The 54,766-nt window shown below is 60.2% G+C and carries 49 protein-coding genes and 3 pseudogenes; 32 read left to right on the top strand and 20 right to left on the bottom strand.

Features of this window, described 5'->3' with window-relative positions; translation table 11 throughout:
- Window positions 1–66: 66 nt before the first annotated feature.
- Window positions 67–423, bottom strand: coding sequence for an IS5 family transposase (locus HGI46_RS20580; protein ID WP_206065865.1), 357 nt, complete (start codon window positions 421–423; stop codon window positions 67–69).
- A 111-nt stretch (window positions 424–534) separates the two neighbouring features.
- On the opposite strand from HGI46_RS20580, the gene HGI46_RS20575 reads away from it, so the two are divergent.
- Window positions 535–804: a hypothetical protein gene (locus HGI46_RS20575; protein ID WP_168905669.1), complete on the top strand. Its 270-nt coding sequence runs from the start codon at window positions 535–537 to the stop codon at window positions 802–804.
- A gap of 178 nt (window positions 805–982) precedes the next feature.
- Here the strand turns inward: HGI46_RS20575 and HGI46_RS20570 are convergent, their stop codons facing one another.
- From HGI46_RS20570 to HGI46_RS20540, 7 genes are all read right to left on the bottom strand, one after another.
- A complete protein-coding gene (locus tag HGI46_RS20570; RefSeq protein WP_206065864.1) occupies window positions 983–2,395 on the bottom strand; it encodes a PepSY domain-containing protein in 1,413 nt (470 codons plus the stop codon).
- Between the two features lie 15 nt (window positions 2,396–2,410).
- The gene (locus tag HGI46_RS20565) at window positions 2,411–4,483 is read right to left on the bottom strand and encodes a TonB-dependent receptor (protein ID WP_168905667.1); all 2,073 of its coding nucleotides are present in this window, start codon (window positions 4,481–4,483) and stop codon (window positions 2,411–2,413) included.
- Window positions 4,484–4,521: 38 nt separating this feature from the next.
- On the bottom strand, window positions 4,522–5,166 hold the full coding sequence (locus HGI46_RS20560; RefSeq protein WP_168905666.1) for an SCO family protein: 645 nt from the start codon (window positions 5,164–5,166) through the stop codon (window positions 4,522–4,524).
- On the bottom strand, window positions 5,153–5,644 hold the full coding sequence (locus tag HGI46_RS20555) for a copper chaperone PCu(A)C (RefSeq protein ID WP_168905665.1): 492 nt from the start codon (window positions 5,642–5,644) through the stop codon (window positions 5,153–5,155). Before HGI46_RS20555 ends, HGI46_RS20560 begins: the two co-directional genes overlap by 14 nt.
- Complete coding sequence (locus HGI46_RS20550) at window positions 5,641–5,838, bottom strand: hypothetical protein (RefSeq protein ID WP_168905664.1); 198 nt, start codon at window positions 5,836–5,838, stop codon at window positions 5,641–5,643. Before HGI46_RS20550 ends, HGI46_RS20555 begins: the two co-directional genes overlap by 4 nt.
- Window positions 5,839–5,841: 3 nt before the next feature.
- On the bottom strand, window positions 5,842–6,372 hold the full coding sequence (locus HGI46_RS20545; protein WP_168905663.1) for a DUF2244 domain-containing protein: 531 nt from the start codon (window positions 6,370–6,372) through the stop codon (window positions 5,842–5,844).
- Window positions 6,373–6,450: 78 nt separating this feature from the next.
- The gene (locus HGI46_RS20540) at window positions 6,451–6,855 is read right to left on the bottom strand and encodes a DUF2946 family protein (protein WP_168905662.1); all 405 of its coding nucleotides are present in this window, start codon (window positions 6,853–6,855) and stop codon (window positions 6,451–6,453) included.
- 351 nt (window positions 6,856–7,206) lie between these two features.
- On the opposite strand from HGI46_RS20540, the gene HGI46_RS20535 reads away from it, so the two are divergent.
- The 4 genes and pseudogenes from HGI46_RS20535 to HGI46_RS20520 all read left to right on the top strand — a co-directional run bounded on the left by HGI46_RS20535 (window position 7,207) and on the right by HGI46_RS20520 (window position 9,793).
- A complete protein-coding gene (locus HGI46_RS20535) occupies window positions 7,207–8,439 on the top strand; it encodes a site-specific integrase (protein ID WP_168905661.1) in 1,233 nt (410 codons plus the stop codon).
- Window positions 8,436–8,981, top strand: coding sequence for a tyrosine-type recombinase/integrase (locus HGI46_RS20530; protein WP_168905660.1), 546 nt, complete (start codon window positions 8,436–8,438; stop codon window positions 8,979–8,981). The genes HGI46_RS20535 and HGI46_RS20530 overlap by 4 nt, the downstream gene beginning before the upstream one ends.
- Before the next feature lie 110 nt (window positions 8,982–9,091).
- Window positions 9,092–9,492: pseudogene (locus HGI46_RS20525) on the top strand (type II toxin-antitoxin system RelE/ParE family toxin).
- Window positions 9,476–9,793: a DNA-binding transcriptional regulator gene (locus tag HGI46_RS20520; protein ID WP_118074864.1), complete on the top strand. Its 318-nt coding sequence runs from the start codon at window positions 9,476–9,478 to the stop codon at window positions 9,791–9,793. The pseudogene HGI46_RS20525 and the gene HGI46_RS20520 overlap by 17 nt, the downstream one beginning before the upstream one ends.
- Before the next feature lie 68 nt (window positions 9,794–9,861).
- Here the strand turns inward: HGI46_RS20520 and HGI46_RS20515 are convergent, their stop codons facing one another.
- On the bottom strand, window positions 9,862–10,911 hold the full coding sequence (locus HGI46_RS20515) for an aromatic ring-hydroxylating dioxygenase subunit alpha (RefSeq protein WP_168905659.1): 1,050 nt from the start codon (window positions 10,909–10,911) through the stop codon (window positions 9,862–9,864).
- A gap of 74 nt (window positions 10,912–10,985) precedes the next feature.
- Between HGI46_RS20515 and HGI46_RS20510 the strand changes: the two genes are divergently transcribed.
- The 3 genes and pseudogenes from HGI46_RS20510 to HGI46_RS21980 all read left to right on the top strand — a co-directional run.
- Window positions 10,986–11,570, top strand: a complete 585-nt coding sequence (locus HGI46_RS20510; RefSeq protein ID WP_168905658.1) for a TetR family transcriptional regulator — start codon at window positions 10,986–10,988, stop codon at window positions 11,568–11,570.
- 53 nt (window positions 11,571–11,623) lie between these two features.
- Window positions 11,624–11,884, top strand: coding sequence for an RtcB family protein (locus HGI46_RS21985; protein WP_240946926.1), 261 nt, complete (start codon window positions 11,624–11,626; stop codon window positions 11,882–11,884).
- A gap of 342 nt (window positions 11,885–12,226) precedes the next feature.
- Window positions 12,227–12,511 (top strand): annotated as a pseudogene (locus HGI46_RS21980) (peptide chain release factor-like protein); the annotation flags it as partial.
- Here the strand turns inward: HGI46_RS21980 and rtcR are convergent.
- Complete coding sequence (gene rtcR / locus HGI46_RS20495; RefSeq protein ID WP_168905657.1) at window positions 12,503–14,086, bottom strand: RNA repair transcriptional activator RtcR; 1,584 nt, start codon at window positions 14,084–14,086, stop codon at window positions 12,503–12,505. The pseudogene HGI46_RS21980 and the gene rtcR overlap by 9 nt on opposite strands.
- Before the next feature lie 269 nt (window positions 14,087–14,355).
- Between rtcR and HGI46_RS20490 the strand changes: the two genes are divergently transcribed.
- Entirely contained in the window at window positions 14,356–15,918 is a 1,563-nt protein-coding gene (locus HGI46_RS20490; protein WP_168905656.1) for an RNA-binding protein, read from the top strand.
- Window positions 15,919–16,703: 785 nt separating this feature from the next.
- On the top strand, window positions 16,704–17,930 hold the full coding sequence (locus HGI46_RS20485) for an RtcB family protein (protein WP_168905655.1): 1,227 nt from the start codon (window positions 16,704–16,706) through the stop codon (window positions 17,928–17,930).
- Between the two features lie 150 nt (window positions 17,931–18,080).
- On the opposite strand, the gene HGI46_RS21975 is transcribed toward HGI46_RS20485, so the two are convergent.
- Window positions 18,081–18,257 (bottom strand): hypothetical protein, encoded by a 177-nt coding sequence (locus HGI46_RS21975; RefSeq protein ID WP_206065863.1) that lies wholly within the window; start codon window positions 18,255–18,257, stop codon window positions 18,081–18,083.
- Between the two features lie 187 nt (window positions 18,258–18,444).
- On the opposite strand from HGI46_RS21975, the gene rtcA reads away from it, so the two are divergent.
- Window positions 18,445–19,461: an RNA 3'-terminal phosphate cyclase gene (gene rtcA / locus HGI46_RS20475; RefSeq protein ID WP_168905653.1), complete on the top strand. Its 1,017-nt coding sequence runs from the start codon at window positions 18,445–18,447 to the stop codon at window positions 19,459–19,461.
- 294 nt (window positions 19,462–19,755) lie between these two features.
- Window positions 19,756–20,124, top strand: coding sequence for a single-stranded DNA-binding protein (ssb, locus tag HGI46_RS20470; protein ID WP_168905652.1), 369 nt, complete (start codon window positions 19,756–19,758; stop codon window positions 20,122–20,124).
- A 367-nt stretch (window positions 20,125–20,491) separates the two neighbouring features.
- On the opposite strand, the gene HGI46_RS20465 is transcribed toward ssb, so the two are convergent.
- The 5 genes from HGI46_RS20465 to HGI46_RS20450 all read right to left on the bottom strand — a co-directional run bounded on the left by HGI46_RS20465 (window position 20,492) and on the right by HGI46_RS20450 (window position 26,591).
- Window positions 20,492–22,231 carry a HAMP domain-containing methyl-accepting chemotaxis protein gene (locus HGI46_RS20465; RefSeq protein WP_168905651.1) on the bottom strand — a complete coding sequence of 580 codons (1,740 nt, stop codon included), beginning with the start codon at window positions 22,229–22,231 and terminating at the stop codon, window positions 20,492–20,494.
- 355 nt (window positions 22,232–22,586) lie between these two features.
- Entirely contained in the window at window positions 22,587–22,940 is a 354-nt protein-coding gene (locus HGI46_RS21970; RefSeq protein WP_206065862.1) for a hypothetical protein, read from the bottom strand.
- Between the two features lie 405 nt (window positions 22,941–23,345).
- Window positions 23,346–23,978, bottom strand: coding sequence for a TadE family protein (locus tag HGI46_RS20460; RefSeq protein ID WP_240946925.1), 633 nt, complete (start codon window positions 23,976–23,978; stop codon window positions 23,346–23,348).
- A 13-nt stretch (window positions 23,979–23,991) separates the two neighbouring features.
- A complete protein-coding gene (locus HGI46_RS20455; protein ID WP_168905650.1) occupies window positions 23,992–24,615 on the bottom strand; it encodes a TadE family protein in 624 nt (207 codons plus the stop codon).
- 8 nt (window positions 24,616–24,623) lie between these two features.
- On the bottom strand, window positions 24,624–26,591 hold the full coding sequence (locus HGI46_RS20450; RefSeq protein ID WP_168905649.1) for a pilus assembly protein: 1,968 nt from the start codon (window positions 26,589–26,591) through the stop codon (window positions 24,624–24,626).
- Window positions 26,592–26,978: 387 nt separating this feature from the next.
- On the opposite strand from HGI46_RS20450, the gene HGI46_RS20445 reads away from it, so the two are divergent.
- Window positions 26,979–27,452 (top strand): hypothetical protein, encoded by a 474-nt coding sequence (locus HGI46_RS20445; protein WP_168905648.1) that lies wholly within the window; start codon window positions 26,979–26,981, stop codon window positions 27,450–27,452.
- Between the two features lie 233 nt (window positions 27,453–27,685).
- Here HGI46_RS20445 and HGI46_RS20440 read toward each other — a convergent pair whose 3' ends face one another.
- Together HGI46_RS20440 and HGI46_RS20435 are read right to left on the bottom strand one after the other, a co-directional pair.
- Window positions 27,686–30,643, bottom strand: coding sequence for an EAL domain-containing protein (locus HGI46_RS20440; protein WP_206065861.1), 2,958 nt, complete (start codon window positions 30,641–30,643; stop codon window positions 27,686–27,688).
- A gap of 311 nt (window positions 30,644–30,954) precedes the next feature.
- On the bottom strand, window positions 30,955–31,434 hold the full coding sequence (locus tag HGI46_RS20435; RefSeq protein ID WP_168905646.1) for a hypothetical protein: 480 nt from the start codon (window positions 31,432–31,434) through the stop codon (window positions 30,955–30,957).
- Between the two features lie 379 nt (window positions 31,435–31,813).
- On the opposite strand from HGI46_RS20435, the gene HGI46_RS20430 reads away from it, so the two are divergent.
- The 3 genes from HGI46_RS20430 to HGI46_RS20420 all read left to right on the top strand — a co-directional run bounded on the left by HGI46_RS20430 (window position 31,814) and on the right by HGI46_RS20420 (window position 36,506).
- Window positions 31,814–32,956 carry a GGDEF domain-containing protein gene (locus HGI46_RS20430; RefSeq protein WP_240946923.1) on the top strand — a complete coding sequence of 381 codons (1,143 nt, stop codon included), beginning with the start codon at window positions 31,814–31,816 and terminating at the stop codon, window positions 32,954–32,956.
- A 1,031-nt stretch (window positions 32,957–33,987) separates the two neighbouring features.
- Window positions 33,988–34,341 (top strand): PEP-CTERM sorting domain-containing protein, encoded by a 354-nt coding sequence (locus tag HGI46_RS20425; RefSeq protein WP_205525336.1) that lies wholly within the window; start codon window positions 33,988–33,990, stop codon window positions 34,339–34,341.
- Window positions 34,342–35,567: 1,226 nt separating this feature from the next.
- Complete coding sequence (locus HGI46_RS20420) at window positions 35,568–36,506, top strand: nucleotidyltransferase and HEPN domain-containing protein (protein ID WP_168905645.1); 939 nt, start codon at window positions 35,568–35,570, stop codon at window positions 36,504–36,506.
- A gap of 88 nt (window positions 36,507–36,594) precedes the next feature.
- On the opposite strand, the gene galU is transcribed toward HGI46_RS20420, so the two are convergent.
- Together galU and HGI46_RS20410 are read right to left on the bottom strand one after the other, a co-directional pair.
- Window positions 36,595–37,497 (bottom strand): UTP--glucose-1-phosphate uridylyltransferase GalU, encoded by a 903-nt coding sequence (galU, locus tag HGI46_RS20415; RefSeq protein WP_168905644.1) that lies wholly within the window; start codon window positions 37,495–37,497, stop codon window positions 36,595–36,597.
- Window positions 37,498–37,714: 217 nt separating this feature from the next.
- Window positions 37,715–37,990: pseudogene (locus HGI46_RS20410) on the bottom strand (IS3 family transposase); the annotation flags it as partial.
- On the opposite strand from HGI46_RS20410, the gene HGI46_RS20405 reads away from it, so the two are divergent.
- From HGI46_RS20405 to HGI46_RS20335, 16 genes are all read left to right on the top strand, one after another.
- Window positions 37,956–38,495: a hypothetical protein gene (locus tag HGI46_RS20405; RefSeq protein WP_240946922.1), complete on the top strand. Its 540-nt coding sequence runs from the start codon at window positions 37,956–37,958 to the stop codon at window positions 38,493–38,495. The pseudogene HGI46_RS20410 and the gene HGI46_RS20405 sit on opposite strands and share 35 nt — an antisense overlap.
- Window positions 38,492–38,656, top strand: a complete 165-nt coding sequence (locus HGI46_RS22285) for a hypothetical protein (protein ID WP_240946921.1) — start codon at window positions 38,492–38,494, stop codon at window positions 38,654–38,656. Before HGI46_RS20405 ends, HGI46_RS22285 begins: the two co-directional genes overlap by 4 nt.
- A 336-nt stretch (window positions 38,657–38,992) precedes the next feature.
- On the top strand, window positions 38,993–39,487 hold the full coding sequence (locus HGI46_RS20400) for a DUF4402 domain-containing protein (protein WP_168905643.1): 495 nt from the start codon (window positions 38,993–38,995) through the stop codon (window positions 39,485–39,487).
- Between the two features lie 95 nt (window positions 39,488–39,582).
- The gene (locus HGI46_RS20395) at window positions 39,583–40,104 is read left to right on the top strand and encodes a DUF4402 domain-containing protein (RefSeq protein ID WP_168905642.1); all 522 of its coding nucleotides are present in this window, start codon (window positions 39,583–39,585) and stop codon (window positions 40,102–40,104) included.
- Between the two features lie 95 nt (window positions 40,105–40,199).
- Window positions 40,200–41,096: a hypothetical protein gene (locus HGI46_RS20390; RefSeq protein ID WP_206065860.1), complete on the top strand. Its 897-nt coding sequence runs from the start codon at window positions 40,200–40,202 to the stop codon at window positions 41,094–41,096.
- A gap of 1,319 nt (window positions 41,097–42,415) precedes the next feature.
- Entirely contained in the window at window positions 42,416–45,010 is a 2,595-nt protein-coding gene (locus HGI46_RS20385; protein WP_168905640.1) for a hypothetical protein, read from the top strand.
- Window positions 45,011–45,165: 155 nt separating this feature from the next.
- Window positions 45,166–45,585, top strand: coding sequence for a teicoplanin resistance protein VanZ (locus HGI46_RS20380; protein WP_168905639.1), 420 nt, complete (start codon window positions 45,166–45,168; stop codon window positions 45,583–45,585).
- A 16-nt stretch (window positions 45,586–45,601) separates the two neighbouring features.
- A complete protein-coding gene (locus HGI46_RS20375; protein ID WP_206065859.1) occupies window positions 45,602–46,555 on the top strand; it encodes a M48 family metallopeptidase in 954 nt (317 codons plus the stop codon).
- A 280-nt stretch (window positions 46,556–46,835) separates the two neighbouring features.
- Complete coding sequence (locus HGI46_RS20370; protein ID WP_168905637.1) at window positions 46,836–48,227, top strand: exopolysaccharide biosynthesis polyprenyl glycosylphosphotransferase; 1,392 nt, start codon at window positions 46,836–46,838, stop codon at window positions 48,225–48,227.
- Between the two features lie 105 nt (window positions 48,228–48,332).
- Entirely contained in the window at window positions 48,333–49,232 is a 900-nt protein-coding gene (rfbA, locus tag HGI46_RS20365) for a glucose-1-phosphate thymidylyltransferase RfbA (protein WP_168905636.1), read from the top strand.
- The gene (rfbC, locus tag HGI46_RS20360; RefSeq protein WP_168905635.1) at window positions 49,229–49,774 is read left to right on the top strand and encodes a dTDP-4-dehydrorhamnose 3,5-epimerase; all 546 of its coding nucleotides are present in this window, start codon (window positions 49,229–49,231) and stop codon (window positions 49,772–49,774) included. Before rfbA ends, rfbC begins: the two co-directional genes overlap by 4 nt.
- Window positions 49,771–50,628, top strand: coding sequence for a dTDP-4-dehydrorhamnose reductase (rfbD, locus tag HGI46_RS20355; RefSeq protein WP_168905634.1), 858 nt, complete (start codon window positions 49,771–49,773; stop codon window positions 50,626–50,628). The genes rfbC and rfbD overlap by 4 nt, the downstream gene beginning before the upstream one ends.
- Entirely contained in the window at window positions 50,621–51,673 is a 1,053-nt protein-coding gene (gene rfbB / locus HGI46_RS20350; RefSeq protein WP_168905633.1) for a dTDP-glucose 4,6-dehydratase, read from the top strand. Before rfbD ends, rfbB begins: the two co-directional genes overlap by 8 nt.
- A 117-nt stretch (window positions 51,674–51,790) precedes the next feature.
- The gene (locus HGI46_RS20345; protein ID WP_346766785.1) at window positions 51,791–53,041 is read left to right on the top strand and encodes an O-antigen polymerase; all 1,251 of its coding nucleotides are present in this window, start codon (window positions 51,791–51,793) and stop codon (window positions 53,039–53,041) included.
- Between the two features lie 10 nt (window positions 53,042–53,051).
- On the top strand, window positions 53,052–53,786 hold the full coding sequence (locus HGI46_RS20340; protein ID WP_168905631.1) for a WecB/TagA/CpsF family glycosyltransferase: 735 nt from the start codon (window positions 53,052–53,054) through the stop codon (window positions 53,784–53,786).
- Window positions 53,776–54,690: a glycosyltransferase family 2 protein gene (locus tag HGI46_RS20335; RefSeq protein WP_168905630.1), complete on the top strand. Its 915-nt coding sequence runs from the start codon at window positions 53,776–53,778 to the stop codon at window positions 54,688–54,690. The genes HGI46_RS20340 and HGI46_RS20335 overlap by 11 nt, the downstream gene beginning before the upstream one ends.
- Window positions 54,691–54,766: the final 76 nt, after the last annotated feature.

Below are 54,766 nucleotides of genomic sequence, written 5' to 3'. Positions count from 1 at the left end.
TCTGCTGACATAGCAAATCCTTTCAGAGTGGTTGGTAGCAAACCGACTCTGATCTCCTTCAGGCCGCTATCCAACTCTCATCATGGGATCTTTTCCGCCCGCTGCCGAGACGTGGGCGCGGACTGTGGTGCTGTCGATACTGTAGTGGCCGCTGTCCGCCATGATCTCAGCAAGCGTCACCGCGACGGTCTCCCAGACCCCGGCTTCACTCCATCGCCGGAACCGCCGAAAGATGGTGTTCCAGCTACCATATTTGGGCGGCACGTCGCGCCACGGAGCACCACACCGGAGCCGCCAGAGGATGCCGTTGATGATCGAACGGTTCTGCTCCGGTCGTCTGCCTCGGCCACGGCTCTCAGGCTCGATGGGCAATAAATCCTTCAGAACGCGCCATTCCGCTTCGGTCAGATCGCCCCTGCTCAAGCCTGCCTCCAAAAAGCAGCCTTGAATCAATCGGCACGATCTGCGTCAATCCTCCAGACTTCATCATAGGCACGTTGATCGATAAGGTGCCCAACGATCGAGGGGCAGCCGATGTATCGCATCACCTTGGAATGCTACGATGTTCCCCCAGCAGAGGGTGAGGAAGCGGCGCGCGACATTACAGAGGCGTTCCGGCTACATTATCCGCATGAAAACAACGCCATATGCACCTTCGTCGATGGCAAGCTGAGGCTTGTCGCCGAAAACGACCATGACCCAGACGGGCTAAATCTCATGGACGAGTTCTCGGACAACATCACGGCCTACGTCGGTGCGTTCGATGGCGACCTCAAACTCGTTAGCGTCGAAACGCTCGACTGAATTTGTCCACGCCGCCTAGGCATCGAATGTTTTAACAATTCAGTATAGTTAAGTGCCTGCCCTGAAAGTTGGTGAGCAATACCAGCATGTTGTGATTGAGGCCGTCCTGCGAGAGGATCTTTCGAGTCAGGCACTATCTGACCAGCTTTTGATCTGGCATGCTTTCCCTGTCTCGACCTCATGCGATGCCGCTTCCTCGCCGAAAGCTTCCACGAGAAATCCCAAGAATCAAAACCGGGACCATCGTCGCTCCGACCAAAGGAAACAGGATTGCAAGGGCACAGATCAGCGCTTTCATACCGTCCGGCATCCGGTCGCCCGCTTTAAGTTGCGGGTCGCCAAGCCTTCCTTGCGGCCTGCGCTTCCACCAGAGGGTCAGGCCGGCGACAATGCTGGCGACAAGCGTCAGGCACACGGCAAGATTGGCGATCTGGTTGGGAAAGCCATATTGTCGCCCCATGTGGGTCATGACGCCCCATTCGACGGCCTTGGCTGTCGGGCTGTAGTCCGACCATCCGATGTTGCCGATGATACGGCCTGAGCTTGGATCGACGTAGATGGTCCGCTGCCCCTCGGCCTTGTCCGGCACGTAGGAGATCATGAACACGCCGCCCCTGTCTTTGGGGTAGAAAATCCTCACACCACCGCCGAACCGCGCCCGGTCGAGTTTGGGCAGCAAAGCCTCGCTGTCGGAAATTCCAACCACCCCATGACCCGATCCACGCGGTTGGTGAATGTGCTTGATCGTCCACGGGATCTTGGCGCTGTCTGGATCGGCTGCGGTCATTGCCTTGTGGGCAGCATGGGGATCGGTCGCCCCGCCATTCTCTGCGCCGGCATCTGCTTTCGGCGGTGCCTTGAAGTTGGGCGACGCCGCGACAAACGGGATGACTTCGCCGATCTTCGCGAATTGAGGCCCCCAAAAGGCCGACCAGGGCAGCCCGGTCAGCACCAACAGGATCACGAAGACGGCGTTGAAGATCGACGGAATGGCGTGCAGATCACACCACAACCTTCGCCCTCTTGTTGCCAGGCGAGGAACGAGCACGCCTTTGACCTTCCACTTGCGTGGCCACCACAACCAGATCCCGGTCGCCATCATCACCAGCGTCCAGCACGCGACGAGTTCGACGACGTGGCTGCCGATATCGCCCCCAAGCAAAGTGCCGTGGAGGTCGCGGACGACGTTCATCGGCTGCACGGAAGGATCGGCTGTGCCGGTAACCCGTCCGCGGTAGGGATCGAGATAGACGTCCCGAACGGTTCCCTGTGCGGTTCGGATATTCCACACCGAGGCTTCATCCGGCTCGCGCGGTAGCCGCACCCGGTTGATTTCCCAGCCGGGATACGCGCCCTTGACGATTGCCTCTTGCCGCGCGAGCGGCATGGGCGTTGCTCCAGCGGCGATCGTCTGGATGTCCCGGTTCCACCATCCATCGAACTCACGGTCGAACAGATAGAGCGCTCCGGTGAGCGTCAGGACGATGAGCAAGGGGGCGGTCCAGAGCGCGGCGTAGAAATGCCAGCGCCAGACAGAGCGATAGCCGTGGGCCACGGCGGGATCGTCCGCTGCGGTTGCTGCTGAAGCCATTGGTCGATCCCGCGCTTAGAAGCCGACGCTCAGACGCACGCTGAACGTGCGTGGCTCGCCCGGATAGACTGCGAAACCGTTGCCCGAGGCCGTGAAGTAGCGCTCATCGAACAGATTGCTGAGCGTCGCGTCGATACGGACCGGCTTGAGGTCAACCCCGACGCCAATATCCGCCAGCGTGTAGGCCGGCAGAAGCACATTACTGCCGTCCACAAGCACCCGGTTGGTGATGTGGTTGACGCCGCCGCGCAGGGTGAGCGGTGTGCCGGGGATCGTCAGGCTGGTGCGCGCAGTGAAGCTGTGCTCGGGAAGATCGCCGATCCGCTTGCCGACGATGCCGTCATTGCTGCGCGTGACCTTGCCATTGAGATAGGCATAGCCAGCGTTCAGCTGCCACCAGTTGGTGACCTGCCATTCGCCTTCGACCTCCACACCCCGGACGCGCTGTTCACCGGCATTGATGCTGAAATCCGGATCGACCGGATCGGCGGTGACCGCATTCACGCGCTTGATCTGGAATAGCGACACACTGCCCCGGAAACCATCGGAGCGGTAGCGCAGGCCGAATTCGGCCTGGTTGGACTTCTCAGGCTGAAGTGGCTTGCCGGTGCGGGTCCGCGCGCCACCCGTGCTTTCGATGTCGAAGCCCGTGTTGTAGCCCACATAGACCGACAGCGCATTGGCGAGCTGATAGGTCGAACCGATCTGCCATATGGTGGTGCTGGTCTTGGCTTGATTGTTGGTTGGTCCCTTCCAGTCGCCATCCGATGCGTCGATCCAGCTATGCCGGACAGCGCCGATCAGGTTCCAGCGATCGGTGAGATCAATCTGATCTTGGGCGTAAAGAGCGTGCCCGTCGACATTGTAAAAGTTGTCGAAGGCGAAGGTCCTGGTCGGTTGGGTGCTGCTGAACGCATAGGCCGGCGTGAGCACGGTAATCGGTGTGACGTTGGTCAGGTTGCTTTGGGTGAACCGGCCACGTTCATGGTCATACTCGTAGCCGAAAAGAAGCTTGTGGGTGACCGAACCCGTCACGAGCCGACCGGAGAGATCGAGCTGGGCAATCGTGTAGCTGTCATCCTCGCGACCGGTACGGCCATTGCGGGTGATCGTCGTCGGATCGAGCGCATCGGGCGCGCGCAGCCGGATCTGGAGAAATCCACTGTTGAACTCCTGATACTGGAGGCGCGGCGTCACGGTCCAGTTGTCCGAGAGCTTCACATCCACCCATGCCTGCACCATCGGCGCATTGGCGGTCAGGGCGTCAACTGCAGGTTCGCCGAGGTAGAGGCTGCGGGACAGCGCACGTGTGCCATTGCTCTGCACGGTCCCCTTGATCGGCAAGCCGGGGTTCCGCTGCGTGTCGCGCTCGACATATTCCGCCACGAGATGCGCGGTGACGCTGTCGGACGGCGCATAGAGCAGGTTGAGCGCCACATTCTTGCGGTTCATGTCCTGATAGTCGACGAAGGTGCCGGACCGCTCGACTTCGCCGGTGATCCGCACGGCAAGCCCGGGTGCCAGACCGGTGTTCGTATCCACCGTCAGCATCTTCTGGTCATACTGGCCGAGCGTCACCGCGAAATTGCCAAACTGGCTGTCCTGTGGCTGCTTGGTGATGATGCTGACAATGCCGCCCACGGCCGACTGGCCGTAGAGAACGCCCGACGGACCTTTCAGCACCTCTACGCGATCGATGTTGGACAGGGCCGAGGCATCGACATCTTCATAGTATCGTTGGCGGATGCCATTGCGCATCTGATCGGCGAGGAAGCCGCGCACCTTGAGGCTGAACGACTGATAGGCACCGACACGCGAAAATCCGGGATTGGCGCTCGGCACGTTGCGCAGCAGGTCGCCAATCGAGCGCGCACCTTGCTCGATGATCTCGTCGGCCGTCACGATCTGGATCGACTGCGGCACCTTCGTGATCGGTATGCCGGACTTCGCGCCGAAGTCGCCAGACAGCTTGGTGCCGGTGACGATGATATCCCGATTGTCGGGATTGGCAATGTCGGCCGCCTCATCGGCCCAGGCCGGCGTGGCGACCAGAAGAGCGGACGCGAGAGCAATAGTCGAAGTTTTCATGGATGTTCCCCCCAGGAGTTGGCTATGATTGAAATGGGTCACACGATCAGGCGCCTGAGTTTCTCAAGCGCGGTCGCGTCTGATTCCTGGGTGTCGATGGTCCCGGAAAACTCGCCATTGGCGGTCATCAGATAGATCGCGGCGGTATGGTCGATGGTGTAGTCGCCGCCCGGCTGCGGCACCTTGGCCGAGTAAACCCCATAGCCCTTCTTGATCTGCTCAAGCCGGGCATCGGTGCCAGTCAGCCCGATGATCGGCGTGCCGAACAGCGCGACGTAATTGCCGAGATCTGCGGGCTTATCGTGGCCGGGATCGACCGAGACGAACACGATGTTGAATTTCATCCCGTCTGGCCCAAGCTGCTTTCTGAGCCGCGCCATGCGGGCAAGGCTGGTCGGGCAGACGTCAGGACAGCGGGTGAAGCCGAAGAAGATCGCATAGGGCTTGCCCGCCAGCGTCTTCTCGGTGACCGTCGAACCGTCAGGCGCGGTCAACGTGAATGGCCCGCCAAAGGCGTTCGCATAGCTGCTGGCAGGGTCGCTCGACCCTGAGCCTCCGCGCGAAACGACGGCGAGCCCAAGTCCGCCAGCGACAAGCAGCACCACAAGCCACAGAATCCAGCGGGGCGAACCACTGTCAGCGGTTTCGGCGGGCTCGAATGGTTCGGGATCAGTGGCCTGCATGGCCGCCCTCCATCGGACCGGTCGAGCCGACTGGTTGCACAGCGAATTGCACAGTGACGTTGCCGGCGCGCTGGAATTGGAGCGTCACGGGAAAGCGTTCGCCCTGCCGGAGTTGCCGTCTCAGACCCATGAACATGAGGTGATAGCCGCCAGGCTTCAGTTCGACCGCACCCTTGGCCGGGACGGCAATGCCATCGGTGACTTGCCGCATGCGCATAACGCCGCCGTCCATCGTCATGGTGTGAAGCTGGACCTCTGCGGCGACTGGGCTTGTGCCGGAAAGGAGGCGGTCATCACGTGTGCCGCTGTTGGCGATGGTCAGGAAACCGCCGCCGACGGCCTGTCCGACCGCAGTTTCCCGCGACCATGGATGCTGGATGGAAAGCGCGCCAGAGCGATAGCCGTGGGCTACGACTGTGCTTGCCAACAGGCTCGCGACGACGCCAAGCGCCAGTACCTTGGGCGAAATGCCGATCATGTTGGAAACTCCGTCTCGGCGGAGCAGATGGAAATCTCCTGCGCCGCAACTTGCTGGGTGGGTTCGAAAAGACCGAGGCCGAACGCCGCGTCGGTCCCCCGGGCAAACATGCACAGGGCGATCAGCAGCCAGGTTCGGCGGCGGAAGTGCTGCAACTGGCGGTGCCGTTCATCGGAAACGAAGAGGATGCCCATGGTTCAGCACCTCCGCGTCTGTGCGAGGGCTGCCGCCACCAGCGGGGCAACGGCGCGACGTTCCTCGAGGCTGAGGCACCGTCCGAACTCGATCGAACCGTCACGTCCTCGCAGGAACAGGCGCAGATCGGATGGACTGCGATCTTCAGTCGCAAGCCTCATCCAGAACGAAGGAAGTTCGATCTGCTGCCCTGCGCTGTCACGATGCCGGACCCTGCCTTCGGCAAGTTCGAGCGTCTCGCTGGCTGGTCGGGACTTGCAATGCCGTTCCAGCGCGAAAGTCAGACCTGCCATCGCCAGGATCGAGAAGGCAGGGACCAGCCAGTGGCCATGCAAGGCTGGCCCGATACTGGTCGCCACGAACAGCAAAGCGATGACGCTGAAACATACCCGCGCTTCCTGCGTCAGGTGCGAGCGGTTCTCCTGCATGTGCAGGATGAGGGGCTTCGAAGCGCCCCGGTCGGGCAACGCAACCAGCTTTTCAGGCTGGGGCGCCCAGGGCCGTTCGGATGAACGGCACAGCAATTCGTACATGGGAATGTGCTCCGGCTAAGCCGGTGCACGCGCAAAATGGGCGCAGGACCGGCCGGTCCGACAAATCGGTTCAGATTGTCAGACGAGAGCCGGGGGTCCGCGCAGTGGCGGACGGAGGTAGGATACGCGCTCGGGATGGGAGGTTCTGTTAGGCGCAAAGCCCAGAGCCAGGATGAAGGCCAGCGCCAGCGCCAGAAGTGCCGGGTCGGCACCCGTCATCGAAGCCATCGACAGCGACGCGAACGGACACTCGGCCTTGCCCTGCTTGCCGGACGAATCGCCAGGCTCGCCCTTCATTGGAATAACGAGTTGCTTGGTGATCACCTCACCCAATCCGTCATGGCAGAGCTGGATCGTCAGAACCTTGGAATTCTGCCCGATCATGTAGCCCGTGGGCACCACAATCTTCATGCACAGTGCGGCCAAGACCACCAACAAGGCCAAGGCGCGATGACGCTGCAGGAGGGCGCGCATGAGGTACATCCACGCGCCCCTTAGACGTGGACGAACTGAATGTCATTACGTCTTCATCAATCGCGATAATGGCGGTGTTGATGATGGCTATTTGGTCCCAATCGGGAACAAGCCATGCCTTTGGCTATCAAATTCTACAGCGAACCTGGCCAAATCGTGGTCGCTCGAATGCCGCTGCTCGCGCTGCCTCCCCCCTGATATTTCAATCAGAACACGGTGATGAATTTTGCCCGCCGAATTCGAGGCCGACGATGCGGTCAAGCCGGCTTGACCGGCATACCGTACCCGACGGGCGGCAGAAATGGAATATAAACCATTGGTATAACCTGAATTTGTTCCTTCTACGAAGGAGCAAGATCGATGTCAACGAATGGCTATGTGGTAACGCCAAAAGCGGTCGAAACTGGGAGATCGAATCGGCGTCGTCAGAATGGAATTACGAGCGAGAAGGTCAGGCTCGACGGCAACATCGCCCGGCGCAAGGTCAAAGCCAAGGAGTTCTTCTGGTGGGATACCGAACTGCCCGGCTCTGGCCTCAGGGCCTTCGCTGCGGGTTCGAAGAGCTGGTTCGTTCAGTTCCGCCAGCGCGGCAAGCAGAAGCGGGCCACACTCGGCCGCCCACCTGAATTAGGCGCGGAGGAGGCGCGCGTCTTGGCACGCGCGCAACTGGCCAAGGCTGCGCTCGACGGGCTGCCAGCGGCGCCGAAGCCCAGAGGCAAGCGCAGTGACGCGCCATTGTTTCGCGACTATGCGCCGCGCTTCTGGGCCGACTATTCCCGGCACGGGAAACCATCGACCCGCAAGGGCAATCGCGCCCGCATCTTCAAGGACCTGACCGAGATGTTCGGCGACCAGCGGGTCGATGCGATCCGCAAGGCCGATGTCCTGCGCTGGCGCGACAGTTGGGCCAACCGTTCAGGTGCGTTCAACCGCACGATCCCGATCCTGTCCGTGATGATGAGCCATGCCGAGCAGCTCGGGATACGCCCGCGCGGCTCGAACCCGTGCAAGGGAACCCCGCGTTTCAAGCGCAAGCTGGTCGATCGCTTTCTCAGCGCCCGCGAGTTCAATCGCCTCGCAGCAAGTCCCCGTGCGTTCGAGGAGAGCAACCCGATTGCGGTCCAGGCGATCCGGTTGCTGATCTACACTGGCGCGCGACATGGCGAAGTCGTGGGCTTGCGCTGGGAATGGGTACAGCCGCCGCGCTTGATGCTGCCCGACAGCAAGACCGGAGCGAAAATCGTCTACCACAATCGGCAGGCGCGGGCTGTGCTTAATGCGATGCCGACCAAAGCCGAGGCCGGCCTGGTGTTCCCTTCGCTACGTGGTGACAAGCCAATTGCGCTCAGCATTCCTTGGCTTGCAATCAGACAGCATGCTGCCTTGCACGATGTCCGGCTGCACGACCTGCGACACAGCTCCGCCTCAATCGCCATTGCCGATGGGATCTCGCTGGTCGTGACCGGGAAGCTGCTTGGTCATGCGCTGGCTGAAACCACCGAGCGGTATGCCCATCTTGCCGACGAAGCGATCGCCGATGCTGCCAAGCGCGTTTCGGGCTCGCTCGCCAAGTGCCTGGGGATCGCAGCATGACCCGCGTCTCTCTGGCTCGCATCATCGCGGATGATCTCGCGACCCCGCGCCGCTTCGATCCGGGCGCACGGCCCGGCGGGAGGCCACGCCGGGTGGTCTGGTCCGAGAAGCTGCCCGGCTTCGGCGTCCGATATTATGCGTCTGGGCTCAGCACCTACATTGTCCAGTCCCTGATGAGCGGCGTCATGGATCTCACCTGGAGCGAGGTGAAGGGAGGGCGGTTGCTTCTACATGACAGCAAGACCGGTCCCCGCACAGTCTGGCTCGGCGACGAGGCCCAGACGCTGCTCGCCTCATTAGAACGGCGCGGCGGGGCCGATCCGGTGCTCTGGAACAAGCTGACCCGTCGTCCGGTCCGGAGTATTGGTGAGTTCTGGAAAGGCGTGAAGGTCGAGGCCAATTTGCCCGGTGTCCGGATACATGACTTGCGCCATAGCTTTGCCAGCCATGCTGCGGCCCGCTCCGAGACCTTACCTATGATCGGCAAGCTCGTCGGCCACCCGCGGTTGCAGACGACATCGCGCTATGCGTCATCTCGATGACGGTTCCGTACTCGACGCAGCCGAACGGATTGGTGAGCTGATTGCCGATGCGATGGGCGAGGATCATTCATTGAACCATAATACTATGTGTGATATCGAAATGCCGATCCATGACCGGTAAGCCGCGAACCCGCATCTACAAGAACCGCTGGTTTGCGAAGTTCGCGAACCGGGAAGGGATCAGCGATGCAATGCTTGTCGCGGCCATCGATCAAGCCAGTCGCGGCCTGATCGACGCTGACCTCGGTGGCGGCCTGACAAACAGCGTGTCGCGCGCGAAGGCGGAGGCAAGTCCGGTGGCTACCGCACGCTGGTCTTCTTCCGCCAAGAGGAACGGGCCATATTCGCCTTCGGCTTTGCAAAGAGCGATAAAGCCAACCTCAGCGCGGCCGAGCTGAAGGTTTACAAGAAGGCCGCGAAGATCGTGCTCGCGCTGACCCAGGCGCAGATCGATACCGAAGTGCGTGAGGAAAGACTGTTCGAGGTGAATGACGATGCCCAGAACCTATAAGAGCGAGGCGCTCGCTGCCGTTCACGAAATGATGGAAGGGCTCCATGAAGCCGGAGCCATCGATAAGCGCACGCTGCGCGAGTTTGATGACACATGCCTTGTCCCGGCAACGCCGCTCCAGCCTGAGGAGATCAAGGCTATCCGCGAGGCGGAGCACGTCTCGCAGCCGGTCTTTGCGCGCTATCTCAATGTCTCGAAGAACCTTGTGTCCGATTGGGAGCGAGGGAAGAAGCGACCTGGCGGGCCGGCGCTGCGGTTGTTGTCGATCATTCAGCGCAAGGGCTTGGAGGCAGTCGCTTAGTCGGCTCTTGCGAACTGACCGGAACGGCAGGTTGCAATGTGGGAATTGCGGATAGCTGCCTTATATCGTCAGGCGGCTTGCTTCGATATTCCTTCTTCCTGACGAGCGAGTTTGTCCACGAGACGGTTGAACAGCGTGACGCCACGGTCATGGGTGGTGGGCATGATTTGGGCATCGGCGGTATCGTCGATCACGCGCTGTTGTGCCTCGATCATTTCCTTGTCTTCAGCGAAAGCCTGCGCGGCGATACCCATGAGCCTGTCGCGCACGTCAGCATCGCCTTGATCGTACCGCGGGCCCCAGGAGAAGAAGTAGCGCGCATTCTTGTCCCTCATCGGCGTTACCGCCTGACTGGTAAATGTCACGCCACTCACCGCCTTTGACAGGTCCGGCGGGCCATGTTCAAAAGCGCTTGCGGTTCCGAGCGGAAACACGCCACCCGTCATCAATAGGATGCCGGGGATCAGGAAGTCGTAAGTCATGAAGCTGTCCATCGGGACATCGCTTTTGCGTGAGGATGAACCAAGGGTGTTCTCGATCCACCGTTCATAGCGGATCCCCCGGTCCAGCGGCGTGATCCGGGCCTGCGTTTCGGCAAATTGCGGACCGGCACCGAAGCTGTTCGCATGAACGAAGGTGAGATGACTGAAATCAAGCAGATTGTCGTTGATGAGCCTTGCTTCGGCAGCATAATCCAGATGGCCGTGCCCGAGAATATAGTCCGGATGATCAAGGCCGACCGCGGACGGAATGAGGTTCTCATCGGCCTTGTCCTCATCGCCCATCCAGATCCAGGTCCAGCTGTGACGGTCGACTACGGGATAGCGCCGGACATGCGCTTTGGGCGGGATTGATTCTTGTCCTGGAATTTCCACGACCCGGCCTTCACGATTGAAAAGCAGTCCATGATACATGCACCGCAAGCCTTCCCCCTCGCAGCGGCCGAGTGAAAGCGGCGCTAGACGGTGGATGCAGCGATCCTCAAGCGCGTTGAGCGTGCCGCTTGCCGACCGCCAGACCACGATCCTCTCACCGAGGATCGAGAGGGCAAGCGGGATTTCCTTTGCCAGTTCATGGGACCATCCGGCGACATACCAAGCGTTGCGAACATATGACATGGCGCGATCCTCCGGCTGCGATTTGCAGAACGCAATTTGACTTAACAGTGTTAAGGAGTCAATCTGCCATACCCATGGCTACTCGCTCTCATCAAACTCTCGACATCGATCGCCTGGTCTCAACGGCATTCGAGTTGCTGGACCAGGAGGGCATAGATGCACTTAGCATGCGTCGGCTCGCGGCAAGGTTGGGAGTGCAGGCTCCGGCGATTTACTGGCACGTCAAGGACAAGGCCCAATTGCAGGGGCTGATGGTCGAGAGAATCTATGCTGCTGCCTATCGCGAGGTCGCCGCAGTAGGGGAATGGCGGGAATGGCTGAGACTATTTGGTCGCGCGCTTCGGCGCAGCTTTGCGGCACACCGTGACGGTGCTCGGCTATGCGCTCTGGCACGACCGGCTGTGCAGGCCGATCCGGCCGAGCGCGCACAACGCATAGCCGCGCCCCTCACTGCGCTGGGGCTCAGTCACGAGCAGGCATTGTCAAACCAGGCATCGGTCATATCCTTTGCACTGGGGTGGGCGACATTTGAGGCGAACGGTCCGATGCACCACTATCTGAACCAAATACTTGACTTTGAACGCAGCTTTCATGGTGGCCTGGACGCGCTGGTCAATGGATTGTCTGAAGCTGCAGTGCGAAGCGCCACAGCCGAGTAAAGGGAACCAATGCCAGCTTTCGGGATCTGGTAGGCCGCGACACGGTGTCTGGATTGAGCGCGGCACTTTCCATCCCACCAGTATCGATCGTTCCGGCGGCAGGCGACCAACTCACGCCGTTCATAGGCGGGTACCTTCAACGAACCAGGCTTGGCAGCCATGTCGTGTGTGAAGATCGGCGGCTGATTTTCGAAGAAGCGCCCGAAGCCTACAAGGATATCCGCGCAGTGATCACTGATCTTGAGCAGGCGTGGCTGGTGCGGGTGATCGCCCGCCTGCGGCCATTGCTTAGCTACAAGACGAGGGCGTCGTGATGGAGGTCATCCTGCATCTGACCTCAGGCGCCGGGCCGCTCGAATGTCGCTGGGTCGTGGCTGAGCTCACCCGGGCCTTTGCTCGCGAGGCCGCAAAGCAGGGGCTTGCCTGCGAGCTGCTCGATGGCGGCGATGAACTGCCCGTCTCGGTGCTACTGCGCATTTCCGGCGCACAGGCATCGGCCTTTGCAGCGCAGCGCACCGGCACTGTGCAGTGGATCGGCAAGAGCCATTTTCGCCCAGGGCACAAACGGCAGAACTGGTACGTGGGCGTATCGCTGGCCCCCGAGCCTGAGACGCTTGTCGATCTGAACGAGGCAGACATCGACTATCAGGCGATGCGCGAGCGGGCCGGGCGGCCAACACGTCAACAAGACCGACAGCGCCGTTCGCGCACTCCACCGGCCCAGCGGGCTGGTGGCCAACGCGCAGGAGCAGCGATCGCAGCACGCCAACCGCAAGCTTGCGCGGCTAAAGCTAGCGATCATGCTGGAGGAGCGGCGCGGGCAATCGAAGGACGAAGCCCGCCGCGTGCAGTGGCAAAGCCACCGCGAGCTGGAACGCGGCAACCCGGTTCGCGTCTATGCTGGCCCCCGGTTTGAACTGCGCAAGCGGGAATCAGGCTAGATCGCGCCAGTCGATACCGAAGCGCGCCAGATACTTGCGCAGCCGGTCGGCGTCGTTGGTACTGGCGCGCTTTGCCCGCGATGCGGCGAACAACTTGCGGCCTGCATCCGAGAGCGAACGGCTGGCCCGGCAGGTTTCGACAACGAACGCCAGCTGGACGCGGTCAAAGGGGTCGAGCGTTTCCAGCGCATCGCCTGCCAGAAGCGTGCCGAGCTCGTCGGAGTGCTGGTCTGTCCCCGACCACAGCCGCTTCAGCCGGGCGATCTCAGTTGCCACAACCTCGCTATCGATCCTGCCCTTGGGGGAAAAGGTCGCCATACGGGTGACACTGGAAGCCAGGTCACGGAAATTGCCTGGCCAGTGCGCTTCGCCGGACGTCGCGAAGGCGAGGTAGCGATCGCGCGCTTCCTTGTTGAAGGTCACTCGCTCACCCTCGCGCTCGGCGTGGCGATCGAGCTCATAGTCGAGGTTTGGCGCAATGTCCTCGCGGCGCTGGGCGAGGCCTGGCAGCGCGAAGGTCCACAGGTTGAGGCGCGCGTAGAGGTCTTCGCGGAATGTGCCGTCAGCGACGCACTTCGCAAGATCGCGGTTGGTTCCGGCGATCAGCTGGAAATCGCTCTCGGCCTCACGGTCTGCACCCACGGGAAGGAACCGCTTGTCCTCAATCGCGCGCAGGATCATCGCCTGCTCGTCGAGCCCCAGTTCGCCGATCTCGTCGAGGAACAGCATCCCGCCATCGGCGGTGCGCAGGAGGCCGGGCCGGTCTGCTGCCGCGCCGGTAAATGCGCCCTTCTTGTGCCCGAACAGTGCCGACATCGCGCTGTCGCCGCGCAAGGTGGCGCAGTTCACTTCGACGAATTGGCCGCTCACTTGCCGCTTGAGTTTCTTGAGTTCAAAGATGCGGCGGGCGAGCTGGCTCTTGCCCGCACCGGTCGGCCCCATCAGCAGTATCGGCGCACGGGTGCGGCTGGCAACCTGCTCGATCTCGTCGATCATCGTGTTGAACGCTGCATTGCGCGTTTCGATGCCGGACTTGAGGAACGAGGTGCTTTCCGCACTCTCGCTCGCAAAGCGCGTGGCAATGCTGTCGTAGCGCGACAGATCGAGGTCGATCACGCTCCAGGTTCCCGCCGCATCGGGCGCACCGCGCTTGGGCTGCGTCTGGAGCAGGCGTCCGGGCAGGTAATGCGCCTCGGTCAGCAGAAACAGGCAGATTTGCGCAACGTGGGTGCCGGTGGTGATGTGGATCAGGTAATCCTCGACATCCGGGTCGAGCGGTTGGGAACGCGCGAAATCGAGCAGCTTGCCGTAAACTTCTTCGAAGTCCCAGGCGTCGGCAAAGTCGATCGCATGCCGCTCGACCATCGTTTCGGGCGAGACCGAAGCGATGTCCTCGCTCACATACTCGGCCAGGCGGCTGTGCGCCGAGCCGTGGATCATCAGGAACCGATCGACCCGCAGGTCCTCGTGCATGCACAGGCCCACCGATGGCCGCCACTTCATCCAGCGTGACGGACCGAATTTTGAGGCATCGAGGGTCGAGCCGAGGAAGCTGATGACTGTGGTTGGCTTCATGCGCCAAATTTCTATCATCTTATCCTATGAGATACAAATTTTGAGCCCTGCCCAATTTCCTGAAACTCTAGGATGAGCAATTCATCCAGAAAATAGCAAGCTATATCAGATGGATATGAGGAATCTACAGGCCCGCCATCAAAACTGGCACGCCACCTGCAATTACTCTGGTGTCGGGTCGGTCGAACAGCCCGGCACAAGCGGAACCAAGAGGCGGCCGGAATGGGCCGGCCGCCTCCGAGGTCCGAAAGTTTCCAAGGAGTTGGACTATGGCCAACAAGAACCTTTTCGCATCGGCACTGTCGCGGTTCCTGCCGCGCGCCGACACGGTAAACCAGGCGGGTGGGTCCGCCTATGCCTATAGGCCCGAAGCCAAGCTGGCCCAGCTTGCCGCAACCGGCACGCTGTCCGACGGCTTCTACTCGAGCGCGGAGACCCAGCTCACCGATGTCGTGTTGGCGGCCAAGGACGTCGATCCGGAATGGGTCGCCAAGTGCGCCGTCTATGCCCGCCGGTCGGGTGCCATGAAGGATATGCCTGCCTTGCTGGCGGCCTACCTGACCATGGCCGATCCCGACCTGTCAGTGCGCGTGTTCAAGCGCGTTATCGATAACGGCCGTATGCTGCGCACTTTCGTGCAGATCATGCGTTCGGGTCAGGTCGGGCGTGCCTCGCTCGGCTCCCGCCCGAAGCGGCTTGTCCGCGAATGGCTGGAGCAGGCGTCGATGGCGCAGCTGATGCAGGCTGCGACCGGCAACGATCCGAGCCTGGCGGACATCGTCAAGATGGTCCACCCGGCTCCGGCCAATGCCGAGCGGCGCGCATTCTATGGCTGGCTGATCGGCAAGCCCTACGATGTCGCCGCCCTGCCCGCCGAGATCGCGGATTTCGAGGCTTGGAAGCGTGCGCCCTCGGGCGAACTGCCCCAGGTGCCGTTCGAATGGCTGACCGCTTTCCCGCTCTCGCCTGAGCAGTGGGGACAGCTTGCCACCCGCATTGGCTGGCAGGCGCTGCGGATGAACCTCAACACGCTGGCGCGCAATGGCGCGTTCGCGATTGAAGGGGTCACCGAAGCGGTCGCGGCTCGGCTTGCTGACAGGCAGACGATCGCCCGCGTTCGTCCGATGCCCTATCAGCTGATGATGGCAATGGGCCAAGTGGGCGACGGTGTGCCACTCGCGGTGCAGGCAGCGCTCGAAAGTGCGCTCGAAGCATCGCTGGCCGGTGTGCCGCCGCTCGAAGGCCAGGTTGTGGTCTGCCCCGACGTCTCGGGCTCGATGAGCTCGCCGGCGACGGGTTACCGCAAGGGGGCCAGCTCGAAGGTACGCTGCATCGACATCGCCGCGCTGGTCGCTGCTGCCGTGCTGCGCCAGAACCGCGATGCCCGGGTGATCCCGTTCGAGGTGGACGTGGTCAAGCTGAAGCTCGACCCCAACGCCCGTGTTGCCGTGAATGCGGCAAAGCTGGCCGCGGTCGGTGGCGGCGGGACCAATGTCTCGGCTCCGCTGGCGCGGCTCAACAAGGAGCGTGCGCGGGTCGATACGGTGGTGATCGTCTCGGACAACGAGTCTTGGGTCGATCCTTCGCGGCCCAAATGGTCTGGAGGGGGCGCCACGGCGACGATGAACGAGTGGAACAAGCTGAAGGCCCGCAACCCGGGTGCGAAGCTGATCTGCATCGACATCCAGCCCTATGGCTCCACGCAGGCCAAGGACCGGGCAGATATCATGAATGTCGGTGGCTTCACCGACGCGGTGTTCGACGCGATGGCGCGCTTTGCCTCCGGGCAGTCGCGCGACTGGATCGAGATCGTTCAGAATACGGAGGTATGAAGGAAAAGGGTCACGGCGAATGCCGGAAGGACTACATTGGATTTGTGTGTCGCGGGTTCGAGTCCCGCCTGCCTTTTGGGGCAGTAGCTCAGTCGGTTAGAGCAACAAACGCCGCAAGGCGGTCGTCTTTCCAATCCTGGTCGCCGTGACCCTTCGACAGAATTCAGGAATTGCCGTGGCGAATGCCGGTGGGACTACATGTCTCCAAACCGAAGGTCCGACGAGTAAAGCGCCCAGAACCGCTCGCGGTGACGGGAGATGCGGGTTCGAACCCCGCCGCAGACACGTAGCTTAAGGACCGCGTCTTGCCATCCCTTGTCGCGACGGCAAACCCAATTCACGGCGAATGCCGGATAAGGACTACATCCTTGCACGATGCAGGTCGCGGGTTCAAATCCCGCCGGGTCCACCAGGTGCGGGCCCGTAGCTCAGCGGATAGAGCGGCGCCCCTTGTGGGCAATGTCTTTCCCACACCTCGTCGCCGTGAAACCAATCAATGCTGGCGAATGCCGGCGGGACTACATCGGTAAAGGCCGAAAGGCCGAGCGGTTCGATTCCGCCCCGGAGCAATCCGGCCAGGGTTGCAAAGGCATGTCTCGTCAAACCTCGTCGCCAGTACCTGCAATTCGTCGGCGAATGCCGGTGGGACTACAAGGGTAGAGCACCCGCCCTTGCGGCGGGAGGTCGGTGGTCCGAATCCACCCTCGGAGCAATCCGAAGTAGCTCAGTAAAATGTCTCGCCACACCTCGTCGCCGACACCATGATGAAACACGGGAGGTCAGCGATGACCAGTACGACTTTTGAATTCCAGGCCGTCGAAGGCGGCGTGCCGATCAAGATGTGGACGCGCGGCGTTCCGGTTGACGACAAGGCGCGCGAACAGCTTTCACGCGCTGCGAAGATGCCCTTCATCTTCAAGCATGTCGCTGCGATGCCCGACGTCCATGTGGGGATCGGCGCTACCGTCGGCTCGGTAATCCCGACCAAGGGTGCGGTTATTCCGGCCGCCGTTGGCGTGGACATCGGCTGCGGCATGATGGCCGCGCGCACCTCGCTGATGGCGCACGATCTGCCTGACAACCTAGAGGGCATCCGCTCGGCGATCGAGCAGGCGGTGCCGCACGGGCGCGATGTCGGGCGCGGCAAGCGCGACAAGGGTTCGTGGGGTTCTCCGCCCCCGGCGATTGTCGAGGCTTGGGCCATTCTGTTGCAGCGCTTCGAGCGGATCTGCGACAAGTTCCCGCGATTGAAGAACACCAACAACCTGGTGCATCTCGGCACGCTGGGAACGGGCAACCACTTCATCGAACTGTGCCTCGATCAGGAAGCCCGGGTCTGGATCATGCTCCATTCCGGTTCGCGCGGGGTGGGCAACGCGATCGGCTCGTTCTTCATCGAACTGGCGAAGCAGGACATGCGCAAGTGGCACATCAACCTGCCCGACGAGAACCTCGCCTACTTCCCGGAAGGGACCGACCATTTCGACGATTACGTTGAAGCGGTCGGCTGGGCGCAGGACTTCGCCGCGCTGAACCGCCGCATGATGATGACCAATGTCATCGCAGCGCTGCGGGGCCAGATCGCGAAGCCTTTCGATGCCGAGCTTGAAGCGGTGAACTGCCATCACAACTACGTGACGCGCGAGAACCACTTCGGCGAGAACGTGCTCGTTACCCGCAAGGGGGCGGTGCGCGCGGCCAAGGGCGTGCTGGGAATCATCCCGGGCTCGATGGGAGCGAAGAGCTTCATCGTGCGCGGGCTGGGCAACCCCGAGAGCTTTGACAGCTGCAGCCACGGCGCGGGTCGGATCATGTCGCGCACCGAGGCCAAGAAGCTGGTGACGCTCGACGAGCACATCCGCGACACCGAAGGCGTTGAATGCCGCAAGGACGCCGACGTTATCGATGAGACGCCCAAGGCCTACAAGCCGATCGAAGCCGTGATGGCCGCCCAGGCCGATCTGGTGGAGATCGTCCATACCTTGAAGCAGGTGGTCTGCGTGAAGGGGTGACCCCCTTTGCGCAGACAGCTTTGGGGATCGCAAATGCGGGATTGGGTCAACGAATGGGTCCAAGAGGGCATGCTCTGGATTTGGCAGTACGCCAACACCAGACGAGGTTGGAATGGTTGGCACCTCGCTGCCGATCCTGAAGGTTGCAGGTCAATTCGCAATCTCTTGGACCGAATGAACGCTGGCAAAGAATGCCATAGAAGTCTGAAGTTGGAGCTTGTTTCGGAATCCCTGCTCAAAGGAATCGGATACGACAGGAAGTGCGCGCGTCAGTTCGACAAATTGAAGATTCATTTCTTGCCTGAAGCGGACGACCTGTCGCTTCATCCTGAAGACGACAAGCTTGTATTGACCGTAGGCAATCGACGGTTGCGGAAGCGGGCCTCTGCATTCGCTGACGTCGAAGTCGGGGGTGGAGATTTCGGAATAGCAGCGTCTGACGACAAGCGCGCCGAAACTTGGATGTTTTGGTGGCCACCACGGCAAGCGCGCTCTTGAGAAGATTGAGAATGAAATGATTACCATCGACGGATCGGAAGGCGAAGGCGGGGGGCAGATGGTGCGCAATTCGTGCGCGCTGTCGCTCGTTACCGGCGAGCCTTTCCGGATCAGCAACATTCGCGGGCGTCGTCCGAAGCCTGGCCTCATGCGTCAGCATGTGACGGCGGTAGAAGCCGCTTGTGTAATCTCGGGAGCGGAATGCTCCGGCCTGACGGTCGGTGCGACCGAACTCGAATTCCGTCCCGGCCGAGTGACGCCGGGCGAATACCGGTGCGCCGTCGGCACGGCCGGTTCGACCGGGCTCGTGCTGCAAACGGTGTTGATGCCGCTTGTACTTGCCGACGGTCCCTCCCGGCTCGTTCTGGAAGGCGGAACTCACAACATGCTGGCGCCGCCGTTCGACTTCATCGAACGCACCTTCCTGCCCGTGATAAATCGGATGGGACCAAGCGTCTCCGCCCGCATCGTGCGGCACGGCTTCTACCCACGCGGAGGAGGAAGGATCGAGGTCGACATCACTCCGGCCCCGCTCGCGCCGATCGACTGCATCGAGCGCGGCGAACAGCTCGGTGTCGCCGGACAGACGGTTTTCACTGGCCTTCCGTTCGAGATCGCCGAGCGCATGCTGGCGCGCGCGCGGCGCGATCTTGGCGCTTGGCCTGACGATGCCTTTGCCGTGCGCGAACTTCCTGCCGATCAAGGGCCGGGCGTCATCCTGATGCTGGAGGCGCGCTATGCCAACGTTACCGAAGTCGTCAGCGGTTTCGGCCAGCTTGGTGTGCCTGCCGAACGCTTGGCCAGGACCTGCGCAGCCCGGATGAATGGCTACATTGAGGCGTCGGCTTTTGCCGGGCCGTACCTTGCTGACCAGCTTGTCCTACCGTTCGTGCTGGCGGGAGGCGGTTCTCTCACGACCGTGAAGCCGAGCCAGCACACGCTGACGGCAATCGACATCGCCAAGCGCTTCACGGGGCTGCGGATCGAGCTGACAAGGCAAGGCGGCGGTGAGCATTTGCTGACCGTGGGATAGGACGTAGAGGCGATCATACGCGCGCATCATTAACCTGCCCATCGCGCCTCTATTGGTCCAAGCCGCCATCCCCTTTCATGACTAATCCACGCCCCTGACCGAACCCGGGCAGGCCATGCGACGCGCGCTCATGCGGACCGTGTTGTCATGCTGCGCATGCCTGCCCGCACCACTCCTTCGAGCGACGTTTCCCTCTCTCACGTTCGGTGCAGACCTGACCGTGCCCGGCCTTTTCGGGGCTCAGTCAAAGGGATGGTCCCTTGGACGGAAGAACAGCTTCGAAAGGTCAGCATCATGAAGAACACCGTCACTCTCGTCGGCTTCGTCGGCAACACTCCGGAAGTCCGCACCGCCCAGTCGGGAGCAGCCATCACCAACCTCTCACTCGCCACTACACGCAGCTTCAAGGATAGCGAAGGCAACCGCCAGACCGAGACCGAATGGCACCGGACCACCTGCTTCAACGGTGTCGGCAAATGCGTCGCCGAGCACGTCACCGAGGGTGCGATGGTCATGGTCACTGGCCGGATCCACCACTCGCGCTGGACCGACAGCGAAGGCCAGACCTGTTATGGCTGCGAGATCATAGCCGAGCAGGTCGACTTCCTCGCCAAGGCCAAGGAATCCAGCAGCGAAGAACCGAAGAAGCGGCGCTCGAAGTAGCGCCGCAGTCACCGGACAACTTGCTTCAAAAAGCCGCTCGCAAGCGCTCAAATGAGCGACCTCCGCAAGGCTGAGTTCGCGCGTCCAAAATGGCTATTTGCTTCCGTAGAGCGGAACATCGCTCAACTATACCAACTGCCCGGGGTTTCTCTCAGACGCCAGATAGGCTAGGTATCCTGCGGGATTGAGGCTCGTTTTTCCGGAGAACACGAGCAGCAATTTCTAGAACAATACGTGTCCACGTTGGGAACAGATTCAGGCACACCCTACCCGACGGGCTTCGCAAGGATCAGTGACCTCCTTGTATCCCGCCACGACAGCTTGTCCCGCCACCACAGCTGGAGTGCAAGTCGCGAACCAAGCAGTATCACGCTGCCTTTCGAAAGGCATAGGCCTCGCGACCGTCTTGGCGCGAAGCGATCTGAAATCCGGACACCAGTCGGCTCAGCTCGCACGCTTCACTTGCAAGGTTCTGTGCCGCGGCATTGGACTCCTCGGCCATGGCGGCATTTTGCTGCGTTACCTGGTCCATGGAACACACGGTCGCACCGATCTGCGAAACGGTAGCAGACTGCTGCGTGCAACCAGATGCAATCTCATCGACCTGGACACGAATGTCTGTCACCCGGTCAAGAATGCGCTTCAGTGCAACACCGGTGTCGTTTACCAGAGCGACCCCTGCTGAGACCTGCAGGCTGGAATGATCGATGAGCTTGCGAATATCGGCAGCAGCATCGGAACTGCGCTGCGCCAGGGCGCGGACTTCGCTGGCGACGACCGCAAACCCGCGTCCAGCCTCACCGGCTCGGGCAGCTTCCACGCCGGCGTTGAGGGCAAGGAGGTTGGTCTGAAAGGCAATGCCGTCGATCAGCGAGACAATCTGGGTGATCTGTGTCGACGATGCTTCGATCGAGGCCATGGCCTCATTGGCCCGCGCGACAATCGAGGCACTTTCGCCAGCTACCTCCTGGGCCTGCCCAATCGATGCCCTCGCCCGGTCCGATCCGTCGGCGGTAGTATTGATAAGACCAGCCAACTGCTTGATGGCAGCAAGCGTCTCCTCGACATGTGCAGCCTGCCGGACATTGCGCTGAGCCAGATCGTTGGATGCGGCGCCAATTTCCTGCGCTCCGGTCGAAACTCTCGCTGCAGCGCCAGAGACATCCCCAAAGGCACCTGCCAATGTTTCGCTGCTGCGGTTGTAGGCCGCGCGCAGATCATCGAGACTTCCGGCAAAAGGCGTTGCCAACCTGCAGGTAAGGTCACCTGCAGCAAGAGCATCGAGACCGCGCGATATCTCCCTCACGACCAGAGCCTGATCGCGTTCGATCTCGAGCCGGGCGAGCGCTGATGTGCGAAAGGCAATCGCCGCCTTCTGGATGGCGCCGACCTCATCGTCGCGGTCGGCGTCGATCTCGCCGGTAAAGTCGCCCCCGGTCATGCGATCAAGCTGGCCGGCCAGTCGATCAAGCGGCCTTACCACCATGGTCGTCAACGCTCGAAGCGCCCACCACAGCATCGCGCCAAACAGGGCCGAAAGAGCGAGCACGAAAACTTGCGCAAGCGTTCCCAGGACTTCCGCATCTTCGTCTGCCGAATTCGCCATCGCCTCGATCTGGTCTGCGACCGTGTTCTGCTTGACCTCGAGTGCATGAAACGCTGCATCAAGTTCAGGCATTCGGCCGCCTGCGGATTGCGCATCGCTGGCAACAAGTTCGGCAATGCCGGTCGCCGTCCGGGTATAGACGTCGAGCTCTCGGCCGACCCCAGCGAGCGCTTCGGCGACATTGCCTGGAAGTGGAAGCTTCCGGTTTTCCGCTATCGCCTCGTGCATCCGCGCGCTGTAATCGCGCACTTCCTGAACTGCAGCGTCGCGGGTTGCAGCACTGGCGTGAGCATTGAGATACAGCACCCGATAGACAGAGCCGCGAATGCCATCGTGCAGCATGTCTGCCTGCATGTGATTGCGCATCGCTTCTGCAGCCAGCCTCCCTGCGTTGCCCGCCTCGACGAGACTGTGTTCGATGTAGACAGTGGCGCCTGCCTGCAGTGCAAAGGCTGCGGCAATGGCAATGCCCCCACGCCTGATGCGAGTACCTATCGACATGCCGCTCGTTCCTGCTTGCGTTGGTCTGGGTTTGCAGACTTGTCACCTAAGCCTTGGTCGTGAATGCGTCGCGCAAGCGCCGCGTACGGACGACCACGTAGGTCACAGGAACGAGCGCTGAGCTGACAGGGCGTATAGTATTCAGTGCAAGTGATTTTTCCGTTAATGCACAGTAACGATTTCCCATATCCGCCTAAAGTATGAAAAACACGATTTGATATTGAAGTGAGAGAAAAATTTACCTTCGCGGAAATTTGAATATTACTTCATAATCTTATTAATCTATTTAAAATAAATCCGATACTGCCTAAGCACAGTGCGCCATTGGTCATTCCTTTTTATCACAGGAATATTGTCATTGTGACCATGTCATCGCCGGTCCTTGTTGCATGACGTCATCGAGCAAGGCGATACCGCACGACCATTGCACAAGAAAGGCGACCCATGGCAAGCTGACCTGCGTATTCAATGCACTGATCTTGCCCGATCGCTGCAACAACATGATATGATCCAGCCTGACATCGACCTGGAGCCCAGGCGAGCTGCCTGAAATGCTGCCACCAGGCAAATCAATGGCCCTCCGATCATCGCCAGGAAGAATGAAGAGCAGTCCCCCACTCCCACGACCCGCTCCGAACAACCCGATTCCTGCAGGTGTCCAGCGTGCCTCGCCGTCCCGGCGGGCAAAGCCTCCCCGTTGCCAGGCCATGGATCACAGCACAGGTGCAGCGTCCGGTATCGTTCCCTTGCGGGGAGCGGGAACCACGATGCCAGGTCTTGTGACTGTCAGTGGCCCCGGCTCGGCAGCGTAATCGTCAAACCCTGCAACAGGGTCGCCAGAGCCAATCTCAAAAGCGCCCCACGGATCCAATGGCTGACCATCTGATACCTCGGTGGAAGCCCCTGGCTGCCCAGGCGCCGCCTCTTCGCCTGACGGATCACTCCGCTCCGATGCAACCCCACCACCGAGACCGCCAGCGCGATCACCTGCAAACGGCCCTCCATTGCCGTCGAAGACAATGGCAACCGCCAGAAGCACCAGGGCGGCAAAGCCTGTCGAGAACTGCTTTTGCATGGAAAAATCCGAAACTGCGGGTTTACGGTGTGCGCCAGGTCAGCACGATCGTACCGATAGCCCTTGCGTATTGGTAATTGCCTGGTTGGTCCGCTCGCGCACGTTGAAGGCACTTTCGTAGCGGATCGTACCGATGACGCCTTGTAGGCTTTCGAGGATGACCGGCCGGTAATCGTAGCTGACTTCGACAAACATCACGGCAGTTGCATTGGCTGCAGTGATGCGGTTGCCGGCAGGTCCCATCCCGGCCGCGAGCGATGCATCCGTGGCCCCGGCACCCTGGAGCCCATAGCGGGGAGCTACAGCAAGCCCGCCAAAGCAGCGTTGCCATGTGATGCGCTGCCCGGCCCTCGTGCCGGATCGACCGTTGGGCTCAAGCGAGGACAGGACGACGCGCCCGCGATTCTCGAATTCGAGATCCTGCCCGACCAGGTTTGCTCCGGCAAAGACCTCGTAGATGTTGGATTCATCGATGCCGGTACGCACGCGGCCCGCATTGTCTGCCACCGTCAGGGCGATCTGGCTGATACGCATGTGCGTGAGCATGAGATTGGTCAGTTCGAGGCCGCCGAGCAGCATGAACAGCAAGATCGGCACGCCCAGTGCAAATTCGACCATTGCCACCCCGCAGGTGCACTGCACGACCTTGCGGAGGATTGCCTGGTACGCCATTTCGCATCGCCTCCTATCGGCAGATTGTCGGGGGAACCCGCTGGCGGGTGTAGGGCTGGTTGCGCAGGGCCGTCTCGCCAGCGATGCTGTACTCTGGCGAAACCGGCAGGAACTGGTGGACCGGAAAAAGACGGGGCATGCGTACCGTAACCCGGTAAAAGGCCACGTCATCGGCCCCGCCCACGCCAAGACGCCCGGCATCGACATCGAACCGGCCATTCTCGTTGAGATCGACAAAGCAGTCGCCGGCATCGTAGGCGCCATTGCGATTGTAATCGGTGACGAGCTTTTCACTGCGGCCCACACCTGAAAAGTCGTAATAGTTGCGGATCTCGACTTCATAGGTCGCATCGCGCGCAACGATGTCGGAGCGGCGCTTGATCGCGCATTGCACCTTCTGCGTCAGCGTGCCGGATTCGCAATTGAATTCGGGCGCCTCGAGCGAGGCGGTGCGCGAGATATCGTTGAGCGCACCTTGCACGACCGAACGCAGATAGGCCTGATAGGCAAGGTCGAAGCTGCCAAGGAGCAGCATCACCATCGGCGTTATGACCAGGGCAAATTCGACCGCAGTTGCGCCCCTTGAACAGCGGCGCAAGTCTGGGAGCAATCTGCAAGGGGAGATGCGTGTCGCCATGGCCGGGCCTACTTGACCAGTCTCAGGGCGCCGATCTGGTTGCCGATCTGGCGAAACCTTGCAATGAGCGCTGCACCGTCGGTCGATGTCGAGGCCTGGTTGCTGTTGCTGGCACAGCCGGTCAGGTTGGCGTTGAGCGCGGTGTCGAACCCGATCACCCAGACCGAGACGTTGAGGTTCTTGGCGGCATTGCAGATCATCCGGAACCGCTGCTCATGGCGGGCAAGCTGGCTTGGACAGGTCCCGCTTCCGGTCACGCGCATGTCGTTCTGCTCAACCCCATAGGCCGTCAGGACATTGCAGTAGGCAGTCTGCAATCCGTCGGTCATGAAGATGATATGGCGGTTGCACGGCATAGCATTGTATTCATCGCACCCGTCGCCAAAGACGCCCGCAGTCGAGATGAAGCGCGCTCCCCAGATCATGCCGATGTCATGGTAGGTGCCGCCGATCGGCTGCAGGCCGTTGACATAGTTCTGCAGGGCGTCCCGGTCCCACGACTGCAGTCGGCGGGCCTCTGCCGGGCAGGCGTAGTATCCAAGGTTTGCAGCGTAGTTCAGGATCCACCCCGACGTGCTGGCATTGCCAGTGATCGTCTGCGATGCGCTTCCGGCACTGCGGGTATAGACGACGTCAGGCAGGGCGGGCCTCCAGCGGGTGGCATCGCTGTTTGGCACGAGGTTGACATCGAGATCCTGAGCCTCCGCCGGGATCGTCAGGCTCGTGCCGCCATCGATCGCAGTGGTCGTGTCGCGCTCCTCGATGCAGCCGTTCCACGACACCTGCGAGGTCGTCAGGCCGCTCACCTCGGAGGCAAGCTGCTGCAGGTTGAAACTGCTGCCCGCGCTCGGCACAGTCCCGCCTGCCGAGTTGGCAATCACAATCGATCCGTCGGGCCGGATATATTGCGACGTGTCGTAGGCAACTTGCCGATAGGTCCAGTTGGTAAAGCCGTAAGCCGTGTCGTAAGTCGTGGTCGCAACGGTGCGCCAGCGCCGGCAGCTGCGATTGGTGCCCGTCGTCACCGGCGCGCCGCTCCAGCCCCAGTCCTGGGTCGCGTCGTAGGCCGTGTTGGTCGACGTACCACCGTAGGAGGTCACCGTGGTCGCAACCGGTGCCGGCCCACCGCCATTCACGCGCGCCGATTGCACCCATGTCTGGCACTGGCTGGTCGAGCGTGTCCTCGTTGTCGGACTGTCCGCGCCTGCACCGCTGCTGCCATTGTAGTATTCCCACGAACCCGCACTGGTCGGGGCGTTGGCGATGTAACCTGGCGTGTTGTAGTTGGCCACGCGCGATGGATAGGTGGTCTGCGTTCGCAGCGAGTCCGGATTTGCCGCGTAGAGCAACCGGCCGACATTGACCGTGCTCGAATAGGGCACCAGTCCATATCGCAGCCGCAAGCCCTGACTTTCGAGCATCTGCTGGGTCGGGGCGAGTTCGTCATAGAGGGCCATCACCGCGCTGCGCAGGGCCGCAATCTTGGTCGAACCGTCAATCGGGTCGGCCATCGATCCGGTCACGTCGAGGACCAGGACGACGTCGGTGTTGACGAAGTTGAGCGATGCATCGCAAGTGACACTGAGCGGGATGGCCTCGAAGCCGAAGATGTTCATGATCACGGTGGGAAGCTGTGTGGCTGCCTCCACCCGGATGACGCCAGCCTCGGGCCGTGAAATCTCGGGCGTGAACGGCGCCGTGCTGAACGAGCCTTGCGGGAAATTGAAGCGGAAAAACTGTTGACCGGTCTCGCTCACCGACGTCGAGAAGGTGTCGTTCTGCATGACACGCCGGGCCGCCAGCGACGCTGCATCGCAGGCGCTTTGCAGCCGTGTCTTGGCCATCGTTGCACGACTGAGGTCGACGGCGCTGCCGACAAGGATCAGCAACGGGACCAGGGCAGCTGCGGTTATCATCAGGATATTGCCCGAGCGATCGCGCAGCAGGGCGCCAAGGCAGAACAGAAATCGGGCCATAGCACCACACGCTTCGCTGCGCGGACAAGGCCGCATCCAATGCGAAGGGAGCTAGCCATTCGTGGTGAATGGATGCTTGTCTCCAGATTACGGGAACTACGTAGTTAGGAGATTTTATATTAGATGAATTTATGAATAGGATTCAGATGTCACAGAAAATATTCGATAATAAGCGATATGGATGATCTATCCTCAAGTTATAAAACCGTCATCCTGTAACCATAGATAGCGGGTTCTCCTCAAGCCACTGCCTGGGGGTAGGCGATGACCACGTGAGGAATCGAGAAGCACTTGCCTCGATCATGTCAGGCGCACGGCAAGTAGCGCAAACGCTGATCCAATGGAAAATCTTCCCTTGCACCCTGCCCTGCATTAGATTTTGCAGCGATGGGTGCCAGGACAAGCAATCACGATCTTTGGCACTACGTGCCGGTTGTGCTGGGTGGCGACCAGCCGTTCGATTTGAGGGCTGCTGTCCAGAACGTTTCGCGACTGCGCCAGGGCGATCGCGTCATCATCGGCCTTGCCTCGACACCTGCCGATGCATCGGCCGTACGTGACCGGGCCGGCAATCTCCTTGGACTCCTCTCTCGTGCGGCACCCGTGCAGGCCGAGAGTGCCACTGCAGCTCTGCCAGCAACCGCCCAGTTCGAGCGCACGCTCGAACTCGGCTTCATGATCAAGATACCCAAGCTCAGCAAGCCGCAGCAGTCGGTCAGCCTTGTCTCTCCTGGCTCCGACAGCACCAGAAGAGCTGGTGAGGGTGTTTCTGGCGACCGTAATGTCGAGCGAACCGACCAGCCCGCCCATCCCAGCCGAAAGGGCTCAACGGCCCTCTTGGCCGTTGAACCGTTGCGATAGACCGGCGCTGGCCGGCGCCGCCGCATCGCAGCGGTCCCAACCTGGCAGGAGATGCCCCGACCAGGCCGGAGATGGACGCGCACGAGCCGGCCGCAAATCGAACGCGCAAGCGCTCAGGCGCCGCTGCGGGACCAGCTTCCAGCCCCCCAAGCTCGCTATCGCCTGGCCTGCCGTCCCCGAGCCTTCCAGGGGCAAGGGATCGCAGGGTTGAATGGTGCCCGTCGTCACCTGGATCAATGGCACAGGTGCTGCAGCTCGTAGAGCGAGAGGTGAACCAGACCTGCCTTCTGGCGTGCCGCTTCCCAGCTGCGGGTGATGGAGCGGAACGGTTTTCCTGTACGCGGATTGGCAATGACATAAGGGCAACCGTCGGTCCGCTCGATCTGGCGCAGAATCGACGCCACGCCAGGGCTGAACGACATCCGGTCGAGCGTTCCATCCGGGCGATAGATCGTCCAGGTCCGGCCGGCCAGGTCAATCTGCTCCCAGCGCGCCGTCAGCAGCTCCTCGACCCGCAACCTGGTTTCGACAAGCAGCGCCACAATCGTTCCAAGACACGGATTGTGGCTTGCCGCTGCTGCTTCGCGCAGCCGGACAAGATCCTCGGATGTCAGCTTGGCGCTGCGTGCCTTGCCGCTCCACATGTGACGCGCAAGCAGCGGCGTTGCCGACCCCGGGAGATTCCAGCGCCTGGCAAGTTTGAACATGTAGGCCAACAGCGCGCGAACCCGGCCGGCCATGACGGGGCCCTGCCCATCCATGCTTTCGAGCGACGCGAGCCAGCTGGCAGTATCGGCATAGGCCATCTCATCCAGGCGGAAGCGACCGAACTGCGGCAGGATATGATCGCGCAGGCAAGCCTCGTGAATTGCGCGTGTATGGGCCCTGTCACCAAGATGCGTGAGGTAATGGCGCGCCAGCTGCTCCATCGTCGGAGGTATGCTTCCGCTCGCTGGCGCGGTCGTGGCACGGCCTGCGACGCCTTGCCTTCCAGGAAGGTCATTGGCCGGGCCCGGCGCCACGAGCTCGATCCCGAGAAAGGCTGCAACCTTTTCGTATGAGGCAACGTCAGCCGGCAGGGGCACGGGACCTTGCGGCAGTTTCGGCACGCCTGCAGCGGCCAGTGCTTCGGGCGACGTCCGATGGCGCGTGCACAGCCCCCCTTGCCCGTCGTCGACCAGCGGACGTGCAAACTCGATGCCGGCCCCGCGACGTGACGTGCGGCGGACAATCGCGCCTTCGAACTGACCATCGCCGAGATCGACAATGAGCTGATGCCCGACGGAGCAGCCCTGGAGGCCCTCGAGCAAAGCTCCTGTCTCGGAGAGATTGCGGATGACCACCGGCAGATAATGGCCGGCCGCGATTGCCCCGGCGCGGCGCAACATCGACAGGCGGCGGCTGCGTTGTCGGGCAGGACCGCTTGGCGACAGCTTCCAGGTTCCGCTGGCGAGCTTGTCGCGCAGCAAGCCCGATTGGAGCGGCTTGCTGTAGATATAGCCCTGGACATGGCTGACCCTGAGGTTGCGGATCAGGTCGAGCTGATCGAAGGCCTCGATGCCTTCGGCCGTGGTCTCCATGCCAAGCGCTTCGGCCAGTGCCACGATCGCGGCAACGATCGCGCCGTTGCGTGTTCCGGGCAAGGCAATTTCACGCACGAAGCTCTGGTCGATCTTGATCTTGTCGAACGGGGCGCTCTTCAGATAGCCGAGCGAGGAGTAGCCCGTACCGAAATCATCGAGCGCGAGCCTGACCCCGATTGCCTTGAGCGCTGCAAACATCTGCGCGGTCTGCGCGGTTTCGCCGAGAAAGACCCCCTCGGTTATCTCCAGTTCGAGCCTCTCGGGCGCAAGACCTGCCTGGGCCAGCGCCGATACGACCGTCTCGGGGAAACGTTCGTCGGCGAACTGGTGCGCCGATACGTTGACTGCAACCCTGATCTCGCCGGGCCAGCTTGCCGCGTCATGGCACGCCGTGCGCAATACCCACTCGCCCAAGGGACGGATGAGATCGGCCTCCTCGGCAATTGGAATGAACAAGGCCGGAGAAACCGCACCGCGCTCGGGGTGATGCCAGCGCACCAGCGCCTCGACACCGGTCACGCAGTTGTTGAGCGCGTTGACAATCGGCTGATAGCAGACCTGGAGCTCGCCTCGTGCCAGGGCATCGCGCAAGTCGCTTTCGAGGGCCTGGCGATCGAGGGCCGACTGGAGCAGGTCGGTCGAGAAGAAGGTGAACCGCCCCTTGCCCGCCGCCTTGGCGGCATAGAGCGCCAGGTCGACGTTGCGGATCAGCTCCTCGGCCTCGCAGCCGTCGACAGGGGCAATCGCAATGCCGCACGACGCCCCGATGATGCAGCGGCTGCCATTGACCGAATAAGGCTGCGACAAGGCCGCAATGATATTGGTGGCAAGGCGCCCAAGATCGCTGCGATCATCGCTGCCAGGCACCATGACCATGAACTCGTCACCACCAAGCCGGAAGATCAGGTCGCGTGTGCCGACCAGGCCGACCAGTCTTTCGCCGACCTGGCGCAGCAGGTCATCGCCGGCCGGGTGGCCAAGCGTATCGTTGACGTGCTTGAACCGGTCGAGATCGAGCAGCAGCACGGCACAGGGCCTGTGCGAGCGGCGACTCGACAGGAGCTCGCGCTCGAGCGTCTGGTTCAGGTTGCGGCGATTGGGCAGGCCCGTCAGGCTGTCGAACAGCGCTAGTCGCTCGGCCTGCTCCGATGATGCGCGTTGCGCAGTGATATCGATGGCCGAACCGCTGTAGCCGACAAACCGCCCCGTCGCATCCTTCAAGGCTTCGGCAGCAAGCAGCCAGCGTCGGCCATACACCGAGCCGGCGCGCTGCACGGTCAACCCGCTGAAGCTGGTCTGGCGTGCCAGGATGAAGCCGAGGGTGCGGGCCGTCTCGTCGCCTTCGCTGACCCTTTCGAGGAGATCGCCAATCTGCACGCCTGCCACAGTGCTGTCCGATCCGGTCAGGACTTCGACGATCTCCGGCGAGATGTAGCTGATGGCGCCAGATGCGTCGGTCATCCAGAACCAGCTCTGGCCCGATTTTTCACAGGAACGCAGCAGCAGCTCGGCGTGATCGCGCTTTTGCAGCGATCTTGGCCATCCCGCCTCGCCTGCCACTGCCCGGTGCGAAAGACGCGCTCCGGCGTCCTGCTCCAGCTTCTGCACTGCTCCGTCTTGTGTCCTGAAAAGCCTGAAACCAACCACGTCCCGTTTCCCGCCGCCGGAGATCGCCGGCCAGACATGGTGGGTTAGGCAGGAAATGGTAAATTGCAGGCAAATAGGCTTGGAACGCTTGTGCCCACTTTCTGCCAAATCCCTGTTATCGAACCCAAAAATACTTTGGCAACGAAAGCCCCTGCCGTCGCTCCAAGGAGAACTGCACCACTATCGTCAGTATGCAGAGCGCTATTCACAGGACTATTCTTGTCCTTTTATGCCGTATGCTCGAATCAGTCCGATATGGACTTTCTGCTTCATCAGCGCGACTTGCCGGGCGTCGCAAAACGCCTGACCCTGGCAGATATGCTCAGGCATGAAATCGACTTGCGGGCCGGCGCGAGCCTGCAAGGGGTCGCAAGCAGGTCATCGCCGGGGCACTCGCAAGTTGGCAGGCTGCAGCGGTGGCTCTCGAGCAACCTTGCGGAAAGCACAGCGAGCGCACCTGCCACAGCGCTCGCAGCAGGCACGAGCAGCCCGCGAAACTCCTGCGTCTCGCAAGTGTTGGCCGTGCCGCCCGTTCCGGTCCGGCCCGGCGGCTTTCGCAACCCTGCCCACCCTCGCACGCCTTGCCGCCGTACCGCACTGCCATCCTGCCGCTTGCCCGCGCTGCGCTTGTCGCAACCGTGTCGGCACATGCCAGTGCCGAGGTCGGCTTGCCCGTCGAGCATCGATGCGCCCTCGGTGCCTCCCATGCGATCCGGCACGTGCCGCGCATTGTGCCGCACCTTGTGTGGCATCTTGTGTGGCGCATTGCGGCCTATACCAGGCAATGCCTGATGCAACGAGCTCGCTCGCCTGCCAGACCTGTCGGCGAGGATCGATCATGTCGTCTCGCCAGGTCGAATAGCGCGGCGTAGATCCCGGCCATACCGGTGTGACGTTCGGACTTGATGCTGCCCACCCAAGCTTGCGAGCGAGCATGAAATTGTCTCAGGTCCCGGGCGCCTGCACATCCTGGCATCGACAGTGCGCACCACCGTTCATGCCCGTGAATGCACTTAGTGCCCCGGAAACGTGCCTTAAGCATGTTCGCCCTAGCCCCGGCCTGCGACAAGAGTGAACCCTGCCTGCCACTTTGGATTGCAGTGCTTCGGGTCACCTGGGTGGGGTGTTGCAATGGGAAATGAATCGGTTGGCGGTTTGCGCCTCCTGCGCCTCTTTGGTGGCGGGCAGGACCGTGAGCGAGGCACGCCAGATGTCAACAGCCAGGCTGACGAGCCGTCGGCACGGCCTTCACTCACAGCGTACGGCGTAGCCCAGAAGATGTTGCTCGATGAGATATCGACATTTCTGCTGGACAACGCTCTTGCAGTAACAGCCAGTAACCTGCTGGCTGCCCATAGTGCGTTCTCGGGCATCGACGTCGGGCTGGCGCGAAAAATTCTCGAGAAGCAAGCCTCCGGCACAAGCATCACGCAAGAGTGGCTTGATCTGAACAAGACACCCGATGGCATGCAGGAGGGTGTCAAGAAGATCATCGGCAGCCTTGAGGCTTCGCTCGAGACTTTCGCCTCCACGACCAGGACTGCGCGAGACGCTGTTACGACCTACAACTCCGAGATTAAGAAGCAGGTCTCGCGCGCGACGTCCCTTGATGCTGACAGTGCACTGTCAGCCCTGGGAATTCTGGCAAGGGAAATGGTGTCGAGGACCGAGAATTTCGCGGCAGAAATGAAGCGCAGCGAAGACGAGGCGCAAGCGCTTCGCCGGGAACTCGACAAAGCCCGGCATGACGCCGAGATTGATCACCTTACCGGTCTGCCAAACCGGCGCGCATTTGAGGCGGCTCTCGATCGTCATTACCGCCAAGCTCGCCAGGAGGCCGACCACTTGTGCGTCGCATTCTGCGACATCGATCATTTCAAGCGCGTCAACGACACCCATGGGCACGACACCGGGGACAGGGTCATCAAGGCGATCGGTGAGGCTCTTGCCCGGATCTCTGACGACACTTGTCATGTCGCACGGCATGGCGGCGAGGAATTTGTCATGCTGTTCCGGGGCAAGACCACCCAGGAGGCCTGGGAGAAGCTCGACGCTGTCAGAGAGAATTTCGGTAGTCGCCAGTTCGTCAACCGCGCCAATGACAATCCCATTGGCAAGATCACGTTTTCCGGCGGGATTGCGGATGTCTTTGCGCACAAGAACCCCCGAGACGCCCTGAAAGCAGCCGACGAAGCGCTTTACGAGGCCAAATCCGGTGGCCGAAACCAGATTGTCCTGTCGTCCCCGGTCAATACGAGGTCCCATCGCGGTTGAAGCCTGAGTATTGTCGGCGGAGCAGTTCCCTCAAGCCGGTATCTGCCCCTTCATTGCCCTCACCACGAAAGATCCAGACCGGGCTAGGCAGCGTGGACCGATGCCGCGCGGTCACGGCCGGAGTCAAAAACCGTCCGTTCAAGAAGGCAAGGTGAAGGAATCTGTCGATTCTTCGAGCCGAGCCGACGCCGAAGCGGCGGTTCTTGCCCGGTCCCACTGGGCTTGCCCTGAAAAGGGCCCCGGCAAGGCGCGAGGACGAAGGAATAGTGGGCCTGTTCGGAGGCCGAGCAACGCAGCTAGGGCCCTTTTCAGGGCAAGCGTGATCTGTGCGGCATCCGTCCGCACTGCCTGATCGCCAAAGCCGCCCGAGGACATCTTTGCCTCTGTCAGGCGATAGGCGGACCGGCGCAAACCTGCCGATCTGCCGTGCGTGCGAAGGCAGGCCCAGCGCGGGGGCACTGGCAAGCCTGCACTTCCACTCCCGCCGCGAGCGAGCAAATGGTCAAGACGCCCTGGCGACCCCGACGCTTTATGGGTCTCCTGGAGCCTGCCCGAGGGCAGGTTCGTGCCTGCGAGGTCGTACACCCCATTATTGACAGGCACTGCCCAAGCATCGGCGCGGGTTGCGGATCCCTGGCCACGAGGCTTGATGCCTGGAGGATATGCCGCATGTTGTGCCGAGCCCAGTGCCGCACCTTATGCAGCACATTGTCGCCCAGGCTCTCGAGTACCGGACCTGACCTGCCGGTATTGACTTCATCGCCCGCCTGCAGACCGCCTTGGCGCTTCGTCCGCCTGCACCAGCTTGTTGGCCAGGTTTATCTACGCACGCAGGCTTCTGCCGGACCGTCGGACGGCGACCTGAACGCAGCAGCGCAGCCGCTTTGCAAGCGCCCTCCCGGAGTGTTGGAAAATCTTACAGATGGCGAGGCACTTGCGTCTGATTAACCATGGCAACCTTCCGATAACTGCCACTGGCACAAGTTTTGCTAATCATGGATTAACCAATAACTGCACAGGCTAACGTCATCATGTTGCGAAAGCTCATTCTCTCGACCAGCATTGCCGGGCTCGCGTCCGTCGCAACGCCTGCCCACGCAACCTGGTGGCTCAAGCACACGCATTACTGCAATTGCGGCCATAACGGTGGCTCATCCCTTTGTGGCGGGACCACTTCGGGTGGCACCACCTCGACCTCGGGAGGAACAACCACGACGTCAGGTGGGACGACCACGACGTCCGGTGGCACCACCTCGACATCAGGTGGGACGACGACCTCGAGCGGAGGAACGCAGGTCCCCGAGCCCGGCATGCTGGGGATTCTGGGGCTGGGGTTTGTTGGCTTGGGCTATGCCCGCGCGCGTCGCCGGGTCAGCCGGTCGTAATCCCATCGAGGTAGCCGTTTCCAGGCGCAGCGGCTTCAGGAGTTTCCGATGGGTTCGGCGTAGCAGGCTGTTAAGCTTTGCTCCTGTAGATGATCCCTGCGGCATCGCTCCTATCCATGTCGCAAGCGTTTCATGTCCCGGCTGGCCTCTACGCCCGGCTGCCCGGGACATGTTTCCCGCCCCAGGCTGACACAGTGCTGCCTTTGCACCAGGCATTCTTCTCTTGTTGCGGCAGGGTTCCCCACAGCAAATCGCGCAAGATCGACGCGGAATGATGTTTGAGGTCACTGCCGATCGAAATCACTTGCACGCTAGGGGCGACCGGGGGCGTCACCGATAGACTTGCAAGCTCTTGCTTCACGTTGCTTTTCTCGTTGCAGGCCGGAAGCGGGTGTGATCAGATCGCTGTCCTGCAGTTTCAAGTGCGCAAGTCCTCACCGCCATCACCCTAGGTCCGCCGCCTTCGCGGGAAAGCCAGGCTTGAGCGAAACGCAATCGGCGCCCGGGGTGCCTCGATCCAGTTTGTCGCTGATCACCGGCCAAGGTCCAGGCTATCGTGATCTTGCCAGAGAGCAGATCGCCAGATGCAAACGAGCGTGCCTGATGAGGGAAAACTTTGCACAAGGCCGGGTGGGCTGAAGGGCGCAGCCAGTATTATCAGCCCTGCCGCTCAGCCTCGGCGCACTTGGAGATCGATCGCCCACACTGACAGATCGCGCCACGCAGCAGGAATCAGCACCGCAGCAAAATTGGCGACTGCGCCGCAAGTGGCTGGCTTCGAACACTTGCGGCGCGCAGGTTTCGAAAAGGCCCAGCCTGTCAGCGTTTCGCATCTGCATGCTGAAGGCAAGACTCCAAGCCGATCAGCAAGATTCCATCACTGCAGGCATGCACATGACATGGATCGGTCCGGCCTTTGGGCAGGTTTGTCCCCCGCACGGGCGGACTGCCGAAGGCACGGGTCTGGTGACCGGGGACAGGACATTGCTTGGGTGAATGGAATTCGCAGCCGAGGGGTCGCGCTGACGCCGAACAGGGTGGCCAAGACCTCGTCGCCCGAAGCCTGGGAACCCGGTGGAGCGAAGAGGGGATGAGGTTTCAGGGGAGGCGGTGGTGGGCGCGAGGTTCTGATCCGCGACAGGCACACATCCTCCACGCCTGTGCGGGGTAAGGCGCCGTCTTGCGCCCTTGCCTTCGCGCCTCGGAAGCGACAGGGTAGACCAAGGATGCGACGCGATATCGATCATCTCCCTTCGGCCAAGCAGCGCGAACTGCAGCGCGTGGTCCAGCTGATCTTCGAGGAATTCGAAGATGTTACAGCTTGTGCCAACGCTGCGCGCCGCAAGGCGGGGCGCATTCTCAAGGTCATTCTCTACGGTTCTTACGCGCGCGGCGGCTGGGTCGACGAGCCGCATACCGCCAAGGGCTACAAATCCGATTTCGACCTGCTGATCATCGTCAATCACAAGGACCTGACCGACCGGGTCAAGTTCTGGTCGCGTCTCGATGAGCGCCTGATGCGCGAGTATGGCATCACTGGCACGCTCAAGACGCCGGTCAATTTCATCGTGCATACGCTGGGCGAAGTGAACGATGGACTGGCACATGGCCGCTACTTCTTCATGGATGTCGCACGCGATGGCATCGCGCTCTATGAATCCGATGATACCGAGCTGCACAAGCCAAGGCCCAAGACCCCGGAGCAGGCCCTCGCCATGGCAAGGGAGTACTTTGAGGAGTGGTATCCGAGTGCTGCGCGTTTTAAAAAAGCTGCGGAGTTTTTGGCCGATGATGGAGGCATGCGGGAGGCAGCGTTCAATCTGCACCAGGCAGCAGAGCGCTTGTACCATTGCGTCCTTTTAGTGGTTACATTCTACACTCCACATGTCCACAGCCTCGGATTTCTGAGGACGCAGGCCGAGCGACTTGATCCCCGCCTCACGTACGTCTGGCCATCCGATAACCGCAAACATCGGGCCATGTTCGAGAAACTCAAGGAAGCTTATGTTAAGGCAAGGTACTCGAAGCACTACACCATCGCGGTCGAAGAACTGACCTGGCTCAACACTAGGGTTGGGGAGCTAGGCCTGGCGGTACACGCGATATGTACCGAGCGTATAGGGATGCTTGCGGATGCCCAAAGCAAACAGACCTCGCGTGCTTAACACGACCGCTCACTGACGACCCAAAAATCTCGATTTTGGATTGTCAAGTGCTTCTTAACTTACCGCAGGGGTTCTAAACCCAGTTCAATCATCCTTTGGCCAGCAGACGCTTCATCGTCGCCCGCACATCGTCGGCCATGTCTGGACGCTCCAGCGCCAGCGCCAGCGTGGCCTCGACGAAGCCGGTCTTGCTGCCACAGTCGAAACGGCGTCCGTCAAACTTGACGGCGTGGAAGGGCTGCTGGCCGATCATGCGCGCCATCGCGTCGGTCAGCTGGATTTCACCGCCCGCGCCTTTCTCCTGACTTTCGAGCGTGCGCATCACTTCCGGCTGGAGAATGTAGCGGCCAGAGATGATCAGGTTCGAAGGCGCATCCTCGCGCTTCGGCTTCTCGACCAGGCCGGTCACTTCGGTGAGGGAATCCGAAACCCGATTGCCTGGCGCAATCACGCCATAGCTGGACACTTCCTCCTGCGGGACTTCGAGCACGGAGATGAGATTGCCGCCCACTTCGTTGTAGGCATCGACCATCTGCTTCATGCAGCCACCCTTGCCGCCGGGGTCGCCGACCATCATTTCGTCAGGGAGGAAGATCGCAAAGGGCTCGTTGCCGACGACGGCGCGAGCGCACCAGATGGCGTGGCCCAGACCCATAGGCACCTGCTGGCGCACGGTAACGAGATTGCCCGGCAGGATGCGCGTGGGCTCGAGCACCTCGAGCGCCTTGCCGCGATCGGACATGGTGTGTTCAAGTTCGTAGGCGGTGTCGAAGTGTTCGACGATGGCGGTCTTGCCGCGACCGGTCACGAAAATGAGCTGTTCGATCCCGGCCTCGCGCGCTTCGTCGACCGCGTACTGGATCAGCGGACGGTCGATGATCGGCAGCATTTCCTTGGGGATCGCCTTGGTGGCAGGCAGAAAGCGCGTGCCAAGACCTGCGACCGGAAAAACGGCCTTGCGGATCGGCTTTCGCGAAGTGTCAGAACCCATTTTCCAGCCAATATCCATGCTTTGTTGCATCCTCATGATGCACTGCACAATTGCTTGCACTGAATGTCAAGCAAGAGATTTCAAATACTCCGTTAGGGCCGGATTTGTCATTACAGGACGCTGGCGGTGTTGCTCCCTTGAGGGTTGCATGGATCTGTCCGCACTGGCCGGGCCGGAGCTTGGTTGAGTAGCCCCAAGTTTTCTGGACGCCTTCCGCTTACAAGATCTGCTGCCGTTCGCACTCGACGGGTGACAGCATCCCGTTCCTGACCTGCTTGCGCACCGGGTTGTAGAACATCTCGATGTAATCGAACACGTCCTGCCGGGCTTCCTCGCGCGTTTTGTAGGTCCGGCGCCGGATGCGCTCACGCTTGAGCGACGAGAAGAAGCTCTCGGCGACGGCGTTGTCATGGCAGTTGCCGCGTCGGCTCATCGAGTGCTCAAGATTGTGAGCCCGGATGAACGCGGCCCAGTCCAGGCTGGTGAACTGGGCGGATTCAACCGGTCGTCGCAACACTGGCTTCACATGGCTGCGCGGTGACATCGTTGGCCTGCTGTGCGCGCGGCCGGTGGCAGCGGACGTCGTGGTGACGCCGGTCAGCTCCAACACCGTGCTGGAACTGACCGTCGCGGCGCCAAAGGTGGTGCGCACCCGCATCGGCTCGCCCTATGTGATCCGGGCGATGATGGACGCGACGAAAGCGGATGCGAGCGCGCGGGTCTGCGGTTATGAAGCCAATGGCGGCTTCCTGCTCGGCAGCGCGGTGGACGATCTTGCGCCACTGCCGACGCGCGATGCCCTGCTGCCGATCATCGCGGTGGTGATGAACGCAAAGACCCGTCCCTTGGCCGAAGTCGTGGCCGAACTGCCGCCGCGCTTCACCTTCTCGGATCGCGTTGCCGATATTCCGCAGGATCACAGCGCCGCGCTGCTCGCCTGTTCGGCGAGATTGCCAGCTTCCCCACCGGCATCGACACGACCGATGGCTATCGCATGAGTTTTGCCGATGGTGCGATCATCCACTTCCGTCCCTCGGGCAATGCGCCGGAATTGCGCTGCTACAGCGAGGCTGAGGCCGAGGAGAAGGCGCACGACCTGAATGCCCGGGCGCTGCAACTGGCGCTCTCCCTGCCCGTGCTCGACAAAGGTCAGCATTGAGCGGCGGGCATTACTCAAGCTTATGTGATTCGAAGCTCGTCTTCCCTAACAGGAATTTATGGTTTTTGCTCTGCAAGTCCGCGGCAGGACTACGCTGTCGCGCGGGGACACAGATGCAGTCATAGGCCAATTAATCCTTTGTTTTAAATGGTATTCTCAAGAGAGTGGCGTAAGCTTTTTCGATAGGAAGGCAGCACTTCGGCGTCTTGCGATGGATAACCACTCATTAACCGATACGTACTAATCCTTAGGTGGAAGGGCACGGGGATCGGCCCTCAGCGGAAGAGAACATGGCTCTCGACGCCCGACACGGGTCCCGAACAGAGGGTTAACGAAATGAAGTCCATTGCAATCCTTGCAGCTGTTGCTGCTTTCGCTTCCACGCCCGCCTTCGCTGCAGGCAACACCCAGACACAACAGGGTACCGCAACTGCTACCGTAATTGCGCCGATTACCCTCCAGCACACCAACGGCGCCGCAATCGGCTTTGGCAAGTTTACGACCGGCACCGGCGGCACCGTCGTCGTCAGCCCGACCGGCGTTGGCAGCCCGACCGGCGATGTCACCTTCGTCTCAGGCAACACCAATACTGCGGACGCCTTTACCGTGGGCGGCGAGGCCAACCGGACATTTGCCATCACCACCACCGGCGGCAGCGTCTCGAACGGCAGCGTCTCGATGAGCTTTTCCACCACTCCGTCTGCCGCGACCGGTACGCTCAACAACAGTGGCGCCGCAGCATTTTCTGTCGGCGGCACTTTGACTGTTCCCGGAACTGCCACGGCCGGAAACTACGTCGGCACCTACGACGCCACGGTCACGTACAACTGATGGCTTCCCTGCGTGAGGACGCGATCCTCCCAAGCGTCCTCACGCCAATCAGATCACTCAGGACGACGATGCCAGCCATGCCAGGACAAAAGATCTTGAGGCTTCATGCCATCGTCGTACCTGCTGCGATGGTTCTGGTGATTGCAACACCTGCCAGTGCCCAGAGTGCAGCCAACCAGTCGGGCTCGGGCAAAGCAGAAGTCGTGGCACCACTCTCCATCCAGCCGCTTCTCGACCTGCGTTTTGGGCGGTTCTATCGGCCCGTATCCAATGGCAACCTCACGGTTTCGCCATCCGGCGCCGTGACCGGCACAGGGAGCATGGCGAGCGAAGTCTCGACCCCGCAAGCCACAGGCGGTCGTGGCCCCGGCACCTTTCTCGTCAGCGGAGATCCGTCGCGCGTCTTCCGCATTTCGCTCCCCAATCGCATCAACATTACCAACGGCGCCGCCACGATGCGAGTGAGCAACTTCACCAGCAACGTTCCTTCACGCGGCGTAGCGCTAAGTTCGGCCGGTCAGTTCAACATCACCGTTGGCGCGCGCCTCCAGGTTGCCGGCAATCAGGCCGTCGGAGCCTACAGCGGACGTTTCCCGGTCACGGTTACTTACGATTGACGCTTCCAAGGCAGCATTGCCTTATACGCGAAAACCCTTAGATTCTCGCTGCACGATGCTTTGACGGGGAATGGGGGCATGTCTTGGCCGGTTTTTTGAGGTTGGGTGTCCTTGCAGCGCTCCTAGCTGCACCGCACGGGCCGATTGTCATTGCTCAGGAAGCACCGCAGCCGCAAGCCACCCCGCCGGCAGGATCCGTCGCCGGTCTTGGCGACATCAATCTCTATCCCAAACGGCTCGTCCTGACAGACCGCGATCGATTGGGAACGATCGGCCTCTACAATCGTAGCCCTGCGACCGGCGAATACGAGATCACGATCTCCGATAAGCTGATGCTGCCAAGCGGCAGCATCGTCGACATGAGTGACGATGCTGCCCGCAATCCCCCATCCGGCTTCCGTCCGGCAAGCACTTTGTTGCGGTATTCGCCAAAGTCAGTGCAATTGCCGGGCAACGAGTCACAGACAGTCAGGATCGTGCCGAGGCTGCCGGCCGATCTCCCGCCCGGTGAGTATCGCGCCCATTTCACGGTTTCAGCCGTACCGCCAATCACCGAAGCGGATTCGATCAGCACTGCTGTCAACGGCAATGCACAGGCTGGCATCGGCGTACAGATCCTGCCTCGCTTCGGAATTTCGATACCCGTCATCCTGCGCATTGGCGCAACGACACTCGATGCGGGGATCAGCGAGGCTCGCCTTGTCCGTTCGGCCGAAGACTCTTGGGAGTTCGAGGTGACCCTGACGCGCACCGGTACCCGGTCGGCTTTTGGTGATGTCATGGTTACCGCAACAGGCTTTGCGAGCCCTGTCGCCCGGCTTCGAGGCGTCGGCCTGTATACCGAGATCAACTCGCGTACGGTCCGCATTCCCATGGACCCCAAGGTAGAGCGAGAAAAACTGCGTCCTGGCATGATGGTGACCATCACGTACCTCGACGATGATGTCGCACCCGGTGCCGTACTTGCCCGCAAGGAGATACGCCTGCCGTGAGCCGGGGGTGGCTGCCAAAGGCGGCGCTTCTGACCGGCACGGGCACAGCAATTGCCACTGCGGGACTGATGCTTGGTCGCGGCGACAGGGAACCCGATGCCCCGCCCGGGGACGCCGAAATCAAGAACGAGCCCGAACGCATCGAGATGCCTGCAGTGCAATTTGCCCCTGCCGCATCCGATGGCCTTGGCGCGCGCTTGGACAACCCGCTTTCCAGGACGAACGGGCAGCAAGTCACTGGAGTGCACGGCGCCGTTGGTTCCGGATCGAGGCGAGCAAAAGCAGTCTCGAGGCTGGGTTTGCCGGTCACTCTTGATCGGCCGCGAGACAGGCAACAGCCGGCGGCGCAAACCGACCTGGCGCGCGTCTCAAGGACATCGACCGATCCGGCCCTGACTGACACCGCCTGCGCCGCGTCATGCCCTGCGCAGGCCTCGCCGGAACAGGCTGATCCGGATCCTGCAATCTCGCCGACCTTGGCGCCTGCCGGTCAAACCTCGACTGTCTTTGAGGATCATGAACGCGAGCCGGCGACCGGGTCTAACGGTTCTGATCCAACACCAATTGTCGTACTTCCTGTGCCAGCCTTCGGCGCTGTTTCTGACACTCCTCTTGAAACACGCCCTCCACTCCCCTTGCCCGCTGCAGCATCTGAACCGAAGGCCGACCCCGCCCCGGTCGTCTTTGCCGAAGCCGCTCTTGCCGAGACGTATGCCAAACCTGTTGATAGTCCGCCGCAGACATCCCCTGGAACGCTGCTGCCTGTCGTTGGACCGGCCCCGGAACCAGCAGCAGCACTTGGGCCCGGACCCGCATCCCCAAATCACATCGTTTACACCGATGCGCCCGACGAGCAGACCACCTTGCCGCACCGTCATCACGATGGGGGCGAAATGCTCTGCCCATCCTGCAAGGCGGGCGCACCGTCCCTACTTGCAAGCGCCCGTCAGGTTCCGGCACTATCACTCCGCGCAGAAAAGGACTCCCAACAGCCCCAATCGTCGTCCGCAACCGACAGTCGCTCCGAAACGGGCCGTCAGACGTCTTTTCGTGTCGATGCGGTTTCGATGCCGCAGGCACCTGCTGCCGCTCCGCCTCCGGCCCCAAGCCCAAAAAGGACGCTGCCAACTCCCTTGTTCGGCCAAGGAGAACACCCTCCTGTCCCTGCCGCTCTGAACCGTGCTGTGCCCGCCCCAAGCACTGGCACGCAGGCTGCGACACTTGCGACAACACCGCGACCCGGCCCGACGGCGGCAAATGCCGCCTATTCAGCCTCAGGGACGGGTTTGGGGGCAGGATTGCTCGCCGCCGACACGCCCATGTTCACAGATGACGATGAACTGGTCATTGCCCTGCGCACAGCATCTGGCGAGATCGAGGAAACCATCACCGCGTTCGGCACGCGCCAAGGTGTCTTTCTGCCCTTGGGAGAACTGTCGCGGATACTTGATCTCGCGCTCAGGATTTCGGACGAAGGACATTACGCCAGCGGCTGGATCATCGAGCCTGCACGAAGCGTATCGCTCAACCTTCGCGCCCGCGAAGGCATCATAGCCGGCAAGGCGACACAATTGTCGCCGGCGCTCTTCGCCTCCTATCAGGGCGATATCTTCGTGCGTTCCGATTCGCTCGCGAGCATCCTGCCAGTCGAGGTGAAAGTGGACCTGCGCGATCAGGCGGTCATCATCACTCTCCTCGAAAAGTTCCCGTTTCAGGCGCGGCTCGAGCGCGAAGCCGAGCGTCAGCGCCTCGCCAGTCGGCAAGGTGCCAGCCAGAAAGAGAATGCGCCCCTCGAACCCACTCCCTGGGCAGCATATTCTATGCCTGTCAGCGACGTGGAAATGCGCGCGGTGACCGACGACACATTCGGGTCACGCCTTGAACTTGAAATGCGTGCCGCAGCAGATCTCGCCTTCGTGACAGCGCGAGGCTATCTTGAAGCCAGCAGCCGCGATGGTCTGACAGGCGTCCGCATGGAATTTGGCCGCCGGGATCCGGCAGCAACGCTCCTTGGCCCTTTGCACGCCACACAGTTCGCTATCGGCGATATCGCGACGGTTTCGCAGGCGATTGGCCTCAGGTCCGTGGCCGGTCGAGGTCTCTTTGTCAGCAACGCTCCGCTGGATGAAAGCTCCGTATTCGACAGGATCGATCTTCGAGGGCCCCTTCCCGATGGCTACGAAGTCGAACTCTACCGCAACAATGTTCTGATTGGCGCATCGCGAACCGCGGTCAATGGTCAGTACGAGTTTCTGCAAATCCCGCTCGACTTCGGAGCGAATGTGCTGCGCCTCGTGTTCTATGGCCCGCAAGGTCAAACCCGGGAGGAAGTACGTCGCTTCAACGTTGGCAATGGCCGGCTTGCCGCCGGCGATTTCGTCTATGATCTTGGCGTGGTCCAGAAGGATCGGCCCCTGATCGCGGTCCGCCCTCCCCTCTATCTTGCAACCCCCAGCGAAGGCCAGTGGCGGGCTTCCGGCAACATCGCCTACGGCATGTCTTCCCGTGTGACGCTCGCCGGCGGAATGGCGCTTGCCTGGAACAAACTGGGCGAGCTGCCCGGAATCGCAGGCAACATCGGCATTCGCAGTGAAATCGCAGGCCTGCCCTGGCGGCTCGACGCCGCGCTCCAGCAAGGCGGCGCGCGCGCACTGCGCGGTGCCGTCGCTGCGCGAATGGGCGCGATCGGCGTGTCCATTGCGCACGGCGAGTATCGCGGGGGCTTCATCGACGAGGTACAGGCATTCGAAGATGCCCCCTTGCGCCGGGCAAGCTCGCTCGACGTCAACGGCGCATTGCCTTTAGGCTCAACCGGCCTTCCCTTCATCGCTCGCCTGTCCCGACTGGCCTTCGCCGATGGCAGATCGATCGAAACGGCAAGCCTGCGCACATCGCTGCGACTTGGCACCGCTCTCCTCAGCCCCGCGCTGGAATACAACGCATCGGCTGCGGGCCTGGTGACGAGTTCTCGCCTGGCTGCAAGTTTCGACCTGGCCCTCTTTGCCGGATCGCGCACCCGGATCAGGGCGTCGACCACGGTTGATCTTCTCGGCTCGCCGACATTGTCCCAAATCTCGGGGCAGATTGATCGAACCCTGTCGGCAAGACAGACCGTCCGCCTCTTTGCCTCGCATTCGTTTCCTGCGCGTCAAAGCCAGATCGGCGGTTCGTTCAGCCATCGTTTCGACAACGCCAGTCTGGCGCTCGATGCTTCGGCCAGTTTCCCGACGCACGCTCACTACATCGGCTTGCGCCTGTCGACAGGCTTCCTCCAGAACCCCTTCTCACGGCGAATGCAACTGGCGATGCCGGGAGTTTCTAGAGGCGGACTGCTTGCCGTTCGCACCTTCCGCGACGAAAATGCCAATGGCATCCAGGATGCAGGAGACGCACCTATCGCCAACGTTGCCGTCATTGCTTCAGGCAAGGCCTATGAAACCGACGACGATGGCATTGCGCTCGTGCCCTCGCTCGGCGACGGCCAGAAGGCAAGCTACGGCATTGACGAGGCCACGCTGCCCGACATTACCCTGGCACCAGGCCGCAAAGGCAGCGCCTTCGTCGCGCGAGCGGGCCGGATTCACAGCGTCGGTCTTGGTATCGTGTCCTTGTCCGATATCGAGGGCCAGGCGGTCTATTCAGGGGCAGCCACGCTCAAGGGTGTATCGGGCTTGCAGCTGGTTCTGACCGACCTCGACGGCAATGCTCGCGGCAGGGCGCGCTCGCGCGCTGGGGGCAGCTTTCTGTTCGAGCGGGTTCCGCCCGGTCGCTACAGCATCGAAATCGCCGCCGATCAGGCAGAGCGCCTTGGCATCGGCCTCGCTACCCCTGTCGTAATCGAGCTGTCCGGAAAAGCGGACATCGTTCGTGCGAACCTGCTTGTGAAGGATACACAGTCCCTGCCCGGTCAATGATTCCCGGCAAGTGGCAGTCAATTCCCTGGCGCTTGGCCGATCGCTTGCTCCCCATAACTGCAGCTTGCCACACGCGCGCAACGCTTCATCTCTCCACGCCACTTGTGATGTTGCATTGCAAAATGCAGAGCCTAGACCGCTAGCCGCTGCCGGTTTTGCGTGAAAGTCAGGAAATTCTTGTCGACATGCCACGTTCGACGTTGATACCAATTCTGGCAGCCACATTCTGGCTGTGTGTCGTCGTGACGCTTTTTTTCGCCTTGTCTCCTCGAGGCAACATCGCTGGGGTGAACGACAAGACCCTCCACATGCTGGCGTTTGCAGCCCTGACGTGCCTTGCCTGCGCGGCATTTCCTTTTGCGTCGATGATCCGGGTCTTTTTCTGGCTCTGTCTTCTTGGCGGGGCCATCGAACTGGCTCAGATGATCCCGGAAGTGCACCGTGATGCGGAGCTCGCCGACTGGCTGGCTGATACCTTGGCGATCGCAGGTGTGCTTTTCGCAATCAAGCTGACCGGCTTTCGCGCCTGGCTGGCAAGGTCTGCTCTTGCTGCTTCGGCTCGCGGCTCTGCTTGATATGGCTCGGGCCAACATGGATCTGGCTAGATTCTGGCGGTCCCTGGCCGGTCCGCTCTCCATTCGAACGATTGCGGCCGCGGCCCTCCTGACTCTTGGTTGCATCGTTTCCCTGCCATCCTTGGCCGAAGCGCCAGCTCCTTGGCCAATCCGGACGCGCGAGCGGATCGCGCTGGTCAATGAGCTGGATTTCCGATTGCGCAGTGCAGTCCTGCCCTCGGCCTGCAGAAAACAGGCTCCGGTTCTCGGTGCCGAATTTGATGCCATCAGCAATTATGCGGTCAGTGACCGAGCCGCTATTGCGCAATTGCTTGCTCTGCATGAGCATCCCCAGGCCGTTGCCGTAGCTGAAGGCAGCCCCGCCGCTATTGCCGGCCTGGCGGTCGGCGACGACATCCTGAGCATCAATGGCAAGGCGCCAGCACAACTACCTGCCGTCGGCGGCCTCACCTTGTCCGATCGCGTCCACGACCGCATTGTCGAACAGCTCTCAAGCGGACCGGTCGAGCTACTCATCAAGCGTGGCGGTGCACTCAAGGAACTCGTCATAGCGCCTCGTCTGCTTTGCCCGGGCCATGCCAATCTCTCGACAGCCCGCAACGTGACGTCGCATGAAGGTGGCAACGAGATTCTCGTGACAGCGGGCATGGTCGACTTTACGCGCAGCACCGATGAGCTGGCCCTGGTCATGGGGCACGAGTTCGCTCACGTGTTCCTCGGACATGACAAGGCCAAGTCGCTCGGTATTCGCATGCAAATGGAACGCGACGCCGATGTGCTCGGTGCTGCCATTGCCCGCTGCGCAGGTTATGACGTGGCCAAGGCGCTGTCCTTCTGGGACCGGTTCGGTGCGCGCGACAAGTTCGCCTTTCTCAAACTGCCAACGCACGACAAGGCAAGCACGAGGAAGCAGCGCTTGCTTGCCTATGTGCAGGAAACACAAGCGCAATGTCCCTTGGCAGCGCTATGATGAAACACCGTAATAATCTTGCATTGTGCAGGCTGTGTTTTGCACAATGCGGAGCGGCGTCCACCCGCCCCCGCTCGCCGGCGCAGCTCTTGGCGTCACGCCGCGAGCACCTCATGTCCCCAAAGTGTGAGCAAGCGCACTGCTCCAATGCGGGACGACCCTTAACAAAAGTACAACGAATCACTTGCGACCTTCGCGGGTGCAGCATAGTGTCCAAAATGAAACAAACGATAGAATGGCTTTCCGGTCAGGTCGCACCGCTGGTCTGGAGCACTCAGGGATGAATCAGCACACGGGCATTGCGATAGATAGCCTCGCATCGACAACACGCGGCAGGCGCCCGGTCTCCAAGCACAAGCAGCGAGTGTTTCTCGCTGCCACGCTTTTGCTGACCGACCTGGTTGCGATTTTCCTTGGTCTTGCCCTCGCAAGCATGATCCGGTTCGGGCATGTCTGGACTGGCCTCGATAGCCGCAATATCCTGGCCATTGCACCGTTTTACGTGATCAGCGCTGTGGCCGTACGAGCGCTGAGTGGCGAGGCGCTGATCAGGCTCGCCGAGACGCTGAAGCGAGGCATGGTGGCACTGGGCGCTACGGCATCCATGCTTCTCTATCTTCTCTTCGCCACCCAGGACGGCGACCAGGTCTCAAGAGCTCTCCTCACCCTGACATTTGCTTGTGCAGCTGCCATGCTTTTGGTCCTCAGACCGCTGCACGTACATTTCGCACGGCATCACCTCGGTGGTGAACTCTATTCGGTCCTGGTCCTCAATGATGGCGTGTTTCCTGCATCGCTGGGACGCCACATATCGATCAACGTGAGTGGTCGCTTCGATGCCGCCAACCCAAGCGCAGAGGACTACGACCGCCTTGCCGGTCTGCTGGTGTGTTGCGATCGGGTTGTTGTGCGTTGTACCCCTGACAAGCGAGACCTTTGGGCCCACGTCCTGCAGGGCATGAATGTGCACGCCGAAATCATCGCCCCGGAAATCACGCAAACTCGGGCTATCGCCGTCAGTTCGTTCGCGGGCCGTCCGACCTTCCTTGTGGCAAAAGGACCGCTCAATCTGCGCGACCGCATGCTCAAGCGCGGCTTCGATATCATCGTCGCGGCGGGCGCCTTGCTGTTCCTGGCGCCAGTCATGCTGCTCGTCGCTGTTGCCATCCGATTGGAAAGCCCGGGACCAGCGCTTTTCCGGCAGAAGCGCATTGGGCGCCAGAATCGCCTGTTTGACATCTTCAAGTTCCGGTCGATGCGCGTTGAAACATCAGACCTTGGCGGACGGCGCTCTGCAACGCGCGACGATGATCGCATTACGCGTGTCGGACGCTTCATCCGGCGCACTAGCATCGACGAACTGCCGCAGCTGCTGAATGTTCTCAAAGGCGACATGTCGATTGTTGGGCCCCGCCCACATGCCGTGCATTCAACCGCAAAATCCAAGCTGTTCTGGGAGGTTGACGAGCGCTACTGGTATCGTCACGCGTGTAAGCCTGGCATTACCGGTCTTGCTCAGATCAGGGGATATCGCGGGGCAACGCATGAAGAGCGCGACCTGACCGACAGGCTCGAGGCTGATCTGGAGTATGTTGGGAAATGGTCGTTCTGGAATGATGTGGCGATTATCTTGAAGACGGTGATGGTTGTTGTTCATCCCAATGCGTATTGACGGGCGCATCATTATGATATGTGAGCTCGATAGTCTTGACTAGATAGATGCGTAAGTGACTTACCTAGTCGACGGGAATAATTTGTTACCAAGGGGCACAGCTAAATGTCAGGCAACCATAAGAGCCGCAGGGGCTTGATCCTCGCCGGCGGTTCGGGAACGCGCCTCTATCCGCTGACACGTGGCGTCTCGAAGCAATTGATGCCGGTCTATGACAAGCCGATGATCTATTATCCGCTGAGCACGCTGATGCTGGCTGGAATTCGCGATGTCCTGATCATCACCACACCGGAGGACGCCGACCAATTTCAACGTGTGCTAGGCGACGGTTCGGCGTTCGGCGTGTCGATCTGCTATGCCGTGCAGCCCAGCCCTGATGGCTTGGCGCAGGCTTTCCATATCGGCGCTGACTTTGTAAGGGCAGAGCCAAGCGCACTCGTCCTGGGGGACAATATCTTCTACGGACACGGCTTACCTCAGTTGCTTGACAGCGCAAATAATCGTGTCAGCGGAGCCAGCGTTTTTGCGTATCGCGTCAACAACCCAGAAGCATATGGCGTGGTGGCGTTCGATGCCGATGGCCGCGCCAGTTCGATCGAGGAAAAGCCATCCGAGCCGAAGTCGAACTATGCTGTGACCGGGCTCTATTTCTACGATGGCACGGTGGTGGACCGAGCCCGCGACCTCAAGCCCTCAGCACGTGGCGAACTCGAGATCACCGATCTCAATCGTCTTTACATGGATGAGGGCCAGCTTTCTGTCGAGATCATGGGACGGGGCTACGCTTGGCTCGATACCGGAACGCATGGTTCGCTGCTCGATGCCGCCACGTATGTGCGCATTACCGAGGAGCGCCAGGGGCTAAAAATCTGCTGTCCTGAGGAAATCGCCTGGCGGCAGGGTTTCATTGGTGATGCAGAACTTGAAGCAATTGCGCAGCCATTGCGAAAATCGGGCTATGGCGAATACCTGCTACAACTGCTGACCCAAAAGGGCCCGCTGTGAACATCATTCAATGCAATATCCCGGGGCCGCTAATCCTGGAACCTAAAGTGTTCGGCGACGAGCGCGGCTTCTTCATGGAATCTTGGAACGTCTCGGCATTTACACAGGCCGGGCTGGACCTGACCTTCGTGCAGGATAATCACAGCCACTCGCAGAAAGGCGTGCTGCGCGGCATGCATTTCCAGAATCCCGGCCCACAGGGCAAGCTTGTCCGTGTGGTGCGCGGCGCAGTCTTCGACGCCGTGGTTGACCTGCGCCTCTCTTCGCCGACCTTCGGCAAGTGGACAGGCGTCGTTCTCTCGGCCGAGAACAAGCGCATGTTCTGGGTGCCTGAAGGCTTCGCCCACGGCTTCCTCACGCTCGAGGATGACACCGACTTCCTCTACAAGTGCACCGCTCCTTACGCGCCACAGCACGAAGCAAGCCTTGCCTGGGACGATCCCACCGTTGGTATCACCTGGCCACTCGAGGGACTGGAAGTGAAGCTATCGGCCAAGGACGCGATGGGTCTTGCACTACATGATGTGCAGGCATTCGCGTGAAAGCACTGATCACCGGCGTCAATGGGCAGCTCGGCAAGGCCCTGCTGGCAGCACAGCCCGAAGGCTGGACCTGCATCGCGCTCGACCGCACGGCACTCGACCTGTCTGACGCCGATGCCATAATGCGCCTGGTCGACGCAGAGCAACCCGACCTGGTTCTCAACGCGGCGGCCTATACGGCAGTCGATCGCGCCGAAAACGAGCCCGAGATCGCTCATCAGATAAATGCTGGCGCGCCTGGTGTCTTTGCCAGGGCTCTGGCAGGAACGCGCTCGCGTCTGGTTCAGGTCTCCACCGACTTCGTCTTCGATGGCTCCAGCGGCTGCGGCTATCGGCCAGAAGATACGCGCAATCCGCAATCCGTCTATGGTGCGAGCAAGGCGGCGGGCGAAGATGCTGCCGGTTCGCAAGCCATTATTGTGCGCACCAGCTGGGTCTATGCTGCGGGCGGCGCAAACTTTGTGCGCACCATGCTGCGCCGGATGCGCGAACGTGACGAGCTTCGCGTCGTGACTGACCAGATCGGCTCGCCCACCTGGGCGACAGGACTCGCGCAGACCCTCTGGGGCCTTGTCGCAAAGGATCGGCCCGGCATCTGGCACCACCGCGATGCAGGCGTTGCCAGCTGGTACGATTTCGCTGTCGCCATCGCGCAGGAGGCGCATGCACTTGGCCTGATCGCAAGGATCCCGTCGATCGTGCCCATTGCCACCGCGGATTATCCCACACCTGCCAGGCGGCCATCCTTCTCGGTGCTTGACGTATCGGCAACGCGCGCGCTGCTTGGCGATTCACACGCCCACTGGCGCGGCCATCTCAAGACCATGTTGAAAGAGGAAAAGGCCCTTGGCTAACCTGCTCGTCACCGGCGGTGCCGGCTTCATCGGCGGCAACTTCGTCCACTACTGGGCGCATCAGCACCCCGAGGATACGATCGTCGTTCTCGATTGCCTGACCTATGCCGGCAACCGCTCGACCATCGCCGATGTCGAGCAGGCCGAACTCGTCGTCGGCGACATTCGCGACACAGCGCTTGTCGAGAAGCTGCTGCGCGAACGCCGCGTGTCCACGCTCGTCCATTTTGCCGCTGAAAGCCATGTCGATCGCTCGATCACGGGGCCCGACGCCTTCATCGAGACCAATGTGATCGGCACGAGCAGCCTGCTCAAGGCCGCGCGCAAGGTCTGGCTTGACGAAGGCTCGGGCAAGGATCACCGCTTTCACCATATCTCGACCGACGAAGTCTATGGCTCGCTCGGCCCCGATGATCCGGCGTTTAGCGAAACCACGCCATACCAGCCCAATTCGCCTTACTCAGCGTCCAAGGCTGCTTCCGATCACCTGGTGCGTGCCTGGCATCACACCTACGGGCTGAATACGACGACGACCAATTGTTCCAACAACTACGGGCCGTACCATTACCCTGAAAAACTCATCCCGCTGTTCATCCTCAACGCGCTTTCGGGCAAGCCGCTGCCGATCTACGGCGATGGCATGAACGTGCGGGACTGGCTCTACGTCGAGGACCATTGCCGCGGTATCGAGGCGGCGCTGAAGAATGGCAAGCCGGGCGAGACCTACAACATCGGCGGCGGCGAGGAGCTGCCCAACATGGCCGTCATCGACCGCATCTGCGCTGAAGTCGACCGCGCCTTTGCCGAGATCGACGGCCTTGCCGACCGCTACCCGCAGGCCCCTGCAGCGCGGGGCCGCGCCACGTGTGACCTCAAGACATTCGTTGCGGATCGCAAGGGCCACGACCGCCGCTACGCGATCGATGAGACCAGGGCCCGTACCGAACTCGGCTATGTCCCGCAGCACGACTTTGCAACCGGGTTGCGCAGCACCTTGCGCTGGTACCTTGAAAATGAATCCTGGTGGACGAAAATTCCAAATTAGAGGGTCAAAAATGGTAAAAAAAATCAAAACCATACATGAAAATATCCGTGTGTGAGAATCCGTTCGGAATATGGATCCCTAAGCCGAGTTCTAATCTAGAAAGGACGATGTTCCGAGATGTCCATAATAATACTTCATAGCTTCCTTTCGATACTATTCTGCGCGAGCACGACTATACTCGCGCGATGCGACGTCCGCTTCTTCGGACTGATGTTCCTATCATTGGTGTATTTCGCGTTCTTCGGTGTTACACCAATTATTAGTGAACCCTACATGCTTCGCAGCCTCATGAAGGTAATACAGATATCAACAATATTTCTTACATCGGCAGTAATTTCTACACTGATAATCTTATTCACAGGCCGGAGACTAATCGTCGACTTCGGCCCACTTCCAGCCAAAAATGTCAACTCAATGCGAGATGCAGGATTGGCCGTTTACATGCTTTCCGCCGCCGTATTTTCAGCATACCTTGCAACACATGGCATTCCGTGGCTCGCTGAAAATCCAAATCTTGCGCGCCATGAATTCGTCTCAAATGCTGGATATTTCCAGATCTTTATGACTCGTGGTATGCCCGTAGGAGCAATATGCATATGTGCCTCAGAATTGGCTCGTAAAAATCGAATCATAACACCACTCTCCGGAGCAATTATCATCAGTTGGCTAGTTCTAACCTTCTTACAAGGTTTTCGAATCCACCTGATGATGGCGATCCTTTATCTCCTGATGCTCTACTTCTACAGTACCCGCAAGATGAGTCTCACAAGATTCGCCTTCATCGCAGCTTTGATATCAGCGATATTTATAACAATATCTCTCATCCGGTTCGAGAATGACAGCTCGGTAAATATCACCGAAATCATTCAACATAGAATCGGATTCGAACTTCTCTGGGCAACTAACTACTCAGTTCAGCTGTCTGAGATTCAAGGCTTGTGGTGGGGAAAGACAATCTTCATGGATCTGTATAGCGCCCTACCCGGGCCTGGCGAAAGCTTTGGCGACTATCTTTTGAATTTCGCAAACCCGCGATCTGATATAGTAGGCCTTGCAGCTCTAACTCCCTCCGTCCTTAGTGAAGCTTATCTCAACTTCGGAAACTTAGGTGTCTTGATATTTGGAGCGATGACACCAATAATGTTCGTACCAATACACAAACTAATTGGTTTTCAGCCAGCAATAGGACGTACTTCACTCGTGATTGTACCTATATTGTTAGCGCAAGTTGTCGAAGTAGGTATCGGACAAACCCTTGCCTCAAGAATATTACCTACAGTTGCCTTCCTACTGATTTTAGGGGCCGTTTACAGAATGCAGTTGGGGCTTCGACTGAGAGGTCGAACCTACCGACCAACGATGGCTTGAGAGACTTGAAATGTCCAAGATACTACTCTTCGGAACTCGTTTTGACGTACTCAAAAACGACGATTGGCTTACGACTATTCTTCAATGCAATCCACAACAATTCACTTACATCGTGACACCGAACGTGCAACATTTGACGAAATTACGCCGCTCCGAGACATTGCGCAAAATTTATGAGACAGCATTGTTCCGAATTTGTGATAGTAAAATCATTGAAAAACTTGGATATTTGTTAGGTCATCAACTATGCGCCTACCCAGGCGCTGACTTAGTTAAAGATATTTTAACATCTCCATTGTCAGTTGGCAAAGAAATAGCGATTCTCGGCCCAAGCAAGGAGCAATTTGATGTCTTATGCCGAAATTTCTCAAATCTATCCTTCAGTTTTATAGATGCACCAATGATGGCCGTAGGTGATAAAGCATGGAATGAATGCTTAAAATCCGCAGAATCGATACACTTCGATTTAATCCTAATCTGCCTTTCATTCCCGAAGCAAGAATTCTTTGCAGCCGAATTGGCACGCCGGCAAAAAACTAGGGGTATCGGTTTGTGCATCGGAGCAAGTATTGATTTCCTTACAGGAAAGCAGCGGCGCGCTCCTGCGGCTTTTCGGTCCTTAGGGTTGGAGTGGCTGTTTCGCCTTGGCACCGACCCAATCAGATTATGGCGCCGATACTTATTTGATGTGCCTAAGATTATAATCCTATTTCTAGAGGAAGTTCGTCGTGCCAATGCAAGATGAGATCGTTGACATTGCAATCATACTCGTATCATTTAATTCCGAGGATACGTTAGCGCGTTCAATAGAGAGCGTAATTAAATATTGCCCTAAACGTTATTCTTTTAAAGTCATGGTCGTCGACAATTGCTCCACCGATCGATCAGTGGATATTGTTCGCTCTTTTTCAGGCGTCACTTTATTGGAAAACGGTTCAAATTTAGGATTTGGAACGGCAAATAATGTCGGAATGCGCCATATAAACGCACGGTACTACTATTTACATAATATCGATGCATATCTTTGTGACAATGTATTGGATATTGCGGTCTCAGCAATGGATGAGCAAGCCGATATCGGGGTGTTAGGATTGCCGCTTGTTTATCCCGATAGATCACCTCAGACCTCTGCCTATTCTTTTTCGAGTCCGAGCAAGTGGATTTTACAAGAAATTGGTGCTCCTAAGTTAATTCGTTACTTGCTATCAACTTTCATGGGTGAAAAACTGATACCTGTGCTAGAGCGCTTACCGCATGGAAGGACTTTCGTTAATACGTTTGGAAGATCCGCGGAGTCTCATTGCGATAATAGCTTGATATGTGTGGACTGGGTATGCGGCGCGGCAATGCTTGTCCGAAGGCGGGCATTCATAGCGTGTGGGGGTTTTGATGAGACGATCTTTCTATATGGTGAAGATGAGGATCTGTGCAGAGTTCTTAAGTCGAAGAACTTCCTAACCTTTCAATTACAGTGTACGCCTGTTATTCATGAATTTGGTTGGGGGAAGCATCATAAGCAATCCGGTTCTGTTTCGGATTTAAAATTTAACAGTTTGAGAGTATTCTTGAGGAAGCATTTTAAATATATGTCTGCTAGTTGGATAATAATGAGGTTTATACTTTCATTGCGATTTAGACGAATAGGATAGGGTATCATACCACGTCTTTTTGAGAGCAACTGCTCACGCTATTGGGTAACTGCCCGATTGGGTAACTGCTTATATG

This window comes from Novosphingobium sp. ERW19, from assembly GCF_012641315.1.
Lineage (GTDB): Bacteria > Pseudomonadota > Alphaproteobacteria > Sphingomonadales > Sphingomonadaceae > Novosphingobium.
The sequence above is the reverse complement of the archived record's forward strand: the minus strand, read 5'-3'. Positions and strand labels throughout refer to the sequence as shown.

Excerpts from the sequence above, each read along its gene's own strand:
- HGI46_RS20425 (WP_205525336.1), top strand. The coding sequence starts at position 33,988 with ATGTTGCGAAAGCTCATTCTCTCGACCAGCATTGCCGGGCTCGCGTCC.
- HGI46_RS21970 (WP_206065862.1), bottom strand. The coding sequence starts at position 22,940 with ATGGCCTGGCAACGGGGAGGCTTTGCCCGCCGGGACGGCGAGGCACGC.
- HGI46_RS20375 (WP_206065859.1), top strand. The coding sequence starts at position 45,602 with ATGGATCTGGCTAGATTCTGGCGGTCCCTGGCCGGTCCGCTCTCCATT.
- HGI46_RS20565 (WP_168905667.1), bottom strand. The coding sequence starts at position 4,483 with ATGAAAACTTCGACTATTGCTCTCGCGTCCGCTCTTCTGGTCGCCACG.
- HGI46_RS20455 (WP_168905650.1), bottom strand. The coding sequence starts at position 24,615 with ATGGCGACACGCATCTCCCCTTGCAGATTGCTCCCAGACTTGCGCCGC.
- HGI46_RS22285 (WP_240946921.1), top strand. The coding sequence starts at position 38,492 with ATGAGTTTTGCCGATGGTGCGATCATCCACTTCCGTCCCTCGGGCAAT.
- HGI46_RS20345 (WP_346766785.1), top strand. The coding sequence starts at position 51,791 with ATGTCCATAATAATACTTCATAGCTTCCTTTCGATACTATTCTGCGCG.
- HGI46_RS20400 (WP_168905643.1), top strand. The coding sequence starts at position 38,993 with ATGAAGTCCATTGCAATCCTTGCAGCTGTTGCTGCTTTCGCTTCCACG.
- HGI46_RS20540 (WP_168905662.1), bottom strand. The coding sequence starts at position 6,855 with ATGTACCTCATGCGCGCCCTCCTGCAGCGTCATCGCGCCTTGGCCTTG.
- HGI46_RS20555 (WP_168905665.1), bottom strand. The coding sequence starts at position 5,644 with ATGATCGGCATTTCGCCCAAGGTACTGGCGCTTGGCGTCGTCGCGAGC.
- HGI46_RS21975 (WP_206065863.1), bottom strand. The coding sequence starts at position 18,257 with ATGAAGCGACAGGTCGTCCGCTTCAGGCAAGAAATGAATCTTCAATTT.
- ssb (WP_168905652.1), top strand. The coding sequence starts at position 19,756 with ATGAAGAACACCGTCACTCTCGTCGGCTTCGTCGGCAACACTCCGGAA.
- HGI46_RS20570 (WP_206065864.1), bottom strand. The coding sequence starts at position 2,395 with ATGGCTTCAGCAGCAACCGCAGCGGACGATCCCGCCGTGGCCCACGGC.
- HGI46_RS20550 (WP_168905664.1), bottom strand. The coding sequence starts at position 5,838 with ATGGGCATCCTCTTCGTTTCCGATGAACGGCACCGCCAGTTGCAGCAC.
- HGI46_RS20340 (WP_168905631.1), top strand. The coding sequence starts at position 53,052 with ATGTCCAAGATACTACTCTTCGGAACTCGTTTTGACGTACTCAAAAAC.
- HGI46_RS20560 (WP_168905666.1), bottom strand. The coding sequence starts at position 5,166 with ATGCAGGCCACTGATCCCGAACCATTCGAGCCCGCCGAAACCGCTGAC.
- HGI46_RS20510 (WP_168905658.1), top strand. The coding sequence starts at position 10,986 with ATGGCTACTCGCTCTCATCAAACTCTCGACATCGATCGCCTGGTCTCA.
- HGI46_RS20420 (WP_168905645.1), top strand. The coding sequence starts at position 35,568 with ATGCGACGCGATATCGATCATCTCCCTTCGGCCAAGCAGCGCGAACTG.
- rtcA (WP_168905653.1), top strand. The coding sequence starts at position 18,445 with ATGATTACCATCGACGGATCGGAAGGCGAAGGCGGGGGGCAGATGGTG.
- HGI46_RS20335 (WP_168905630.1), top strand. The coding sequence starts at position 53,776 with ATGCAAGATGAGATCGTTGACATTGCAATCATACTCGTATCATTTAAT.
- HGI46_RS20370 (WP_168905637.1), top strand. The coding sequence starts at position 46,836 with ATGAATCAGCACACGGGCATTGCGATAGATAGCCTCGCATCGACAACA.
- HGI46_RS20545 (WP_168905663.1), bottom strand. The coding sequence starts at position 6,372 with ATGTACGAATTGCTGTGCCGTTCATCCGAACGGCCCTGGGCGCCCCAG.
- rfbA (WP_168905636.1), top strand. The coding sequence starts at position 48,333 with ATGTCAGGCAACCATAAGAGCCGCAGGGGCTTGATCCTCGCCGGCGGT.
- HGI46_RS20530 (WP_168905660.1), top strand. The coding sequence starts at position 8,436 with ATGACCCGCGTCTCTCTGGCTCGCATCATCGCGGATGATCTCGCGACC.
- HGI46_RS20535 (WP_168905661.1), top strand. The coding sequence starts at position 7,207 with ATGTCAACGAATGGCTATGTGGTAACGCCAAAAGCGGTCGAAACTGGG.
- HGI46_RS20445 (WP_168905648.1), top strand. The coding sequence starts at position 26,979 with ATGGGTGCCAGGACAAGCAATCACGATCTTTGGCACTACGTGCCGGTT.
- HGI46_RS20405 (WP_240946922.1), top strand. The coding sequence starts at position 37,956 with ATGAACGCGGCCCAGTCCAGGCTGGTGAACTGGGCGGATTCAACCGGT.
- HGI46_RS20450 (WP_168905649.1), bottom strand. The coding sequence starts at position 26,591 with ATGGCCCGATTTCTGTTCTGCCTTGGCGCCCTGCTGCGCGATCGCTCG.
- HGI46_RS20430 (WP_240946923.1), top strand. The coding sequence starts at position 31,814 with ATGGGAAATGAATCGGTTGGCGGTTTGCGCCTCCTGCGCCTCTTTGGT.
- HGI46_RS20460 (WP_240946925.1), bottom strand. The coding sequence starts at position 23,978 with ATGGCGTACCAGGCAATCCTCCGCAAGGTCGTGCAGTGCACCTGCGGG.
- HGI46_RS20385 (WP_168905640.1), top strand. The coding sequence starts at position 42,416 with ATGTTCACAGATGACGATGAACTGGTCATTGCCCTGCGCACAGCATCT.
- HGI46_RS20515 (WP_168905659.1), bottom strand. The coding sequence starts at position 10,911 with ATGTCATATGTTCGCAACGCTTGGTATGTCGCCGGATGGTCCCATGAA.
- HGI46_RS20435 (WP_168905646.1), bottom strand. The coding sequence starts at position 31,434 with ATGCCACACAAGGTGCGGCACAATGCGCGGCACGTGCCGGATCGCATG.
- rtcR (WP_168905657.1), bottom strand. The coding sequence starts at position 14,086 with ATGAAGCCAACCACAGTCATCAGCTTCCTCGGCTCGACCCTCGATGCC.
- HGI46_RS20575 (WP_168905669.1), top strand. The coding sequence starts at position 535 with ATGTATCGCATCACCTTGGAATGCTACGATGTTCCCCCAGCAGAGGGT.
- HGI46_RS20485 (WP_168905655.1), top strand. The coding sequence starts at position 16,704 with ATGACCAGTACGACTTTTGAATTCCAGGCCGTCGAAGGCGGCGTGCCG.
- galU (WP_168905644.1), bottom strand. The coding sequence starts at position 37,497 with ATGGGTTCTGACACTTCGCGAAAGCCGATCCGCAAGGCCGTTTTTCCG.
- HGI46_RS20490 (WP_168905656.1), top strand. The coding sequence starts at position 14,356 with ATGGCCAACAAGAACCTTTTCGCATCGGCACTGTCGCGGTTCCTGCCG.
- HGI46_RS20520 (WP_118074864.1), top strand. The coding sequence starts at position 9,476 with ATGCCCAGAACCTATAAGAGCGAGGCGCTCGCTGCCGTTCACGAAATG.
- HGI46_RS20465 (WP_168905651.1), bottom strand. The coding sequence starts at position 22,231 with ATGTCGATAGGTACTCGCATCAGGCGTGGGGGCATTGCCATTGCCGCA.